This window comes from [Clostridium] citroniae WAL-17108, from assembly GCF_000233455.1.
GTDB classification, from domain to species: Bacteria; Bacillota; Clostridia; order Lachnospirales; family Lachnospiraceae; genus Enterocloster; species Enterocloster citroniae.
The window spans coordinates 86,210-126,680 of record NZ_JH376427.1 but is presented as its reverse complement, the minus strand read 5'-3'; the positions used below and the strand labels follow the sequence as shown (position 1 = coordinate 126,680).

Annotated in this window: 34 protein-coding genes and 1 pseudogene; 32 read left to right on the top strand and 3 right to left on the bottom strand. The window is 48.6% G+C overall.

The window, feature by feature from the left end; translation table 11 throughout:
* Positions 1-229 (bottom strand): annotated as a pseudogene (locus HMPREF9469_RS33880) (transposase); the annotation flags it as partial.
* 167 nt (positions 230-396) lie between these two features.
* Between HMPREF9469_RS33880 and HMPREF9469_RS22405 the strand changes: the two are divergent.
* The 12 genes from HMPREF9469_RS22405 to HMPREF9469_RS22350 all read left to right on the top strand — a co-directional run bounded on the left by HMPREF9469_RS22405 (position 397) and on the right by HMPREF9469_RS22350 (position 15,937).
* The gene (locus HMPREF9469_RS22405) at positions 397-1,032 is read left to right on the top strand and encodes a cytidylate kinase-like family protein (protein ID WP_007867205.1); all 636 of its coding nucleotides are present in this window, start codon (positions 397-399) and stop codon (positions 1,030-1,032) included.
* A gap of 87 nt (positions 1,033-1,119) precedes the next feature.
* Positions 1,120-2,370 (top strand): peptidoglycan-binding protein, encoded by a 1,251-nt coding sequence (locus HMPREF9469_RS22400; protein WP_007867203.1) that lies wholly within the window; start codon positions 1,120-1,122, stop codon positions 2,368-2,370.
* A gap of 310 nt (positions 2,371-2,680) precedes the next feature.
* Entirely contained in the window at positions 2,681-3,787 is a 1,107-nt protein-coding gene (locus HMPREF9469_RS22395) for a carbamoyl phosphate synthase small subunit (RefSeq protein WP_007867201.1), read from the top strand.
* Positions 3,787-7,005, top strand: coding sequence for a carbamoyl-phosphate synthase large subunit (gene carB / locus HMPREF9469_RS22390; RefSeq protein ID WP_007867200.1), 3,219 nt, complete (start codon positions 3,787-3,789; stop codon positions 7,003-7,005). Before HMPREF9469_RS22395 ends, carB begins: the two co-directional genes overlap by 1 nt.
* A 144-nt stretch (positions 7,006-7,149) precedes the next feature.
* On the top strand, positions 7,150-8,976 hold the full coding sequence (locus HMPREF9469_RS22385; protein WP_007867197.1) for a cache domain-containing sensor histidine kinase: 1,827 nt from the start codon (positions 7,150-7,152) through the stop codon (positions 8,974-8,976).
* A complete protein-coding gene (locus HMPREF9469_RS22380; RefSeq protein ID WP_007867196.1) occupies positions 8,954-10,192 on the top strand; it encodes a response regulator transcription factor in 1,239 nt (412 codons plus the stop codon). Before HMPREF9469_RS22385 ends, HMPREF9469_RS22380 begins: the two co-directional genes overlap by 23 nt.
* A 223-nt stretch (positions 10,193-10,415) precedes the next feature.
* Positions 10,416-11,954, top strand: coding sequence for an ABC transporter substrate-binding protein (locus HMPREF9469_RS22375; RefSeq protein WP_007867194.1), 1,539 nt, complete (start codon positions 10,416-10,418; stop codon positions 11,952-11,954).
* Between the two features lie 91 nt (positions 11,955-12,045).
* On the top strand, positions 12,046-12,924 hold the full coding sequence (locus tag HMPREF9469_RS22370; RefSeq protein WP_007867190.1) for a carbohydrate ABC transporter permease: 879 nt from the start codon (positions 12,046-12,048) through the stop codon (positions 12,922-12,924).
* Between the two features lie 6 nt (positions 12,925-12,930).
* Positions 12,931-13,758 carry a carbohydrate ABC transporter permease gene (locus tag HMPREF9469_RS22365; protein WP_007867177.1) on the top strand — a complete coding sequence of 276 codons (828 nt, stop codon included), beginning with the start codon at positions 12,931-12,933 and terminating at the stop codon, positions 13,756-13,758.
* 18 nt (positions 13,759-13,776) lie between these two features.
* Positions 13,777-14,562: an HpcH/HpaI aldolase family protein gene (locus tag HMPREF9469_RS22360; protein WP_007867174.1), complete on the top strand. Its 786-nt coding sequence runs from the start codon at positions 13,777-13,779 to the stop codon at positions 14,560-14,562.
* 145 nt (positions 14,563-14,707) lie between these two features.
* Positions 14,708-15,226: a CarD family transcriptional regulator gene (locus HMPREF9469_RS22355; RefSeq protein WP_007867171.1), complete on the top strand. Its 519-nt coding sequence runs from the start codon at positions 14,708-14,710 to the stop codon at positions 15,224-15,226.
* 159 nt (positions 15,227-15,385) lie between these two features.
* On the top strand, positions 15,386-15,937 hold the full coding sequence (locus HMPREF9469_RS22350) for a DUF4367 domain-containing protein (RefSeq protein WP_007867169.1): 552 nt from the start codon (positions 15,386-15,388) through the stop codon (positions 15,935-15,937).
* A gap of 80 nt (positions 15,938-16,017) precedes the next feature.
* On the opposite strand, the gene arcC is transcribed toward HMPREF9469_RS22350, so the two are convergent.
* Positions 16,018-16,947 (bottom strand): carbamate kinase, encoded by a 930-nt coding sequence (gene arcC, locus HMPREF9469_RS22345; RefSeq protein WP_007867166.1) that lies wholly within the window; start codon positions 16,945-16,947, stop codon positions 16,018-16,020.
* 214 nt (positions 16,948-17,161) lie between these two features.
* Between arcC and HMPREF9469_RS22340 the strand changes: the two genes are divergently transcribed.
* Both HMPREF9469_RS22340 and HMPREF9469_RS22335 read left to right on the top strand, forming a co-directional pair.
* Positions 17,162-17,614 carry a CPBP family intramembrane glutamic endopeptidase gene (locus HMPREF9469_RS22340; protein WP_007867164.1) on the top strand — a complete coding sequence of 151 codons (453 nt, stop codon included), beginning with the start codon at positions 17,162-17,164 and terminating at the stop codon, positions 17,612-17,614.
* A 124-nt stretch (positions 17,615-17,738) separates the two neighbouring features.
* A complete protein-coding gene (locus HMPREF9469_RS22335) occupies positions 17,739-18,758 on the top strand; it encodes a glycosyltransferase family 2 protein (protein ID WP_040417148.1) in 1,020 nt (339 codons plus the stop codon).
* Positions 18,759-18,838: 80 nt separating this feature from the next.
* On the opposite strand, the gene HMPREF9469_RS22330 is transcribed toward HMPREF9469_RS22335, so the two are convergent.
* Positions 18,839-19,504, bottom strand: coding sequence for a phosphatase PAP2 family protein (locus HMPREF9469_RS22330; protein WP_007867160.1), 666 nt, complete (start codon positions 19,502-19,504; stop codon positions 18,839-18,841).
* Positions 19,505-19,747: 243 nt separating this feature from the next.
* On the opposite strand from HMPREF9469_RS22330, the gene HMPREF9469_RS22325 reads away from it, so the two are divergent.
* The 18 genes from HMPREF9469_RS22325 (at position 19,748) to HMPREF9469_RS22240 (ending at position 40,237) form a co-directional block, all read left to right on the top strand.
* On the top strand, positions 19,748-20,602 hold the full coding sequence (locus HMPREF9469_RS22325; protein ID WP_007867158.1) for a MurR/RpiR family transcriptional regulator: 855 nt from the start codon (positions 19,748-19,750) through the stop codon (positions 20,600-20,602).
* Between the two features lie 215 nt (positions 20,603-20,817).
* Positions 20,818-21,720 carry a 1-phosphofructokinase gene (gene pfkB / locus HMPREF9469_RS22320; protein WP_007867156.1) on the top strand — a complete coding sequence of 301 codons (903 nt, stop codon included), beginning with the start codon at positions 20,818-20,820 and terminating at the stop codon, positions 21,718-21,720.
* A 23-nt stretch (positions 21,721-21,743) separates the two neighbouring features.
* Positions 21,744-23,762, top strand: coding sequence for a PTS fructose transporter subunit IIABC (locus tag HMPREF9469_RS22315; protein WP_007867155.1), 2,019 nt, complete (start codon positions 21,744-21,746; stop codon positions 23,760-23,762).
* A 198-nt stretch (positions 23,763-23,960) separates the two neighbouring features.
* Positions 23,961-24,728 carry a DeoR/GlpR family DNA-binding transcription regulator gene (locus tag HMPREF9469_RS22310; protein ID WP_007867153.1) on the top strand — a complete coding sequence of 256 codons (768 nt, stop codon included), beginning with the start codon at positions 23,961-23,963 and terminating at the stop codon, positions 24,726-24,728.
* Positions 24,729-24,961: 233 nt separating this feature from the next.
* Complete coding sequence (locus HMPREF9469_RS22305; RefSeq protein WP_007867152.1) at positions 24,962-26,020, top strand: TRAP transporter substrate-binding protein; 1,059 nt, start codon at positions 24,962-24,964, stop codon at positions 26,018-26,020.
* Positions 26,021-26,052: 32 nt separating this feature from the next.
* Positions 26,053-26,610, top strand: coding sequence for a TRAP transporter small permease (locus HMPREF9469_RS30785; protein WP_157140332.1), 558 nt, complete (start codon positions 26,053-26,055; stop codon positions 26,608-26,610).
* 17 nt (positions 26,611-26,627) lie between these two features.
* Entirely contained in the window at positions 26,628-27,944 is a 1,317-nt protein-coding gene (locus HMPREF9469_RS22295; protein WP_007867150.1) for a TRAP transporter large permease, read from the top strand.
* Between the two features lie 75 nt (positions 27,945-28,019).
* Positions 28,020-28,805: a class I fructose-bisphosphate aldolase gene (locus HMPREF9469_RS22290; protein WP_197092166.1), complete on the top strand. Its 786-nt coding sequence runs from the start codon at positions 28,020-28,022 to the stop codon at positions 28,803-28,805.
* Positions 28,806-28,818: 13 nt separating this feature from the next.
* Positions 28,819-29,805: a 5-dehydro-2-deoxygluconokinase gene (iolC, locus tag HMPREF9469_RS22285; RefSeq protein WP_007867146.1), complete on the top strand. Its 987-nt coding sequence runs from the start codon at positions 28,819-28,821 to the stop codon at positions 29,803-29,805.
* Entirely contained in the window at positions 29,796-31,136 is a 1,341-nt protein-coding gene (locus tag HMPREF9469_RS22280) for a four-carbon acid sugar kinase family protein (RefSeq protein WP_007867145.1), read from the top strand. Before iolC ends, HMPREF9469_RS22280 begins: the two co-directional genes overlap by 10 nt.
* A gap of 19 nt (positions 31,137-31,155) precedes the next feature.
* Positions 31,156-31,785 (top strand): class II aldolase/adducin family protein, encoded by a 630-nt coding sequence (locus tag HMPREF9469_RS22275; protein WP_007867144.1) that lies wholly within the window; start codon positions 31,156-31,158, stop codon positions 31,783-31,785.
* 177 nt (positions 31,786-31,962) lie between these two features.
* Complete coding sequence (gene bcp / locus HMPREF9469_RS22270; protein WP_007867143.1) at positions 31,963-32,430, top strand: thioredoxin-dependent thiol peroxidase; 468 nt, start codon at positions 31,963-31,965, stop codon at positions 32,428-32,430.
* Positions 32,431-32,444: 14 nt separating this feature from the next.
* Positions 32,445-33,038: a FadR/GntR family transcriptional regulator gene (locus HMPREF9469_RS22265; RefSeq protein ID WP_007867142.1), complete on the top strand. Its 594-nt coding sequence runs from the start codon at positions 32,445-32,447 to the stop codon at positions 33,036-33,038.
* 547 nt (positions 33,039-33,585) lie between these two features.
* Positions 33,586-34,809, top strand: a complete 1,224-nt coding sequence (locus HMPREF9469_RS22260; protein ID WP_007867140.1) for a DUF3798 domain-containing protein — start codon at positions 33,586-33,588, stop codon at positions 34,807-34,809.
* A gap of 186 nt (positions 34,810-34,995) precedes the next feature.
* Positions 34,996-36,597 (top strand): sugar ABC transporter ATP-binding protein, encoded by a 1,602-nt coding sequence (locus HMPREF9469_RS22255; RefSeq protein WP_007867138.1) that lies wholly within the window; start codon positions 34,996-34,998, stop codon positions 36,595-36,597.
* A gap of 2 nt (positions 36,598-36,599) precedes the next feature.
* Complete coding sequence (locus tag HMPREF9469_RS22250) at positions 36,600-37,682, top strand: ABC transporter permease subunit (RefSeq protein ID WP_007867135.1); 1,083 nt, start codon at positions 36,600-36,602, stop codon at positions 37,680-37,682.
* Positions 37,683-37,684: 2 nt separating this feature from the next.
* Positions 37,685-39,022, top strand: a complete 1,338-nt coding sequence (locus HMPREF9469_RS22245; protein ID WP_007867132.1) for an ABC transporter permease subunit — start codon at positions 37,685-37,687, stop codon at positions 39,020-39,022.
* Positions 39,023-39,031: 9 nt separating this feature from the next.
* A complete protein-coding gene (locus HMPREF9469_RS22240) occupies positions 39,032-40,237 on the top strand; it encodes a M20 metallopeptidase family protein (RefSeq protein WP_007867126.1) in 1,206 nt (401 codons plus the stop codon).
* Positions 40,238-40,471 lie beyond the last annotated feature (234 nt).

Here is a 40,471-nt window from a genome sequence, read left to right as displayed (position 1 = left end):
TGCCGTAACGTTTTTCGTAGTAAGGGATGAGATCCTTGTAAGTCCAGTCTTGCCGGAAGTCAGTGATCAGAGGAAGCTCATCAATTTTGAATTTTTGGTACTTGGGAGAATGAGAATCATCAAAAGCCCACTGTTTGAGAGGGATGTATCTGCAAATAAAGTTGATTAGCCAGCAGTTTTGGCGATAAAGGTATTGAATAATGTTAAGTAAATAAAGTATAATGTCCATGAGCAATGAAATCCTTTCTGGTATTTTGGAATTTTGGTCGAGGACATTATACCAAAAAAAGGGAGGTCATTGCTCTTTTTATTGCAAACTCCCATAAAATCAAGGTTTAAACAATAAAACAGGTAGTGAAACTTGACACTACCCAAAAAAAATAGGAGGATGGGCATATGAAAGACGGAAAAAAACTGATAATAACCATTGGCAGGCAGTTCGGCAGCGGCGGCAGTGAGATCGGCAGGCAGCTGGCAACGGAATTGGGACTGGGTTTTTACGACAAGAATATCCTCCGCATGGATTCGGATGAAAGCGGTATCAAGGAAAGCTTTTATTACATGACAGATGAAAAGGCGGGGAATAAACTGCTCTACAAGATCATAAAGGGCATGACACCGGAGATCGGATCCCCCTCCCTGGGCTCGGACCTGGTATCAGCGGACAATCTGTTCCGCTTCCAGTCGGAAGTTATCAGGAAGCTGGCGGCAGAGGAGGACTGTGTGTTCATTGGGCGGTGCGCCGATTATGTGCTGGAGGGAACGGAAGGGCTGGTCCGGATGTTCCTTTACGGGGACATGGATTACCGCGTCAGGCGTATAACGGAAAAAGAATATTTTGATCAAAAGGATGTCAAAAAGAACATCAAGAGGATCGACCGGGAACGCCGGGACTATTACCGGTATTATACCGGCCAGGACTGGCAGGATATGGAGAATTATGATGTGATGCTGAATACAGCCGTGCTGGGAACGGAAGGGACGGTCAGGGCGGTCAAGGCGTATCTTAAAATACGGGGATATGAGCTATAGGGTGTCAAACTTTTATGCACAGGACATGCATATAATAAGAAAGGCCATATTATATTTAGGTAATGATAAGAAATTATGAGGTATTACATGGCAACCAATCCAGAACGGACATCCAGTGGAATGCTGCAGATCAATGTAGTCAATATCCAGAACAACTTCCCCATTCAAAATGCCAGGGTGACAATCAGTTATAAGGGAGAGCCTACCAGCGCCATAGAACAGCTTCAGACCAACAGTTCAGGGCAGACAGAGACCGTATCCCTACCCGCCCCTCCGGTGGAACTGAGCCTGGAACCGGGCATTATCCAGCCCTATTCCGAATACAACCTTACAGTGGAGGCGGATGGATTTGATCCCCTTGTGGTGTCGGGTACGGAGATATTGGCTGAATCCACTGCGATCCAGCCTGTGAGCATGACTCCCCAGGGTGAGGGAACTCCTCCCGAAGACCCGATTGTAATTCCGGACCATACGCTGTACGGGGACTATCCGCCCAAGATCGCGGAGGCTGAGATCAAACCCGTGAACGAGAGCGGGGAAATTGTGTTAAGCCGTGTGGTGGTCCCCCAGACCATTGTGGTCCATGACGGGGCGCCCACGGACAGTACGGCCAAGGATTACTACGTACCGTACAGAGACTACATAAAGAACGTGGCCTCCAGTGAAATCTACTCCACCTGGCCCAGGGCCACCATCACGGCCAATGTGCTAGCAATCATGTCCTTTACATTAAACCGTGTGTATACGGAGTGGTACAGGAACCAGGGATATGATTTTACCATCACTTCCTCCACTGCGTTTGACCACAAATGGATCTATGGCAGGAACATATTTGAGAGCATTTCACAGATCGTGGATGAGATCTTTGACAGTTATCTGTCCAGACCCGGAGTGCGCCAGCCCATCCTCACCCAGTACTGTGACGGGCGCCAGGTGCAGTGCCCTAACTGGATGACACAGTGGGGATCCTGCTCATTGGGAGAGCAGGGGTACAGCCCCATTGAGATCCTGCGGCATTTCTACGGCAGCAGTATTTATATCAATACGGCGGAGCAGATTGCAGGGATCCCCGCCTCCTGGCCGGGGAATGACCTGACCATCGGAAGCTCAGGGGATAAGGTAAGGCAGATGCAGGAACAGCTGGATACCATTGCCACGGTTTACACCGCAATTCCCAGGGTGACGCCTGACGGGGTCTACGGGCCAAGGACAGCGGAGGCGGTCAGGGAGTTCCAGTCCATATTCGGCCTGCCCCAGACCGGGGTGGTGGACTTTGCCACCTGGTACAGGATATCGCATATTTATGTGGGAATCACCAGGATCGCGGAACTGGTATAGGGGCGCTCCCAGGATAAAAAGAGGATGAGAACAGCATAAGATCAGATGAGGACCGGGCAGGGCATATGGCATGGATAGAATGCCGTAAGGCCCTGCCTGATCATTTTGCGGGAGATGGGATGGAAATGATTCCTGAAAAACTGTTTGGCATAGACAAAAAAATTTAGCCTTTAAAGCTATTGAATAATAAATCGAAATACAGTATAATCTTTACAATTTGGGCTAAAGTGTGCAGTAAGCATTGTTCAGACACGCTTTGGCGTTATTGCGGCCCAACAGCAAACACATAGGAAAGGACAGGTACCCCCATATGAAAGCATACCTCATACTGGAAGATGGAACTGTATTCACCGGGACAAGTATTGGTTCCCAGCGTGAAGTGATCAGTGAGATCGTGTTTAACACATCTATGACCGGTTATCTGGAAGTGCTGACCGACCCGTCATACGCGGGACAGGCAGTAGTCATGACATATCCCCTGATTGGCAATTATGGAATCTGCCATGAAGACATGGAATCAGCAAAACCCTGGCCGGACGGCTATATTGTAAGAGAATTATCAAGAATCCCCAGCAACTTCCGTAGCGAGGATACCATCCAGAACTTCTTAAAAGAACATGACATTCCCGGTATCAGCGGTATCGATACAAGAGCCCTTACCAAAATTTTAAGAGAAAAAGGCACCATGAACGGTATGATCACCACAAAGGAGTATACCGATCTTAGCGAGCCCACAGAGCGCATGAAGGAATACAGCGTCACCGGTGTTGTTTTGAAAACCTCCACGAAGGAGAAGTATGTGCTTCCGGGACACAGTGAAGCCCCCGGCGGCAGCTTCCCGGGCGCGGGGAAAAAGGTGGCTCTTATGGATTACGGTGCAAAGAAAAACATTGCCCGTTCCTTAAACAGCCTTGGCTGTGAGGTTACCGTATATCCGGCGGATACCCCGGCAGAGGAAGTGCTGGCAGCCTGCCCGGACGGCATCATGCTCAGCAACGGCCCCGGCGATCCCAAGGAGAACACGGCCATTATTGAGGAAATAAAGAAACTTTATGCATCGGATGTTCCGATCTTTGCCATCTGTCTGGGACACCAGCTCATGGCTCTGGCCAACGGAATGGACACCTATAAACTGAAATACGGACACAGGGGCGGAAACCATCCGGTCAAGGACCTGGAGACAGGAAGAGTTTACATTTCTTCCCAGAACCACGGCTATGTGGTCGACATGGAAAAGGTGAACCCGGAGATTGCGGTTCCGGCGTTTGTGAATGTAAATGACGGCACCAATGAGGGGCTGAAATACGTGGGCAAGAACATTTTCACGGTTCAGTACCACCCTGAGGCCTGCCCCGGACCATTGGATTCCGGATACCTGTTTGACCGTTTCCTGAAAATGATGGAGGTGAAAAACTGATGCCAAAGAATCCTGATATTAACAAAGTTCTTGTACTCGGTTCCGGCCCGATCATCATCGGACAGGCCGCCGAATTTGACTATGCGGGTACACAGGCCTGCCGTTCCTTAAAGGAAGAGGGAGTGGAGGTTGTGCTCTTAAACTCCAACCCGGCCACCATTATGACGGACAAGGATATTGCGGACCGGGTTTATATTGAACCACTGACCGTGGAAGTGGTGGAGCAGCTGATCTTAAAGGAAAAGCCGGACAGCGTTCTGCCCACCCTGGGCGGACAGGCGGGGCTTAACCTGGCCATGGAACTGGAGGACGCGGGCTTTTTTAAGAAGCATAATGTGCGCCTGATCGGAACCACGGCGCTGACCATCAAGAAAGCGGAAGACCGCGAGATGTTTAAGGAAACCATGGAGAAGATCGGCGAGCCGGTGGCTCCCTCCGACATTGTGGAGGATGTAAAACGCGGTCTGGAGATCGCGGAGCAGATCGGATATCCGGTGGTGCTCCGTCCCGCCTATACCCTGGGCGGCTCCGGCGGCGGTATTGCCCAGAATCCGGAACAGTGTGCCCAGATTCTGGAAAACGGCCTCCGTCTCTCACGTGTGGGACAGGTTTTGGTGGAGCGCTGCATTGCCGGCTGGAAGGAAATCGAGTATGAGGTGATGCGGGACGGCGCCGGTAACGTGATCACGGTTTGTAATATGGAAAATATCGATCCCGTGGGCGTGCACACCGGCGACAGTATCGTGGTTGCCCCCTCCCAGACACTGGGGGACAAGGAGTACCAGATGCTTCGTACCTCCGCCCTCAACATTATCAGCGAGCTGGGGATCACCGGCGGCTGCAATGTGCAGTACGCCCTGAACCCTGACAGCTTTGAGTACTGCGTGATCGAGGTAAACCCGCGTGTGAGCCGTTCTTCCGCTCTGGCCAGCAAGGCCACCGGATACCCCATTGCCAAGGTGGCGGCCAAGATCGCCCTGGGCTACACCCTGGATGAGATCAAGAACGCGGTTACAAAAAAAACATACGCAAGCTTTGAGCCGATGCTGGACTACTGTGTGGTCAAGATGCCAAGGCTTCCATTTGATAAATTCATCAGCGCCAAGCGCACCCTGGGAACCCAGATGAAGGCCACCGGAGAGGTGATGAGCATCTGCACCAACTTCGAGGGCGGCCTGATGAAAGCCATCCGTTCCCTGGAACAGCATGTGGACTGCCTGTTGTCCTACGATTTCAGCGGATTCACCGACAGTGAGCTTAGGGAGCAGATGGAAAAGGTGGATGACATGAGGATCTGGAGGATTGCGGAAGCGCTGCGCAGAGGCATTTCTTATGAAGAGATCCACGCCATTACCAAGATCGATGTGTGGTTTATCGACAAGCTGGCGATCCTTGTGGAGATGGAAAATGCCCTGAAGGCAGTGGGTGAAGGAAAGTCTGAGCTGACTGCAGAGCTTCTCAAAGAGGCCAAGAGGATCGAGTTCCCTGACAACGTGATCGCAAGGCTGACCGGCATTTCCCAGGAAGAGGTCAAAAAACAGCGCTATGAAAATGACATCCGCGCAGCTTACAAGATGGTTGACACCTGCGCGGCTGAGTTTGCGGCAGAGACGCCGTACTATTATTCCTGTTTTGGAAGCTTCAACGAGGCGGAGAAGACAGAGGGCCGCAAAAAGGTTCTGGTTCTGGGTTCCGGTCCCATCCGCATTGGACAGGGCATTGAGTTTGACTTCTGCTCCGTGCACAGCACCTGGGCTTTCAGCAGGGAAGGCTATGAGACCATTATCGTGAACAATAACCCGGAGACCGTAAGTACGGACTTCGACATTGCGGATAAGCTGTACTTTGAACCGCTGACACCGGAGGATGTGGAGAGCATTGTGGATATAGAGAAACCGGACGGCGCGGTGGTGCAGTTCGGCGGACAGACGGCCATCAAGCTGACGGAGGCTCTGATGAAAATGGGAGTCCCCATTCTTGGCACAGCTGCAAAGGATGTGGACGCTGCGGAGGACAGGGAATTGTTTGACGCCATCCTGGAGCAGTGCAATATCCCCAGACCGGCAGGCCGCACCGTATTCACGGCGGAGGAGGCCAAAGCGGCGGCCCATGAGCTGGGTTATCCCGTGCTGGTGCGCCCGTCCTATGTGCTGGGCGGACAGGGTATGCAGATCGCCATCAGCGATGAGGACATTGATGAGTTTATCGGCATCATCAACATGATCGCGCAGGAGCATCCGATCCTGGTGGATAAATACATCATGGGCAAGGAAATCGAGGTGGACGCCATCTGTGACGGCACCGACATCCTGATCCCAGGCATTATGGAGCATATTGAGCGCACGGGAATCCATTCCGGTGACAGTATTTCCGTGTATCCGGCCATGGATATCACACAGCACAATATCGACACCATTGTGGATTACACCGAAAAGCTGGCAAGGGCGCTCCACGTAAAGGGCATGATCAACATCCAGTTTATTGTGGACGGGGATAATGTGTATATTATCGAGGTGAATCCACGTTCCTCACGTACGGTTCCCTATATCAGCAAGGTAACGGGGATCCCCATCGTGCCCCTGGCAACCCAGATCATCTGCGGCCACACCATCCGGGAGCTGGGCTATAAGCCGGGACTTCAGCCCGCGGCTGACTATATTGCCATCAAGATGCCCGTATTCTCATTTGAGAAGATCCGGGGCGCGGATATCAGCCTTGGACCTGAGATGAAGTCCACGGGCGAGTGCCTGGGCATTGCGAAGACATTTAACGAGGCCCTGTACAAGGCATTTGAGGGAGCGGGCATCCGCCTTCCCAAGTACAAAAAGATGATTATGACCATCCGCCACAGCGATCAGGAGGAGGCGGTGGATATTGCCCGCAGGTTTGCGGCAGTGGGTTACCAGATCTTTGCCACCAGGGGAACCGCAAGAACCCTGAATAGGAACGGTGTCAAGGCTTATGAGATCCGCAAGCTGGAGCAGGAGTCACCCAATATCCTGGACCTGGTCCTGGGCCATCAGATCGACCTGATCATCGATATCCCGGCGCAGGGAGCGGAGCGAAGCCACGATGGCTTCATCATCCGCCGCAATGCCATTGAGACAGGGGTTAACGTGCTGACATCCCTGGATACGGCAGCCGCACTGGTTACCAGTTTGGAGAACCGGGCAAGGGAGCTTACGCTGATCGATATTGCCATGGTAAAGAACGCATAGGAATGATCAAAAGCCATATCCGGCAATGGGCCGGGTGTGGCTTTTGTGTATTCTGTGTTACGGAAAAATAACGGTCTTGCTTTTGATGAATTTTCACATTAGAATAGAATTATTGGAAAAATTCTGACAAAGGGGGCGGGGGCTTTGGGATGGTGGTCGCTTAAAAAAGAATTGTTTACATATTTTTTTATCACTTCAACGGTCATCCTGATTTTTCTGGGGATCATCCTTTACTCGGTCATGGACAGGACCATCTATGAAAGGGTCCAAAAGGACCAGAAATTGTTTTTGGAAAACCAGCTGCAGTTGGTGGACTCCAATCTTTCACTGCTGGAAAACCTGATCCTCAAGGTTTCAAATGACAGCAATCTGCAGGCTATGATGCAGGTTCCAAAATCCCAGGCCGACACCTTCAGCGAGTCCAGTTCACGCTTTTACATGACTCTGGAAAATTATATGCAGCCCATAGAAAAGTACATCAGCGTCCTGCATATCGAGGGGAATAACGGCCTGAAGGTGAGAAAGGGATTTGAATCATATCTGATTGATAAAGAGGACTATGAGGGTACGGAGTGGTACCGGAAGAGCATGGATACCACAGGGGCCATCTGTTGGTGGGAGATGCAGAAAAATTTCACCAGGATCCCCCATGTGTGGGTGGCTGCGCCCACGGAATATATTGTGCCCATTTATAAAAAAATCTGCCGTTCCGATGATATGGAGATACTGGGGGATATGGTGGTGTTCATTAGCCCCAGCTTGTTTTTCGGGGAGGAATACCATCCTTTTTCAGACTCCGACACACACAGCTACCTGGTGGATGCCTCCGGACAGATCGTGTACTCGGATGATGAGGATTTTATCAACAGGGACAGCGGCACTACCATGAATCTCCTGGATATGGAGCCCATTGAGCTGGAGCGGTCTAATGCCAGGCAGACCAGGATCCAGTCCATGAACGGGAGACTGGTGGTGTACAGGAAGTCATCCGCCTCCAACCTCTGGCTGGTGCGTGTGATCCAGCTGGAGAATGTGGTGCGGCAGGAAAGCCATTTCCTCTATGTGACAGCGGCATTGATTATAGGACTGATCCTTTTGTCCTTTGTGCTGTCTCTTAAATTTTCCAACAGCTTCACCAGGCCCATTGAGGAAGTGATCGTAAAGATCAACCACATTGCCCAGGGGGATTTTAACTACAGCCATTCCATTGGTCCGGGAGGAAAGAAGTTTGAATTGCTGTACCAGAACCTCTATAAAATGGAGCAGGATATCCAGTCCATGATGGAGGAGAACCGGAGAAAGGAAAAGGAGAAACGAAAGCTGGAGATCTCCATGCTGCAGATGCAGATCAATCCGCATTTTCTCTATAATACATTAAGCTCCATCAAGTGGATGGCGGTATTTCAGGGAGCCAGGGGGATCGAATCCATGGTAAATTCCCTGGGGATCATACTGGAGGCATCCTACAGCCGGGTGGATGAATTTGTACGGCTTAAGGAGGAGCTTGAGATTCTGGGCCATTATTTCACCATACAGAAGATCCGGTACCAGGACAAGATCAGCCTGGAAACCAGATGCGGGGACCAGGGGCTTTTGCAGTGTTATGTGCCCAGGTTTATCCTGCAGCCCATTGTGGAAAATGCCATCTTCCACGGCATTGCCCCAAAGGAGGAGCCGGGGGAGATACGGCTTACCATTGACAGGGACAGCCGGGGGATCGTCATTTCCGTATGGGATAATGGGGTGGGGATGGACCAGGACATTCTTGACAGGATACTAAAGGAAAACGAAGTGGGTAAGCGGGGGCGGATCGGGGTTTCCAATGTCCACTCCAGGATCACGCTGATCTACGGCGCGGAATACGGGGTGGAAATAGAAAGCCGGAGGAAACATTTTACAGCGGTCAGGCTGCATATTCCGGAGGAGTACGAGGAGAGGGGACACACAGATGAAGGTACTGGTGGTAGATGATGAGATGATAATCCGGGTGGGAATCCAGTCCATACTGGAGCGATCAGGGGGGATATACACCTATGCCGGAAGTGCCGGGAGCGGTAAGGCGGCCCTGAAGGAGATGGAAAAGGAAATGCCGGACATTGTGGTCACGGACATCAAGATGCCTGAGATGGACGGCATCCAGCTGATAAAGGAGATAAAAAGAAGGAAAATGCCTGTGGGGATCATTGTCCTCAGCAGCTACAGTGAGTTTGAACTGGTCAGGGAGGCCATGAAGCAGGGGGCCTCGGATTATGTGCTGAAACTCTCCATGACAGAGGAATCCCTCATGGGAGCCTTGGATGAAGCTGCAAAGAGCATTGCAAAGGAAAAGAAAAGCCGGGAGAAATCGAGGCCTGTAAAGCTGCTTTTATCAGACTATCTGTCCCAGACAGGGGAAATGCAGGAGGATGACGCACTTTGGAAGGTGGGGGGAGGAGACTGCCTGGTCACGTGTGTGTGCCTGAAATATGTGCAGGAAGGAAAGGAAGAACTGTCAGGGGAGGCGGTGGAGCATGTTGTGGAGAACCTGTTCAATGAAGTGTTTACCACATGGTGCATCAAGCTGGACGATATGGCATACGGCATTGTGGTTTTCTCCAACAACAGGACTTTGGATGAGTTTCAGCGGATGCTGCGTCAAATGTGCGGCAGGTGCAGGACCGTGCTCCATGACATACTGAATATAAATGCCTGTATGTATATGGGGACCATGGAGAACCACCCCAACGGACTCCGCAGGGCCCTGCAGCATGCTCTGGAACAAGAGGGGCATGGTCCGGCGGATGAACATGAGGACAAAAGACAGGCCGGCGACCAGTGGTCCCGGGTATACCAGGTTTTCAGAAATACAAGGAAGAGGGAGTATGCAGACCAGTATCCCCCGGCAGTGCGCCGGTCTCTGGAATATATGAATCAATATTATAACCGGGATTTGACGCTGAATGAGATTTCAGATTTGGTAAATCTCAATCCTTCCTATTTCAGCTTTCTGTTTAACACGGCCCTGACCATTACTTTTTCCAATTATCTCATGTGCCTGAGGATCCACCACTCAAAGAAGTTTCTGAAAGAGACCAATCTGAAGATCTTTGAGATCGCGGAAATGGTGGGATACCGGAACAGCTATTATTTTAACCGGATCTTCAAGCGGATTACAGGAGTAACGCCAATGGAATACAGAAAGGGATAAACAGGCATGATGCCCACAGCGGACAAGGGCGCATCCGCCTCCTTGTCCGCTGCGGGTAAAATAAAGATAGTACTAAATACAAAAAAAGTACTATCTTTATTTTTGTGCACATTGAAATGATATTAGGAATACAAAATCAGTTTATTGTAATAATTACACAGAATGCTATACTTAGTCATATCAAAAAGCTAACATAACATCAAAGAGAGGGAGGTTACATTCTATGAGGAAGAGACTTGCACTGCTGCTGGCGGGAAGTATGCTTACAGGACTTCTTGGGGGATGCGCAGGCAGCAGCCAGAAGCCACCGGCCACAGGCGCGGGAACGGAAACAGTGGCGCCTGCATCAGGAGGACAGGAGACAAACGCCGGACAGGAGACAAAGGGCCCGCAGGAGGAGACAAAGGAACAGGCAGGCGCAGATCCGGGGAAGGTACAGGACGCAGACGGACAGAAGGTGATGGATGAACTGTATGCCCAGATTGCGGACAAACAGATAGAGCTGGAGCTTTGGACCGGCCCGGACTGGAAAGGGGTATATGATTCATCTGTGGAAGGCGGAGATTACCTTGACTTTTTTAACTTTGTAAAATCAGAGTTTGAGGCTAAATACCCCAACATCAAAGTCAATCCCATCCTCATTGACGGTTCCCAGAGAGCGGAGAAGCTGGCCATCGCCATACAGTCGGGCACCCTGCCCAATATGTACTACGAATCGGATTTTGCCCTCAGTGATTATGTCCATGAAGGCCTTATGGTCCCTCTGGATGATATTGTTACAGAGGAGGACAGGGCGGACATACCCAAATCTGTCTGGGACAGCCTGGAACTGGGGGGAAAGACGTATATTTTCCCATTCAGCGCAGAGGTGGGGATGATGGGGATCAATGTGAGCCTGTTTAAGGAAGCAGGGGCTGAGAGCTATCTTCCCAAGGGAGACATAGGCGTGTGGACTCCGGAGGAATTTAAATCCGCCCTGGAAGCGGTAAAAGGGCTGGACAACTGTTATCCCTTTGCTGTGTTTGCCAACAGCCAGCAGGGTGACTCCTTTACCAACATGCTGCTGCGCATGTATGGAGGGAAATTTGTCAATGACCAGGGCACGGAATTTACCATTAATGATGAAAAAGGCGTTAAGGCCCTGGATCTGATCGTGGAGATGAAGAACGAGGGACTGCTGGCCCCGGGAGGGGAGACGCTGAGCCACGGGGATGTCTACCAGATGTTCCTGAACAAGAACCTGGCCGTGGTCACCTTAAACAACCTGACTTACAATAACCTGGTTGCAGGCCTTAAAAACGGATCCATTGAAGAACCTTTTGAATTCAAATGGGCCTACTATCCCAATGAGCCGGGGGAGACGGATCCCTACTGCCTTTCTTATGTAAAGGGAGGGGCCATATTTAACACAGGGGATGAGGCGGAAACCATTGCCTCCAAGCTGTTTGTCCGGTTTTTCTGCTCCGAACCTTATACAGAGGCATCCAAGGTGCTGATCCCTGTCCGCCAGTCAAAACTGCAGGAGCTTAAGGACGGGAACCAGGATATCCATATTGTAGAGGCATCGGAGGCTCTGGGTCATATGGTTTCCATCACAGGCAGGGTGCCGGGATATGTATCAGCGCGTTCCTATTATTTCCCCGAGATCCAGGCAGTCCTAACAGGTCAGAAGACTCCCAAGGAAGCGCTGGACCAGTTTGTGAAGTCCGCCAATGAAGCGATTTCCAAGGCAGCCAAGCGTTCCGTCATACTGAATCCTTGAGAAAAGTTGTGGGCAGGGACTTTTCCCTGCCCTTTTTATGCCAAAACGCAGTCGGCAGGACTGCTCAGACACCAGGAAAGGGTTGTTCACAATGACTCAGAGAAATATCAGGATATTAAAGGAAAATGCAGTGGCATACATGTTCATCACACCACAGCTGCTGTTCTTTGGATTGTTTTTGGTCTATCCGGTGATAGAGGGATTCCGCCTCAGCATGTTTGACGTTTCTTTTTTTGATGAAACATTCTGCGGCCTGGACAATTACAGATCCCTGTTTACAGATCCGATCTTTTACAAGGCCGTGGGAAACACGCTGGTCATGGTCCTGTGGACCACTGTTATAACCGTGGGGGCTGGTTTTTTTATATCCTCGTCCGTATTTGATAAAAGGGCGGGTTACATCACTTTTATAAGGGGGAGCTATTATATCCCCACGATCATCTCAATGGTGGTATATGGTACCATTTGGAAATGGATGTTGAACCCCTCCTTTGGAATCGTATATTACATACTTGGCAAATTCGGGATCCATGACCTAAACCTGCTGGGGGACTACAGATACGTTCTCTATGTGCTGATCCTGCTGATCTGCGTAATGAATGTAGGGCAGGCAATTGTCTTGTATGTGGCCGCCATGCAGGGGATCGATACAACGCTAATGGAATCGGCCAGGATCGATGGCGCCTCCAGGGTGGATATCCTTAAATCCATTGTGTATCCCTTGGTGAAACCTACCACACTTTATCTGGTGGTCATCAACATCATAGGGGTGATGAAGGTCTTTGTCATTGTCAATGTCATGACCAGCGGCGGGCCGAACTACGCCTCCTCCTCCCTTATGTACCTGTGTTACACCGAGGCGTTTAAATCATTTAACCAGGGCAGGGCATCTGCCATTGGAGTGGTGATGTTTCTTGTCACGTTCATGATCTCGCTGGTACCGTTTAAGCTGTTTCGGAGAAAGGGGTAGGTTAAGATGAAAGAGAGAAAGGGTTCCTTTGATTTTATCAGCAACTGCCTGATCGTGGCTGGGGCGGTCATCAGTTATTTTCCCCTGTACTGGCTTTTAAGCAGTTCCTTTAAGTACTCCCATGCGATCAATAACATGGTACCGGAGTGGTTTCCCAAACATCCCACACTGCAGAACTATGTAAATCTGTTCTCCAACAGCAATACGCTGCGCTGGCTGTTTAACTCGGTATTCATATCAACGGTCACCACGGCGCTGATCGTTCTGACCAGCGTGCTGGCTGCCTATGCCTTTGCTAAAATGCAGTTTAAGGGAAAGAAGGTCCTGTTTATGCTGTTCATTGCCACCCTGATGCTGCCCAAGGAGGTGTATATCATCCCTCTTTTTAAGGTGACCCAGAAGCTGGGGATCAGCGGCGGTTACGCGGGGGCCATTCTGCCCAATGTGGCCCTGTCCTTTGGGATCTTTTTGCTGGAGCAGCATTTTGAGTCCATTCCGGATGCCCTGAGGGAGGCGGCCAGGATGGATGGGGCATCGGAGTGGTACATATTCAGCGGAATTTACGTTCCCCTGATAAAGGCCGGGATCGCGGCCCTTATTATCCTGATGTTTATCCAGGTGTGGAACGATTACCTGTGGCAGCTGATCCAGCTGACCAAAGACGAACTAAAGACCATTCAGCTGGGGGTGGCGTCCACCCAGAATGAGCAGAACCCGGATTCGGGCCTTACCATGGCGGGGGCTGTATATGCAGCATTGCCCCTGTGCATCATGTTTTTAATGTTCCAAAATTATTTTACCCAGGGCATTACAATGGGCGCAGTTAAAGAATAGCGTGAAAGGAAGAAGAAAATGAACATCTTAAAAGAAAAACTGAAAAACCATGAACCGCTGGCAGGGGCGCATGTGATCCTCACAGACCCATGCATATCTGAGATCGTCAGCAATCTGGATTATGATTTTATCTGGATCGATACGGAACATTCGGCCATTGACTACAGGACCCTGGAGATGCACCTTATGGCAGTGCGGGCCGGGGGGACACCGGCTGTTGTCAGAGTACCCTGGAACGATCCCATACTTGTAAAGCGCGTTTTGGAGCAGGGGCCGGATGGAATCGTATTCCCTGTGATCAACACGGCTGAGGAGGCCAGACAAGCCATGGAAAGCTGTCTTTATCCTCCGGAGGGAAAGCGGGGCTTTGGTCCCATCAGGGCTGTCAAATACGGTTTGGAGGACATGGACGGGTACATACGCACAGGCCATAAGGAGTTGTGCAGGCTGATACAGATAGAGAGCAAGGAAGGAGTAAGGAATCTGGATGAGATTTTGTGCAACCCATATATAGACGGGGTGATCATTGGAGCCTGCGATCTGTCCGGCTCCATTGGGATCCTGAACCAGGTGTTTGATGAACGGAATTTAAAGCTCATTGATGAAGCGGTGCAGACGGCTGGGAGGCATCAGGTACCTATTGGGATATCCACCGGCTCCACTGATCCGGAAACACTGAAATTCTGGTATGACAGGGGACTGACCATCTTGTCCTCTGGAATGGATTATTCCTATATCCTTTCCGGGGCAAGGCAGACTCTGGATACGATCAGAACCGTGTTCGGCAGCTCCCCTTGTGCATGAATAGTGGAAAATGTGCACAAAGACAGCCACCCCCGCATGGGGCATATTGAATGAAAATAAAATGATCGTCAAAAAACGCCTGACATCGACCTGGTTTTAGTGTTACAATAAATATTATAAAATTAGGGAAGCAGGCGGTAAAAATATGTTTGAAAAAGGCCAGTATATCATTTACGGCATCAGAGGGGTCTGTGAGGTCATGGATATCACAACCATAGACAGGCCTGGCGGACCACAGGGCAAGCTCTATTATGTTCTCAGGCCCTATTATCATCAGGATTCCAAGATCGTCACCCCGGTGGATTCGGACAAGACCGTGATCAGGCCGCTCCTTACCCGGGAAGAGGCCCTTGAATTGATCGACAGGATCCAGGATGTGCAGGAGATGGAAGTGACGGAAGACAAGCAGAGGGAAGAACGGTATAAGGAGGCATTAAAAACCTGTGACTGCCGTGTATGGGTCAGTATGATAAAGGCATTATACCTGCGCAGAAAGGACAGGATCGAACAGGGAAAGAAGATGACGGACCTGGACGAGCGGTATTTTAAGACAGCGGAAGAAAATCTGTATTCAGAACTGGCCCTGTCCCTGGGAATGTCCCGGGATGAGATGGTGGACTATATTAAGGGGCGTGTGCTGGCGGAGACGCCGGCAGTAGGGTAAAGAAAATAGGGCGCAGCCAGGCTCCCTTCCGGTAAACAGTTGAGATCGTCAAACTGTTTACATGGAAGGGAGCTGTTTTTATGTGGGGAAATAGAGGAATTTTAGACAAGTCTTTGATATACTCATGTTCATAAAAAGCTGAAAGGAGAAAAAATAAAGATGAGGATAAAGAAGATTGCCCTATTGTGTACGACAGGTGCGCTGTTGATGAATGCAGTTCCCTGTTATGCCGCTTCCCAGACCATGGTATCGGTTTCCAGCTCTGCCAACAACTACGCTCAGATACCGGATGCCGAAACTCTCAAAAAGGATGTTGGTTTTGAACCAAAGGTGCCGGAGATGCTTGCCGGAGGATTCAAGTTTTCATCCGGGACCATAACAGAAACATATGATGGTGATGTAAGCAGCTCTGCTGCCAATAAGAGGATGGGGATCAGCTTCAAATATACGTCAGATAAGGATACCGCAAAAACAGTTTCCTTTTCTGCAGAACCATACGATGGCCAGTCTGTAAAGGAAAATGCATCGGTTTCAACATACGGTGATATAGAACTGTATTACAGCACGCAATACGCTAATTATCTGGGCTGGTTCCAGAATGATATTTATTACAGTCTGATGGATGTCAACCGGGGGATTACAAAGGATGAGATGACTGCCATGGCAAAGGAGATCATTAATATGGGGACAGATGCTGTGAATGAAAAATAATCTCAAGAGCGTAAAAAACTGCTAACCGGAGTCTTCACAGTTAGCAGTTTTTTAATATCCGCAGATCCTATCCGCCGAAATTATTCAATGACGGTTCCGCCATTTCCCTTCAAGCTTTCCTTGGCTTTGTCCAGGGTGGTGATGATGGCCTTGCGGCCCTTTCCGCTTTCCAGGAAATCCACGGATGCAGCTATCTTGGGCAGCATGGATGCAAATTCAAATTGTCCCTGGCTGATGTAATCCTTGGCCTGATCAATAGTCATGCGGTTGATGGGCTGTTCGTCCTTTGTCCCGTAATTCAGGGTTACGTTCTCAACACTGGTGAGGATCATCATCACATCGGCGTCCACCTCTTTTGCCAGAAGACCGGTGGCCAGGTCCTTCTCAATGATAGCGCTGGCGCCTCTTAAGTTATAGCCCTGTTCCATCACAGGGATGCCGCCGCCTCCGCAGGCGATCACAAGCTGGTCGGCGTCCAGCAGGGCCTTGATGGCATCGATCTCCACAATAGCGATGGGATGAGGGGAAGCCACGATCCTTCTGAACCCGCCTTCCACTTCCTTTACATGGTTGCCCTTTGCCTCTTCCTCCTCAGCTTCCTTTGCTGTCATCACACGGCCGATCACCTTCACAGGAGTATAGAAAGCCTCGTCATAGGGATCCACGGTGACCTGGGTCAGGACCGTACTGACTGGTTTATAGATTCCGCGTTTGATCAGCTCAGCCCGGATGCCGTTTTGCAGGTCATAGCCCACATAGCCCTGGCTCATGGCGGAGCAGACCGACATAGGGGCCTTGCTGTATCCATCGTGCTGTTTTCCGAATTCATTCATGGCAGTGTGGATCATGCCTACCTGAGGGGCGTTGCTGTGCACGATGGCTACCTGCCATCCCTCCTGTATAAAATCAGCAATGACCTTGGCAGTTCTGGCCACAGCCGCCTTCTGCTCCGGAAGATTGGTTCCCAAATCTTTGTGGCCAATGGCCATTACAATGCGTTTTTTTGCCATAATCCATACCTCGCTTGTCTTTATTTCAATCCACATCGGATTCGGATCAAAGAGAATCCGCACAGTAGATATACTGCTTTGAATGTGTTGTATAAATAAGATTATTATAGGGGAAATTGGGAAAAAATGCAATGAAAAGAGATAAAATATAGTGGCAAATCCCATACAGTCATGCTATACTGTCAGCAGAATGAAAACAGGAAGACAGGCGGTTATGAAGGATGGAAGAGAGCTGCTGCCCCAGGGATGGCAGCTGCGCATAGCATTAATAACAGCTGCTGCCGTGGCTGGGAACCTGCTGGTAAGGGTCATTCCGTGGCCGGAGAGCAGCCTGGCTGCTTACGAGGCAGCCATGGAACCGGCATCCCTCCATGGAATCCGGTTTCTCGCATCCACGCTGTTAGCCGCGCCCCTGGCAGAGGAACTTATATTCCGCGCGCTTCTTTACGGCTGGCTCAGAGGTTATATGGGATTTTGGTCTTCCTCCCTTATTTCAGCCCTGGCGTTTGGGCTGTATCACGGAAACTGGATCCAGGGCATTTACGCGTTCACGATCGGAATGATATTGGCATGGGGGTATGAGACCAGCATTTATAGGAAATACCTTATGGCAGTGCTCATGCACGGGGCAGCGAACCTGGCGTCCCTGGTGGTGTTTGGGCTGTGATGGAGAGGACATGCCCTCATCCGTCCGGGAGGACATGCACTGTACATGCTACGTGCAGTACAGGCAGGTGTCTGCGGTGAAGACATGGAATGCCCATAACGGGCAAGGAACAGGAGGAGAAAAAGTGAAATTATTATCCGTAGCAATACCCTGCTATAATTCGGAACGTTATATGGAACATTGTATCCAGACCCTGCTTACCGGCGGGGACGAGGTGGAGATCATCATTGTGGATGACGGGTCCGCCAAGGACAGGACAGCAGAGATTGCAGACGAATATGCACAGAGATATCCCGATATCTGCCGCGCGGTCCACCAGGAAAATGGCGGACACGGAGAAGCGGTGAATACAGGTCTTAAGAATGCCAGGGGTATTTTCTTTAAAGTGGTGGACAGTGACGATTGGGTAAATGAGGAGGCGTTCCGGAGTGTTCTGGAAACACTGCGCCGTTTTGTGTACGGCAAGGATACCCTGGACATGCTGGTCACCAATTTTGTGTATGAAAAGCAGGGAGCAAGGCGGAAAAAGGTGATGAAGTATCACACTGCCTTTCCAAAGGATAAGGTGTTTGGATGGAATGAGGTCAAGTTTTTTATGACAGGTCAATATATCCTGATGCATTCCGTGATCTACCGGACAGGACTTTTGCGCCAGTGCGGTCTGGAACTGCCCAAGCATACATTTTATGTGGACAATATTTTTGTATACCAGCCATTGCCCCATGTGAAGAATATCTATTATCTGGATGTGAACTTTTACCGTTATTTTATCGGCAGGGAGGACCAGTCGGTGAATGAGGCTGTGATGATCGGACGCATTGACCAGCAGCTGCTGGTCACAAAGCTGATGCTGGGATATTATGACGTGATGAAGATCAGCAGCAGGAAGCTGCGCCATTATATGATACAGTACCTGGAGATCATGATGACGGTTTCATCTGTCCTTGCCATCAAGTCCGGCACGGAGGAAAACCTGGAAAAGAAAAAGGAACTGTGGCAGTATCTGAAGAAACTGAACCTGCCCCTGTACCTGCGCTTACGGCTGGGATTCCTGGGACAGGGATGCAATCTCCCGGGAAAGGGCGGCAGGGAGCTCCTGATCCTGGGGTATAAGATCACACAGAAGTTTTATGGATTTAACTGAGTGTCCTGAACAGTTACTATTATGAAATTAAAACGGCGTCCCCTGGGGGACGCCATTTATTATAGTTATGCCCTGAGCCGTTAACCAAGGGCTTTTTCCCTGACCTTCTTGCTTTCAGCAGACCAGTTGTATCCATAGACAATGCCGTAGATCACATAGGCCATGATAGCTGCTCCGATCATATCAATGACGGAATGCTGTTTCAGGAAGACTGTGGACAGACAGATGGAAACCATCAGTATGCCGGAACATGCCCTTATCCATGGGCGTTTTCTGAGGGACTCACTTTTCATGATAGCTATGTGGGTACCGATGGAATTATAAACGTGGATGCTGGGAAACACATTGGTGGGTGTATCGGTCCTGTAAAGAGCGGCCACCATGGTGGTGAATATGTTCTTGCCCGGTTCCAGTACCGGTCTGAAGTCTGTACCATTACGGAAAAAGGTGCAGATGATCAGGCTGATGGTCATGCCGGAAAACAGGAAAATGCAGATCCTGTAATAGTCCTCCCTGTTGGTGAACAGGAAATAGAGAATGGTCCCTGCCACGTATAAAAACCACATCATATAGGGAACAATAAAATATTCGTTAAATGGGATGAAATCATCCAGTGCCACGTGCATAACGTGGTAGTTGCGGGTAACAGTCTTTTCCAGGTAACAAAACCATGGGATATAGATAAATGCATAGGATAAAACCCACATGTGCCTGTACTTGTAAAGAAATGCTTTTATACCTTTCATAATACCAGCCTCTTTCTCAATAAGGAAGGATAAATTTGACACAAATGTAAAGAAAGTGTTAAATTTATGTTAGCGTTCTGAGATTATAGCACACTTAAAATCGAAAAACAAGGGGGTTCCCAAAAAGTTAATAAAGCTTTAGAAAGCATTATAATATATGACGAAAAACAACTTTTATTTTTAATTTTTATGTGCTATATTTAAAACATGAAATAAATTTACACAGAATGGACGGAATGTGATATGGGAGAGACACGGAGTGCGCTGGGGGTTATCTGCTCCTCCTATGACGGATTTTTTGAGGCTGAGAAAAAGATAGCAGATTATATGATGGAGCACAAGGCAGAGGTGGTGGATATGACGGTGGGGGAACTGGCCAGGGCCAGCGGCACCAGTGATGCCACTGTGTCACGTTTTTGCAGAAGATGCGGGTTTAAGGGGTTTCACAGCCTGAAGCTGGCTCTGGCCAGGGAGGTGCTGGAGGAAGAGCGGGGGGATGTAAATGTGTCCAATGAAATAAACAGGGACAAACTTTCCCAGTCCCTGCAGAATATCCTTGCCAATAAAGTGGCTGAACTGACCGAGACCGTGAATATGATGGATGTGACCCAGCTGGAGCAGATTCTTGACAAGCTGGAGCATGCCCGCATGGTGCAGCTGGCCGCGGTGGGCAATACCATTCCCGTTGCACTGGACGGGGCATTTAAGCTGAACCAGCTGGGGATCGCGGCTGTGGCCGGGGATATCTGGGAGGCACAGGCGGCCTATGCCTTTAATCTGGGGCCCCGGGATGTGGTGCTGGTCATTTCTAATTCCGGTTCTTCCAAGCGGCTTCAGGCCCTGGCGGAAGGGGCAAAGGAAAATGGGTGTACCCTGATCCTTATTACAAACAACAGCAGTTCTCCCCTGGCTGAGATCTGTGATCATAAGATCGTCACAGCCACCAGAGAGAAGCTGCTCACCGAGGAATTCTGGTTTTCAAGAGTGACGGCAACCGCTGTGATGGAGATCCTGTATCTTTTGCTGCTGTCAAGTAAAAAGGATGCCGTGGAACATATACGGCGCCATGAAAAGGCTATATCACCGGACAAACGATGATTTGGGGATTATTGTAAATATACAAACGAAAAACTGAACATAATATACAAAAAACAGGCGGCTTTTTACATAAACAGGCAGCCTGTTTGTGCATTGTGTAGAAATATTATAAGAAATATAATTTCTTATAAATAACTATTGACGAAAATGTAATATCGTATTATGATTAAGACAACAAAGAAATATATTTTCATGAATAGAGAGGTAAGTGATATATGATTTACACAGTAACATTCAATCCAGCACTGGACTATGTGGTAACCGTAAATCATTTCACACTGGGAAGCGTCAACCGGACGGTCAGGGAAAACATCTTTTATGGTGGAAAAGGCATCAACGTTTCGGCGCTGCTGGCAAATCTGGGGTATGAAAGTACGGCTCTGGGGTTTGTGGCAGGATTCACAGGAGAGGAAATTGAGAGGGGAGTAAAGGCGCTGGGATTCGGGTCTGACTTTATTAAGGTAGAAAATGGAATGTCCCGGATTAACCTGAAGCTGAAATCCGATGAGGAAAGTGAGATCAACGGCATGGGGCCGCAGATCACCCCGGATGATGTGAGGAAACTTTTTGAAAAATTGGGCAGACTGACTAAGGGGGATGTGCTGGTGCTTTCCGGAAGCATACCGGCAGCCATTGATGACACGATCTATGAGCGTATCATGGAACGCCTGGACGGCAGAGGGATCAGGATCGTTGTGGATGCGGAAAAGGACCTGCTGCTTAATGTCTTAAAGTATCATCCGTTTTTGATCAAGCCCAATAACCATGAGCTGGGGCAGATGTTTGGGACAGAACTGTCCACAGATGAGGAGATTGTGGAGTATGCGGGAAAGCTTCAGGACATGGGAGCGGTGAACGTGCTGGTGTCCATGGCAAAGGACGGAGCCATCCTGGTATCTGAGGACGGCCAGGTGCATAAACAGGCTGTTGCAAAGGGCACGGTAAAAAATTCCGTGGGCGCAGGGGATTCCATGGTGGCCGGATTCATCGCCGGATATCTGGACACCGGAGATTACCGGCATGCGCTGAAACTGGGGACCGCCTGCGGAGGCGCCACTGCGTTTTCCGATGGGATCGGGACAAAAGACCTTATTATGAAGTTGTTTGAAACACTTTGATGAAGCAGGAGGGGCGATCTTTTATGCGTATAACTGAATTATTAAAAACAGAAAGTATTGAATTGGATGTAAAGGTGTCTTCCAAGGAGGAGGCCATTGACCGGCTGGTATCCCTGATGGATGCGGGCGGACGGCTGAAGGACAAGGCCGGTTATAAAGAAGGGATCCTTGCAAGGGAAGGATTGGGAAGCACGGCGATCGGTGAAGGGATTGCCATTCCCCATGCCAAGGTGGAAGCGGTGGGGACGCCGGGACTGGCAGCCATGGTGGTGCCTGAAGGGGTGGACTACGATGCATTTGACGGCTCGCTGGCCCATCTGCTGTTTATGATCGCGGCTCCGGCAGAGGGAGCGGATGTCCACCTGGAAGCATTGTCACGTCTGTCCACGCTGCTGATGAATCCGGGATTCAAGGAAGGACTCATTGCTGCAAAGTCCAAGGAAGAGTTCTTACAGATCATTGATGAAGCAGAGGTGGCTCGATTTGGCGCCCCGGAGGGAGCGGAGGCGTCAGAGGGCGGAAAGAAGGGTACAGAAGAGTCTGGGGGTGTGAAGGACGGAGCATCAGAAGGTGCAAATGCGGGAGCGCCTGCAAGCGGAAATGCCGGCAGCGTCAAGGCGGAAATAAAGGGCTACCGGGTGCTGGCGGTCACAGCCTGCCCCACAGGGATCGCCCATACCTATATGGCCGCGGAAAACCTGGAGAACACAGGTAAAAAGCTGGGGATTCCTTTAAAGGCTGAGACGGACGGTTCCGGCGGCGCCCAGAACGTACTCACCAGGGAAGAGATCGCCGGGGCGGATGCCATTATCATTGCAGCGGATAAGAACGTGGAAATGGCGCGGTTTGACGGCAAGCCGGTTATCATGGTTCCTGTGGCGGACGGTATCCACAAGGCGGAGGATCTGGTTAAGCGGGCTGTAAGCGGCACTGTACCGGTGTATCACCATACCGGGGCAGCGGGCAGTACGGGAATAGAGGACGGCAATGACAGCCTGGGGCGTACTGTTTATAAGCACCTGATGAATGGCGTGTCCCATATGCTTCCCTTTGTGATCGGAGGCGGTATCCTGATCGCCCTGGCGTTCCTCTTTGACGATTATTCCATTGATCCGTCAAACTTTGGCAAGAATACGCCTCTGGCAGCATATCTAAAGACCATTGGAGAGCAGGCATTCGGCATGATGCTGCCGATCCTGGCCGGATTTATCTCTATGAGCATTGCCGACCGCCCAGGTCTGGCTGTGGGCCTTGTGGCTGGCATGATCGCAAAGATGGGGTCCACCTTTGCCAATCCCGCAGGCGGTGATGTGAACGCAGGTTTCCTCGGCGCCCTGTTTGCGGGTTTTGTAGGCGGCTATATTGTGGTAGGGTTGAGAAAGCTTTTCTCCAGGCTGCCCAAATCGCTGGAGGGTATTAAGCCCGTGCTCTTATATCCCGTGATCGGCATTTTCCTGGCAGCTGTGGTCACCACGTTTATCAATCCATATATGGGCATGATCAATGACGGGCTGACCAGGTTCCTTGGCGGTATGGGCGGAGCCAGCAGGATCGTGCTGGGTATGGTACTGGGTGGAATGATGTCCATTGACATGGGCGGCCCGTTTAACAAAGCGGCGTATGTATTCGGGACAGCGCAGCTGGCTGAGGGAAACTTTGAGGTCATGGCAGCCGTTATGGCGGGCGGAATGGTTCCACCCATTGCCATTGCGCTGTGTACCACATTTTTTAAGAAGAAGTTCACGGATAAAGAACGCCAGTCCGGTATTGTGAACTATGTCATGGGACTGTCCTTTATCACAGAGGGTGCAATCCCCTTTGCGGCACAGGATCCGCTGAGGGTAATCCCTTCCTGTATCATCGGGTCTGCCCTGGCAGGCGGTCTTTCCATGGCCTTTGGCTGTACGCTGCGGGCGCCCCACGGAGGTATCTTCGTACTGCCCACCATTGGAAATCCATTTATGTATCTGGCAGCCGTTGTCGTGGGAGCGGCCGTGGGCTGTGTGATCCTGGGATTCCTTAAGAAGAATGCACGGCAATGATGAATGAAACAGGTACCGGGTGCTTATAAGGGGAGTATTTGGTATAATAAAAAAGATGTACACAGACAGCAGAGCGGTTTAGGCCGCTCTGTTATTTTTAAATTGCATTTAGCTATCATATTTTAGCGGTTCATTGACAGGTTGGATAAATGTTGGTAATATTATGGTAAAGTTAATATGATTTAAATAAGGAGCAGTATGAAGATAAAAAGGATTGAACAAGAGGAAGCATATATCCAGAAAGCACAGAATGCTACGATTGAAGAGTTGTGTGAAAAATTTGGAGTGTCTAAAAATACAATACGCAGGGATCTGATAGAGTTAGAGAAGAAGGGGAGCATTGTAAAGAATTACGGGGGTGTTTCCAGTACGATCCAGAACTATGATGTTGGAATGCTTCCGTTTAATACGCGGGGACACCTGATGCTGGAGGAAAAGAAAAGAATTGCAGAAAGAGCGGCAGAATTTATAAATGACGGAGATTATATTTTTGTGGATTCCGGTTCTACGGTGTGTAATCTGGTGGATTACATAAAGAATCTCAACGTCACAGTGCTGACAAATAATCTGGATTTTATTATAAGAGCCCTGCAATATCCTAATATTCAGATTATCACATTTTCAGGTATCCTGAACAGGGACTACTACTCCTTTACAAGTATTGATGAGAGGAGCGCGGAAATACTTTCAAGCTATAATTTTACCAAGGCATTCATGGCAGCAACCGGCGTAACTGTACAATATGGTGTTATGAATTCCCTTCTTTCTGATAATGAATTAAAGGTAACTGCAGTTAACCGTGCCCAGGAGGTATATTTGCTGGTTGATCATACTAAATTTGGAAAGGTGACCATAAAATCCTATGGATCCCTGGAACAGATTGACACCATTATTACAAACCAGCCTCCGTCTGATGAGATGATGGAGAGTATCCGGCAATGCGGCTGTGAAATTATTGTTGTTTAGTGAAATTAATATGATGCAAATCATATCCATGGACTGGTATAATTTACCAATTCATGGATTTTTTTGTATAACCAAAATATAACCATAATAAAACCATAAAACAATCAAAATAAACCATAATATCATCAAAATATATTGACAAGATAACCATTAAGTGATACTATAATGGCGAAACCACAGATGATTATTGTAGCATTATCCAATGATTTTTACAAAGAAGGGGGAACTTTCAAATGAAAAAAATTATGACACTCATTGCCGCAATCTCAATTGCCAGTACGATACTGTACGGATGCGGAGGAAAAGAGACCGCTGTGCCAACAACCTCAGGCGGAGGTCAGAATGTGGAGGCAGCTGAACGGAGCGGGGAAACTATTAAATTTACAATTACATCAGATTCGCCTAAACGGGCAGAATACTGCCAGTTATTCGTGGATTACGTTGCCGAGGCTTCAGAGGGGAAGTATGTGGGTGAGGTTCTTGCGGCCAGTTCACTGGGCTCTGCTGCGGATACAGCCCAGATGATACAGATGGGTACATTGGATTTCAATCTGAACGATGATATGTCAATTGATGGCATTCTTGATGGAAAACTGGGATTTGCATGGCTTCCCGGTCTTGTATCAGACTATGATGAGGCAGATCAATATTATAATGAGGGATGGATTGCAGACCAGGTTGCAAAGATCATGGAAGAGAACAACATAATCAGAATCAGTTCTTTCTGTAATGGTTTCAGGCAGGTGGGGAATATGAAGCGTGAGATAACTGACATGTCCGATCTGAAAGGACTGAAAATCAGAATCCCTTCTGTAGCCTCTGTAGAATCCTTCTATGAGAAATGCGGTGCCCTTCCTGTTTCAATTCCAGGGTCTGAAGTATTGTCAGCTATCCAGACAGGGACGGTAGACGGTCTTGATAATGCGGTATTCAATTATGTAAATCAGGGGTTAACAGATGTTATAAAGTATATTACGGAACTGAACTACTGCTATTCCGGCGGATGTTTTGTATCAAGCCCTAAATTTTGGAACACCTTAAGCGATGATGACAAGGATATGTTTACGGAGTGTGCAAGGAAAGCATCAGCGGAGTTTACGGAATATTTCAGGAATACAACGGATGAACTGGTGAAGAGCGGTGTTGACAGCGGACAGTGGGTGGTATCACAGCCGTCAGAGGACATGAAGGCTGGGCTGCAAAAGATTTATGAAGAAATATGGGAAGAATCAAAAGGCAAATATCCGGCAGATATCATGGATATGATCATCAGCGGAGATTATAAAAAATAAGGTTTTAAAGCTGCATGAAAGAGAGAATGTATATGGGAGAAAGTAAATCAACAAGATCGCATAATATGAATGTATTTGAAAAAATAAATCACTGCTTTCTTTATTTTGAAAAGATTGTGCTTACGTTCTGCACCATTGTTCTTGTTATAGCTATTTTTATTCAGGTTGTCTGCCGTTACATATTACTGATCTCTACCCCGTGGGCAGAAGAATTGGCACGGTATCTGTTTGTGTGGATGGCTTATCTGGGAGGGGGATATGCGCTCCATACCGGGGGACAGATAGAGATTGATATAGCGCCTACCATTATCAAATCATTGAAAGGGATAAGCGCTGCAACAAAAGACAGGATCATTCTGCTGTTAAAAACAGTAGGTCTGGTGATAACAGTGGTGTTTCTCCTTGGTTTTTGCTGGGTATTTGGGAATTACATTATGTTCATAGCTGGAGGAAGCCAGACATCCCAGACAATGCATATTCCTATGTGGATTGTATATTTCCCCGTACTTATTGGATCCCTTATTACGGTGTGGCATGGGGTATACAGGATACTGTGCAATATTTGGCCTGTATCCGTTAATGCAGAATGAAGGGAGGGGAATAAGATATGACACCATTAACAGCATTATTGGTATTTATAGGTACGTTTTTATTTGTGGCAATTGTTTTTGTGATTCCTGTTAGCTACGCATTGGGAATTGCCTCCATGGTTGTGTTTATGGCTGGGGGCCATGATGTGGTTACGGTTGCACAGTATGCATGGTCCTCCTTGGACAGCTTTTCTTTCCTGGCAATACCGTTTTACATATATGCCGGTACATTGATGGAGTACAGCGGCATTTCCAAAATGCTGATAAACTGGATCGGAGGTATTATAGGCAGGGTAAGGGGAAACCTTGGAATCATAACCATTCTTGCATCCATGGCCTTTGGCGTGCTTACCGGTTCTGCTATGGCAACAATATCCGCTATTGGAAAAATTGTTCAGCCGGAAATGGAAAAAGAGAAATATCCCAGAGGTTATGTGGCGGCATTACTGGCAGCTACATGCTTTTTAGGGATCCTTATTCCTCCGTCCGTACCGGGAATCATGTACGCGCTGTCGGCGGGAATTAAAATATCGGATGTCTGGATGGTCACTATTGGACCGGCGCTTATTTTTATGGTTGGATATATTGCTGTTAATTATTGCAGGATTGGGCGCCATCTTCCAAAGCCGGAGGCAGTTTCCATAAGCGGAACTGAACGGCTGGCAGAGTTTGGAAAAAACACATTCCGTGCAATTCCAGCGTTACTCATGCCTGTTATTATATACGGATGTATATATGGCGGTATTTGTACGCCTACGGAAGCCGGCGCGTTAAGTGCGGTATATGGCATTTTTTATTATCTGATCTTATGGTTTGTAAATAAGAAAGCGATCAAGGTCGATTTCCTTACCATAGCGGCGATCAGCGGTGCATCAACAGCTGTGATCGGATTGTTAAACGCTTTTTCGGTTATTGCAGGGAAAGTGATAACACTCACCGGGGTCTCCGGTTTCCTTTCAAACCTCATTACACAGTCCATTTCAACCAGAGGCGGCTTCCTTTTAATGATTAATATCCTGTTTCTGTTTATGGGAACATTTATGGATATTAACGCCACAATTCTGATCATGACGCCGCTTCTTCTTCCGGTAGCAATGAACGCTTATGGTATTACAGCGATCCATTTTGGCGCGATCATGCTTGTGAATATGTGCGTGGGATTTTTGACACCGCCTTTTGCAGTGGGGATATTTGTGGGACAGAAAATCGCAGGAGCTACATTTACAGACACAGTAAAGGAAGCAGTACCCTTTATCATAGTTGGTCTGGCGGCGGTTTTGGTCACAACTCTTTGTCCTGGATATTTAATGTTTTTTGTTAATCTGTTTACGTAAATAAAATATACCCGGATAATAATTTAAGAAAGGTAAAGGTGATGATTGATGGAATTCATGGGATATAGTGCACGAATGCGCCGGTTAATGCCTGAAAAGGACGGCAGATATTTCGGATTGACTGTGGACCACAGTATGGCCAGGGGAGTTATGAGAGGACTTGATACCTTCCAGCAGACCATAGATGATATGTGTGCAGGAGGACCGGATGCTATAACCATGCATAAAGGATTGGCAGAACGGTGCTTTGGCCAACATGCAGGTATTACCCCCTTGGTATTGAAATGCACTACTTTTTCGCCCTACCAGCCGGATTTTGACACACCGGTGGCCACGGTAGAGGAAGGTGTAAGACTGGGGGCGGACGCAGTGTCCATCGGGTGTATTGTATGCGGAGACAAACAGCCGCAGCAGTTATCTACGCTGGCCGATTACTGTAAGAAAGCAAAAGAACTGGGAATGCCTGTCATATCCCACATATATCCAAGAGGAAACTGCTTAAAAGATGATGCAAGATATGATTGGAAAAATATACTGTATGCAACAAGAGCTGCGGCAGAGCTGGGAGTTGATCTGATCAAGACGAATTATACGGGAGATCCGGAAAGTTTTGCAAGGGTAGTGGAAGGAACCCCCAGTATGGTTGCCATTGCTGGAGGCGATAACTGCCGGACTCCTCAGGAATTGTTGAAAATGACAAAGGATGTACTGGACTCCGGTGCAGTGGGAGTTACCTATGGCAGGTTTATTATACAGTATCCTAAAATCACTCCCATGGTCAAAGCAGTAAAGTCGATCATACATGGCGGATATTCAGTGAAAGAAGCAATGGAACTTTTGGAAGAGCTGGAACATGAGTGATGGAGATGACATAATGCAATTGGACAGATTTAGAAAAATGGATGTAATAGCAATGGGAAGGGCAACGGTAGACCTGTATGCAAATGAAACCGGGCCCATGGAAGAAGCAAAGACATTTTCCAAATATGTGGGAGGGTCTCCGGCCAATACCGCTGTTGCCATGGCGAATCTTGGACTGAAGGTGGGATATATTGGAAAAGTGTCGGATGATGCTTTCGGAAGATTCATATGTTCCTATTTGAATGGAAAAGGTGTGGATATTTCCCATATACGTACTGATGACACGGGAAGAAGATCAGGATTGACCATGGGAGAGATCAGAGAAAATGGTAAGTGCAGTTATTTTATGTACCGTCAGGATTGCGCGGATTTGAATATACAGTGCACAGAAATCGATGAAAAATATATTGCCGATGGGAAAATGCTTCTGATATCCGGCACATCACTTACACATAGCCCTGCCAGGGAAAGTGTTTTTCTTGCCATGTCCTATGCCAGGAAAAATAACACCAGGATCATACTGGATTTAGACTATAGGACCGATACGTGGGATACGGAGGAGGAAGCATCTGTGTATTACCATATGGCAGCGCTTCAATCAGATATGGTAATCGGTACGCGGGAGGAATTCGATGTTATGGAGCGGATGTTTCTTCCTGGAAACAGGGATGACAGGAAATCAGCAGAATATTTCCTTGAGCGTGGGGCGGAATATGTGTCTATAAAAAGGGGAAAGGAAGGCTCCTGTATATATACCAAAGAGGATATCTATCATGGCGGGGTATATCCTGTGAAGGCGATCAAAACATTCGGCGCAGGAGACGCATACTCAGGTGCATTTAATTATGGGATAATCAGTGGATTTACCATAGAGAAGTGCTTGATGTATGCGGCTGCGGCTGCCTCCATTACGATATCAGGACACAGCTGTTCTGATTCAACGCCTACACTGGAACAGATCGATAGGTTTATTACAGAGAATGACTATATATGCGGATAAAAAAAGAACTGCCGGTTGGGCCGTTAAGGCAGGACCGGCAGTTCTTTTTTGGAAAGGAAGGCATGAAACAATTAGTTTCAATTACGGATGATTTGACAGGGGCGGCAGATTCGGGCAGCTATTTTACAAACAGGGGGATTGAACTGACTATATATACGGAATTGGATCCGGATAAAATCATTTTGTCGTCAGATCACAATATGTGTGTCAATCTATCCACAAGAAACGCGGATGCACAAACAGCCTTTGACAGGCACTGCCAGATGTTTCGGCAAATTGGGTGCAACAGCGCGCGGATCATTATGAAAAAAATCGGAACAGGGTTCAGGGGACAGGATCCCTATGAATTAAACGGTATTCTGTCGGCAAATGAAGAACTTGTCTGTTTTATTGTTGATTCCGCACCTGACCTTGGAACCTTTACTTTGTACGGGAATCAATACTGTGAAGGATGCTTATTGGAAAAATCCCTATATACAAAAGATCCTGTGATGCCGCCATCTCAATCATTTATTCCCGATATCTTAAAAAAAGGGATTCAATACCGGATAGAATGTATTGATATCGATATAGTAAAGGGTACGCAAATGGAATTGATAGAAAGAGTTGCCGGGGCTGTTGGTCAGGGGAACAGGGTCATTGTTTTTGATGCAATTACAAAAGAGGATGGGAAACGGATCGTATCATCACTGGCGCCTTTATATCATAATGCCGTGTGGACAGGGTCTTTGGGCATTGCGGATGCGTTGTCATGGTATATGTCAGGACAGGATTATTATGAGCAAACCGCGTATTATGAAAATATAATAGAACAAATTAAAGGTGAAAGAAGTGCGGGGAAAAGATGCGCCTGTTTTACAGCATCTGCTTATGATGCCACAAAGAGACAGATTGAGTACAGTATGAGACTGGGGCTGCAAAAAGTGACGATTGATATTGACCGGGTACTGGATGGCGATCAGATGCTTATTGACAAGGCGGTTAACGAATACCTTGAAAATCTGAAGCATGGAAATACAATACTTGTACCAAAAGTAGAGCGCTATTCCTATAAAAAAGGCACCAGTTCAAAAATTTTATCCATCATCACGGAATGTGCAGATGGAATATGCAAAAATGCTATGTTTGACAGACTTGTAATCATAGGAGGGGAGACTTCCCAGTCGATCATGAAGCAGCTGGATATGCATGTTATATCACTGAAACGGTCCGGAGAAATTGGAACAGCGGAGGGCATCATTACAGAAGGCGGTTATAGAGGAAAATGGATTGCATTAAAGGGTGGCAGCATTGGAAGTGAGCAGGCTTTGGAGCGTATGATGGGCAAATGAGGGACAGGAGGAAGGGAACATGACAAAAGATATTATACGGCAATGTACAGATGAGATAATAATGTATTCAAAACTAATGTATGACAGGGGCCTTATATCTGCCAGCGGCGGCAACATAAGTGTGCGATGCGGCAGCGATTATTTTCTTATAACTGCCAGTGGAGCGGCATTTAGAAATCTCGGAAGGGATGATATTCTTTTGTGCAGGCAGGATGGAAGCATTCTGGAGGGAGGGGAGGATAAGGTATTGTCAAAGGAATACCGCATGCATTTAAATTGTTATGCTGCCAGACCAATGGCGGATTGCGTACTTCATCTTCACCCCAGCTGCTCCATTGCCTTTACTGCATATGACCAGGAATTGCCTTTATATACAGCATCAGCAAAATTGAAACTAGGTTGTGTACCAATGATTCCCTATGCAGAGCCAGGCAGTAAAGATTTGGCTGAAAAAGCACGGATCTCTATACTGAAAAATCCCTCCAGTAAAATATTTTTAATGAAAGCCCATGGCATACTGATTTTGGAACAGAGTGTAAAAGCTGGATTTGAGCTGGCAGAACTGACAGAAGATACTGCGAAAATCGCTTTATTAGCAGGAGACAGGTTAATAATGCGGAGGAGATGCCTTAAAGGGGATGGGTTTTAGGTGAAATCATTATTTTTACGCATCCGGCGGTATGAATAAAGACTTTCTCTGGGCTTGACAACCAGACAAAGCTGGAATAATATGATTCCAGAAGTGGAAGGACTTTTTAAGCCCGTTCCACATGTGTACTCCCGGAATCACCGGGAGCATGCCATATAATATAAGGAGGAAATAGATATGCTGCAGGCAGGAGTGAAAGCGCCGGATTTTACATTAAAGGACAAGGATGGGAATGAGGTTACACTGTCTTCCTTTCAAGGAAAGAAAGTAGTTCTTTATTTTTACCCCAAGGATAACACCCCCGGATGCACCAAGCAGGCGTGTGCGTTTGCGGGAGCTTATATTGGTTTTAAACAGAGGAACGTGGAGGTGATCGGGGTCAGCAAGGACAGTGAGAAGTCCCATTCCAACTTTGCCGCCAAGTATGAACTTCCCTTTATCCTGGTATCGGATCCTGAGCTCACAGCCATTCAGGCATATGATGTGTGGAAGGAAAAGAAGCTTTACGGAAAAGTTTCCATGGGCGTGGTGAGAAGCACCTATGTGATCGATGAAAAAGGTGTGATCGAGAAAGTGTTTGAAAAGGCCAAGCCGGACACCAATGCCCAGGAGATACTGGAGTATCTGGACCTGGCATCAGAATAGATAAGGGGTATAATATGGAGAGACAGGAAGAACGCTCCCTGCCGGAACAGATATCAGAGGCCCTCATTGACTATATTTTGAAACAGAAGCTTCAGAAGGGGGACAAGCTGCCCAACGAATTTTCCCTGGCTCAGATGCTCTGTGTGGGAAGGGGGACCATAAGGGAAGCAATTAAGATACTGGAATCCAGGAACATTGTGACGGTGAAACACGGGGCCGGAACCTTTGTTTCTGAAAAATACGGGATTTCAGATGACCCGCTGGGGCTTTGCCTTATGGAGAACAAGGAAAAAACCGTAAAAGATATGGTGGATATGTGCGTGATCATTGAACCGGAGATCGCTGCCATGGCTGCACAGTATGCAGAGGAAGAGGATGTGAAGGAGCTGGAGCGGTGCTGCCAGGAGGCGGAGCAGTGCATCAGGTGCAGTCAAAGCCATGTGGAATGTGATATTTCCTTCCATACACAGATCGCGGTGTGCAGCAAGAACCGTATTGCAGCCAGCCTGATACCGATCATCACATCTTCGGCAAGGATTTTTTCCGAGCTGACCAATTACAGTTATCCGGAGGATACTGTAAGGTGGAAATTGGGGGGGGGGGTATAAAGAGATCACTGAGGCTATTAAAAGACATGACTGCCGGGAGGCCAGGGAATCCATGCTGCTTCACGTGATGACCAACAGGCGCAGATTGGCACAATTTTTGTGACAGATTACATAAAATGTAAAAACTTTGATAAGATGCAGTGATAATAGAAAACAACGATAGTAAGGTGGTATGATGACTTTGTGAAACACAAAAAGACATCATACCATTTTTTGTTCCCCAATACCCACCCATATATTGTAAAAAGTAAGAAAATGTCTAATAAATTATACAAAATGCACAAATATATAAAAGATTTATTGATTATATTAACATATTATTAAGTTTGCATAAAAAACATGTTGACGTTCTATGGGCATATTGTTATAATACAAATTAGTGATACGTCATACCTATTTTGCAAAATGCCCTTTCGGAAGCAGGAGGGTAAAAACAGACGGGAATTGACATATTAATGGTCCTGTGACCAGCTTAACTGAGGGTTAAGCACTAGTGCACTCTCGGAGATTCCGGGAGTACACAATATACCAAAGGAGGATTTTGATTATGACAAAGAAGATTTTATCAGTAATGCTGTCGATCTCCATGATGGCAAGTCTTGTAGCCTGTGGCGGCGGCTCTTCCACACCATCCACCACGGCGGCTGCATCCGGAACAACAGCGGCAAGTGAAGCAGCGGCAGGCGGCAGCGAGGCGGAGAGCAGCGAAGCTCCAGCAGAGGCAGCCGGAGATTACAAGATTGGCATCATGACCACAACGGTTTCACAGAGTGAGGAGAGCTACCGGGCAGCTGAGATGCTTCAGGAACAGCATCCGGACACAGTTGTACTGGCAACATTCCCTGATAAATTTGCAACTGAGCAGGAGACCACTATTTCCACAGCCCTGAGCCTTGCTTCTGATCCGGATGTAAAGGCGATCATTTTCAGCCAGGCTGTACAGGGTACTGCAGCAGCTTGCCAGAAGATCCGCGAAGTACGCCCTGACATCCTTCTGATCGCAGCCGGCTATCAGGATGACTCTGCTACCACATCTTCTAACTGTGACGTGTTCTATCACTCAAACGTTCCGAAGATGGGCTTCCAGATGGTGGATGAGTTAAGCGATATGGGCGCTAAGACATTTGTACACTATTCCTTCCCGCGCCACCTGGCATGGCAGCCAACCGCTGACCGTCTTCAGAACATGAAGGACCGCTGTGCAGAGCTGGGCCTGACCCTGGTTGAGACCACCACACCTGACCCAATGTCGGATGCAGGCACTTCCGGCACACAGCAGTTCGTATTAGAGGATGTTCCGCGTGCAGTTGACCAGTACGGCGCCGAGACAGCTTTCTTTGGCACCAACACCAGCCAGCAGGAGCCTATGATCAAGTGCGTGGTTAATACAAAGTCCTACTTTACCATGCCTTCCGACCCCTCTCCATTTGTTGGTTTCCCATCTGCTCTGGGTATTGAGGTACCGGCAGACAAGTTATATGATTCTGATTACATGATGAATGCTATTTCTGAGAAACTGGCAGAGGCGGACATGACAGGCCACATGGGAACATGGACCGCACCTCTTATGACCCTGTTCATGACAGGAAGCTACGCTTATGCGGAAGCATTCTGCGAAGGCAAGACAAACGGAGAGAAGCTGGATGCAGAAGTATTCAAGCAGACCCTCAGCGATGCGGCCGGCGGCGAAGTGGACGTAGAGAACATTACAGACGGCGGAACTACATATGACAACGGCTTCTTCATTATGTGTAGCTACGAAAGATTCTAATTGTTAAATCTCTCTCTATCAATTTTTATATGGGGAATGAAACTTCCCTGATGCTTTCAAAAGGAAGGGATGCAGCGCTAGGCATCCTTTCTTTTTTTAAAAACAGCCCTTTAAACGTGAGTTTTCCGTGGACTGGGGGAAGTACAACCCTGAGAAAGCTTCGGGTTACTGGAAAGGAGAAGAACATTGAGCAGTAAATACATATTAGAGATGAATCACATTGAAAAGGATTTCTTTGGAAATAAAGTCCTGAAAGATGTGAGCATAAAAGTCAAGCCTGGTGAGATTGTGGCATTGATCGGTGAAAATGGAGCCGGAAAATCCACCATTATGAATATCCTCTTTGGTATGCCCGCGATCCAGCAAACTGGAGGTTTTAAGGGCAGCGTTCTCATAGACGGGGAGGAAGTCAATATTAAGTCGCCCATAGAGGCCATGAAATATGGAATCGGCATGGTGCATCAGGAATTCATGCTTATCGATGGTTATGATGTTGCTGAAAACATTAAGCTGAACAGGGAAAATGTAAAAAAGACCCCGGCCAGCCTTGTCTTTGGAAAACGCCTGGATCTGGTAGACCGGGCATCCATGCACAAGGAGTCCAGATCGACCCTGGATTCCCTGGGGATCGAACTCAGTGACAAGACCAGGGTTGGAAGCCTTCCTGTGGGATATAAGCAGTTTGTGGAAATAGCCAGGGAACTGGATAAGAAAAATACCAAGCTGATCGTGCTGGACGAGCCAACGGCCGTACTTACCGAGACGGAAGCAGAGCAGTTCCTGGCCTGTGTCCGCTCCGTGGCAAAACGGGGGATTGCCTTTATCTTTATCAGCCACAAGCTGGATGAGGTGAAGAACAACACCCACCATGTATTTGTCCTCAGGGACGGCGAGATGGTGGGAGACTATCACACGGCTGACCTGAGCACGGTGAAGATGTCACAGCTTATGGTGGGCCGCGAGGTTGAGATCCTCAACCGGGAGATCGGCCATGAGGAGGAAAACGGGGAGGTCTGCCTGGAATTTAACCACTTTGGGGTCAGCATGCCCGGGGAGGTTGCCAGGGATGTGACCTTCCAGGTAAAGAAAGGTGAGATCTTCGGAATCGGAGGCCTTGCAGGCCACGGAAAGATCAGCATTGCCAACGGGGTCATGGGACTTTACCCTTCCAAGGGGGAGGTAAAGGTACACGGCAGGGTTCTGGACGTGACAAAGACAAAGGACACCCTGGATGACGGTATTGCATTTGTGTCTGAGGACAGGCGCGGTGTGGGACTGATGCTGGATGAGTCCATTGAGCTGAACATCGCCATCGCAGCCCTTAAGACAAAGGACAAATTTGTAGTGAAAAAATTCGGGATACCCTTTTATGATAAGAAAGGCGCCATCGAATATGCCAAGAAAATGATCAAGGATCTGGATATCCGGTGTACCGGCCATGCACAGCCGGTAAAGAGTTTATCCGGAGGCAATCAGCAAAAGGTTTGTATTGCCAGGGCGCTGACCCTGGAGCCTGATATCCTGTTTGTATCAGAGCCCACCAGAGGTATTGATATCGGCGCTAAAAAGATGATACTGGATTCCCTGATGAAGCTGAACAAGGAAAAAGGCGTTACGGTCATTATCACCTCCAGCGAGCTGGCTGAGCTGCGCTCCGTATGCAACCGCATTGCCATTGTCACAGAGGGAAAGATAGCCGGGATCCTCCGTTCCGATGATAAGGACTATAAATTCGGACTGCTGATGAGCGGATCCAAATTAGAAGATGCAGATGAGGAGGCGATGTAAGAATGAACCAGATAAAAAGAGCTGTTAACTTCCTGGGCGTTTCGCGCCTTGTGGTAATTGGATTCCTTTTGCTGCTGATCGTTTCCGTATTCCCCCTGGGGATTAACCCGGGCATGATCTATTCCGACTGTCTGGTGCGTATCGGCATGAACGGATTCCTGGTGCTGGCAATGATGGTTTCCATTGTCTGTGGAGCCGGACTGAATTTCGGACTTCCCATCGGTATCCTCTGCGGTCTTCTGGGCGGTTCCATTGCAGTACAGTTTAACTGGAGCGGCCTGGCCGGTTTCTGGGGCGCATGTATCGTATCCGTCCCCTTTGCCCTTGTTGCGGGTTACTTTTATGCGGTGCTGCTGAATAATGTAAAGGGGTCTGAGATGACGGTAGGAAACTACATGGCCTTCTCCATTGTATCCCTTATGTCCATTGCGTGGCTGGTGCTTCCATACAATAATCCCAAGATCGTATGGCCCATCACAGGTGTGGGTCTGCGTACAACCATGACGCTGGAAGACAACTATGACAAGGTGCTGGACAATTTTCTGCGCATTGATTTTAAGCAGATGGGCGTTCTGCAGAACAATCCCTATTGGAAGGATTTCTCCGTGTCAACGGGACTTTTACTGGTGTTTGCCGTGGGCTGCCTTCTTATGTGGCTGTTCATGAAGACAAAGGCAGGGATCATCATGCGGTGCAGCGGCGTGAATCCGGGCTTTTCCAGAACCCTGGGCGTGAATAACAACAGGGTCCGCACCATCGGTATTGTGGCTTCCACCGTGATCGCGGCCATCGGGATCAATATCTACTCACAGAGCTATGGTTTTTACCAGTTTTATTCCGCTCCTCTGATGATGGCGTTTCCGGCCATGGCAGCGATCCTCATTGGCGGTGCCACACCGAAAAAAGCCAGCGTATTTAATGTGGTTCTGGGTGTTATCCTGTTCCAGTGCCTTCTGACCCTGGCAACTCCGGTTGCCAATGCGGTGATTAATGCGGGAAGCATTTCCGAGGTAGTCCGCATCATTGTCCAGAACGGTATCATTTTGTACGCGTTGACCAAGATTAGAGCGAATGGAGGAAAATAACCATGGAAAATAAAAAACGTAATAAAGTGTTAGAATTCCTTCAGGGCAATATGGTTCCCATTCTCTTCACCCTGCTGTGTCTGGCCAGTATCAAGATATCCGGACAGAATGCAAGCTATGTGATCACGGAGACCGTATCACGTGTGGGCAGGAACGCCATCCTCATTGTATCACTGATCCTTCCTGTACTTTGCGGCATGGGCCTGAACTTCAGTATTGTTCTGGGAGCCATGGCAGGGGAGATCGGCCTGATCCTGATCACCCACTGGAGCTATGACGGATTAAAGGGGATCATACTGGCAGGCATCATTGCCACCGCTTTGTCCATTGTTCTGGGAACCCTTACAGGAATCCTTTTTAATAAGGTAAAGGGACAGGAAATGATCACAGGCATGATCCTTGGATTCTTTGCAGTGGGCGTGTATGACCTGATCTTTATCTTTATGGTGGGAAGCGTGATCCCTATGGTAAACCCTGAGATCATGCTGAATTCCCAAAATGAGGCAGGAGAGACGATTTACGTGGGCCTTAGGAACACCATTGATTTCCACGCCGAGACAAAATACGCGGTGGACAATGCCTGGAAGGTGATGTTTGTAAAGCTGCTCCCATGGCTGCTGGCTGCCCTTGCGGCGGTAACCGTGTGCATCCTGGCCTATAAGATCATGAAAAAGAAGTCGGAGGTCAAAGAAGCGCTGTTTACAACCAAGGGATTTTTAACAGCCACCATTTTACTGGCAATCCTGCAGATCCTTATGAAAACAGTAAAATCAGTGCAGAAGGCATTTTTCATTGTACAGATTCCCATGCTTACAGCCATTGTGATCGCGGCGGTCTGCCTGCTGGTGGTGTTCATAACAAAGACAAAGCTTGGGCAGGACATCAGGACCGTGGGTATGAACATGCAGGTGGCAACAGCGGCCGGTATCAATGTGGATAAGACCCGAATCGTGGCAACCGTGCTGTCAACGGTGATCGCATCCTGGGGACAGATCATTTTCCTTCAGAACATAGGAAATGTACAGACCTTTAACAGTCATGAGCAGGTGGGCACCTATGCGGTGGCAGCCCTGCTGGTAGGCGGAGCATCCATTGACAAGGCCACCATGGGCCAGGTGTTCTCAGGAACCATCCTGTTCCATATCCTGTTCTTCATGACCCCGCTGGCCGGCAAGGTGCTCTTTAACGACCCGCAGCTGGGCGAGTATTTCCGCGTATTCCTGTGTTACGGTATTATCGCCATATCCCTGATCCTATATGCGTGGAAGAAGGTTGCAGCGGACAGGCGCAGAATTGAAGAAGAAAACCGTCAGCAGCTGGCTGAACTGGATGCAAAATAGGAGGAACGTATGTCAGATATCAATACAAAGGACTTTGCAAAGGCAGTGGAGGACCAGGTCATAGGATGGAGAAGGGAACTTCACCAGTGCCCGGAGCTTGGCATGAAGACAGTGGAAACTGAGAAGATCATTCTCAGGGTATTAGAGGAGATCGGGATCGATGAAGTCCGTTCAGGGATCGGCGGTGAGGACTGCCACGGCGTGGCTGCCGTTATTCATGGCGCCCTTCCGGGAAAATGCCTGGGGATCCGGGCTGACTGTGACGCCCTCCCCATATTGGAGGAGACAGGGCTTTCCTTTGCCTCAAAGAATCCGGGCTGCATGCACGCCTGCGGTCATGACGGCCATACGGCCATGGGCCTGGGAATCGCGAAGATCTTATATGAGAACAGGGATAAGCTGAAGGGGACTGTGAAAATGATATGGCAGCCCGGCGAGGAAGGCGACAACGGGGCGCTGAAGATGATAGAGGACGGTGTCCTGGAAAATCCCAAGGTGGATGCCATGATCGGCCATCACTCCGGTACCAGTAGGTTTCAGGAGGTGGCGCCGGCCCAGATCGGCTGGACACATGAACCCTCCTCCTTCTGTATCACGGGCTGGTGGGCAAAATTCCACGGAAAGAGCGCCCATATCGCGGAGCCTCATCTGGGAGTGGACCCGCTGCTGGCCGCCTGCTATGCGGTGACGGAGCTTCAGGCCGTGCTAAGCCGGGAGAAGCAGCCCAACAAGCCCGCAATCTGTGCGGTGAGCATGTTCCATGCAGGGGATAAGAACAATATCATTCCGGATACCTGCTGTCTGGAGGGTTCCATCCGCTCCAACAACGAGGAGGACCAGGAGTACTATTACCAGCGGTTAAGGGAGATCTTCCAGGGAGTGGCAAAGACCATGCGCTGCACGGCTGAGGTTGGTTACGGGCATTACCTGGGCGCAACGGATAATGACCCTGAGATGGTAAAGAAACTAGTGCCCATCGCGGAAAAGGTCCTGGGAAAGGAAAATGTAATAGAGGTAAAGATTGCAATTCCCGGCGGGGAGGATTTCAGTGAGTTTACAAAGCGCGTCCCCTGTGTGTATTACTATCACGGCGGAAACTTTGGGGATGAAAGGGATTTCCCCCAGCACAGCTCCAGATTTGACCTAAATGAACAGACCCTGTGGTCCGGCGTGGCAGTCATGACCCAGTTTGCATTTGACTGGCAGGATATGTAAGATACAGCCCCCGCCTGACCTTCCGGTTTGGCGGGGGCTTTTGTAAATGCCCCACTAAGCTCGTGGAAGACCTCGCAAAGTGGGGATGACATCTATCGCACGTAAGCGCCTAAGAGGACAGGCGCTAAGTGCTCATAAGGAGCCACCCCACTAAGCTCGTGGAAGACCTCGCAAAGTGGGGATGACATCTATCGCACGTAAGCGCCTAAAAGACAGGCGCTAAGTGCTCATAAG

Coding starts and splice junctions, on each gene's coding strand:
- HMPREF9469_RS22405 (WP_007867205.1), top strand. CDS start 397: ATGAAAGACGGAAAAAAACTGATAATAACCATTGGCAGGCAGTTCGGC.
- HMPREF9469_RS22400 (WP_007867203.1), top strand. CDS start 1,120: ATGGCAACCAATCCAGAACGGACATCCAGTGGAATGCTGCAGATCAAT.
- HMPREF9469_RS22395 (WP_007867201.1), top strand. CDS start 2,681: ATGAAAGCATACCTCATACTGGAAGATGGAACTGTATTCACCGGGACA.
- carB (WP_007867200.1), top strand. CDS start 3,787: ATGCCAAAGAATCCTGATATTAACAAAGTTCTTGTACTCGGTTCCGGC.
- HMPREF9469_RS22380 (WP_007867196.1), top strand. CDS start 8,954: ATGAAGGTACTGGTGGTAGATGATGAGATGATAATCCGGGTGGGAATC.
- HMPREF9469_RS22375 (WP_007867194.1), top strand. CDS start 10,416: ATGAGGAAGAGACTTGCACTGCTGCTGGCGGGAAGTATGCTTACAGGA.
- HMPREF9469_RS22370 (WP_007867190.1), top strand. CDS start 12,046: ATGACTCAGAGAAATATCAGGATATTAAAGGAAAATGCAGTGGCATAC.
- HMPREF9469_RS22365 (WP_007867177.1), top strand. CDS start 12,931: ATGAAAGAGAGAAAGGGTTCCTTTGATTTTATCAGCAACTGCCTGATC.
- HMPREF9469_RS22360 (WP_007867174.1), top strand. CDS start 13,777: ATGAACATCTTAAAAGAAAAACTGAAAAACCATGAACCGCTGGCAGGG.
- HMPREF9469_RS22355 (WP_007867171.1), top strand. CDS start 14,708: ATGTTTGAAAAAGGCCAGTATATCATTTACGGCATCAGAGGGGTCTGT.
- HMPREF9469_RS22350 (WP_007867169.1), top strand. CDS start 15,386: ATGAGGATAAAGAAGATTGCCCTATTGTGTACGACAGGTGCGCTGTTG.
- arcC (WP_007867166.1), bottom strand. CDS start 16,947: ATGGCAAAAAAACGCATTGTAATGGCCATTGGCCACAAAGATTTGGGA.
- HMPREF9469_RS22340 (WP_007867164.1), top strand. CDS start 17,162: ATGAAGGATGGAAGAGAGCTGCTGCCCCAGGGATGGCAGCTGCGCATA.
- HMPREF9469_RS22330 (WP_007867160.1), bottom strand. CDS start 19,504: ATGAAAGGTATAAAAGCATTTCTTTACAAGTACAGGCACATGTGGGTT.
- HMPREF9469_RS22325 (WP_007867158.1), top strand. CDS start 19,748: ATGGGAGAGACACGGAGTGCGCTGGGGGTTATCTGCTCCTCCTATGAC.
- pfkB (WP_007867156.1), top strand. CDS start 20,818: ATGATTTACACAGTAACATTCAATCCAGCACTGGACTATGTGGTAACC.
- HMPREF9469_RS22315 (WP_007867155.1), top strand. CDS start 21,744: ATGCGTATAACTGAATTATTAAAAACAGAAAGTATTGAATTGGATGTA.
- HMPREF9469_RS22310 (WP_007867153.1), top strand. CDS start 23,961: ATGAAGATAAAAAGGATTGAACAAGAGGAAGCATATATCCAGAAAGCA.
- HMPREF9469_RS22305 (WP_007867152.1), top strand. CDS start 24,962: ATGAAAAAAATTATGACACTCATTGCCGCAATCTCAATTGCCAGTACG.
- HMPREF9469_RS30785 (WP_157140332.1), top strand. CDS start 26,053: ATGGGAGAAAGTAAATCAACAAGATCGCATAATATGAATGTATTTGAA.
- HMPREF9469_RS22295 (WP_007867150.1), top strand. CDS start 26,628: ATGACACCATTAACAGCATTATTGGTATTTATAGGTACGTTTTTATTT.
- HMPREF9469_RS22290 (WP_197092166.1), top strand. CDS start 28,020: ATGCGCCGGTTAATGCCTGAAAAGGACGGCAGATATTTCGGATTGACT.
- iolC (WP_007867146.1), top strand. CDS start 28,819: ATGCAATTGGACAGATTTAGAAAAATGGATGTAATAGCAATGGGAAGG.
- HMPREF9469_RS22280 (WP_007867145.1), top strand. CDS start 29,796: ATGCGGATAAAAAAAGAACTGCCGGTTGGGCCGTTAAGGCAGGACCGG.
- HMPREF9469_RS22275 (WP_007867144.1), top strand. CDS start 31,156: ATGACAAAAGATATTATACGGCAATGTACAGATGAGATAATAATGTAT.
- bcp (WP_007867143.1), top strand. CDS start 31,963: ATGCTGCAGGCAGGAGTGAAAGCGCCGGATTTTACATTAAAGGACAAG.
- HMPREF9469_RS22265 (WP_007867142.1), top strand. CDS start 32,445: ATGGAGAGACAGGAAGAACGCTCCCTGCCGGAACAGATATCAGAGGCC.
- HMPREF9469_RS22260 (WP_007867140.1), top strand. CDS start 33,586: ATGACAAAGAAGATTTTATCAGTAATGCTGTCGATCTCCATGATGGCA.
- HMPREF9469_RS22250 (WP_007867135.1), top strand. CDS start 36,600: ATGAACCAGATAAAAAGAGCTGTTAACTTCCTGGGCGTTTCGCGCCTT.
- HMPREF9469_RS22245 (WP_007867132.1), top strand. CDS start 37,685: ATGGAAAATAAAAAACGTAATAAAGTGTTAGAATTCCTTCAGGGCAAT.
- HMPREF9469_RS22240 (WP_007867126.1), top strand. CDS start 39,032: ATGTCAGATATCAATACAAAGGACTTTGCAAAGGCAGTGGAGGACCAG.